Source organism: Brevundimonas sp. BAL450, assembly GCF_015767455.1.
GTDB classification, from domain to species: domain Bacteria; phylum Pseudomonadota; class Alphaproteobacteria; order Caulobacterales; family Caulobacteraceae; genus Brevundimonas; species Brevundimonas abyssalis.
Genome location: NZ_JADWOW010000062.1, coordinates 115,343 through 172,524, shown reverse-complemented (window position 1 = coordinate 172,524; position 57,182 = coordinate 115,343). Strand labels below are relative to the sequence as shown.

Below are 57,182 nucleotides of genomic sequence, written 5' to 3'. Positions count from 1 at the left end.
TCACCCACCAGGCGGTGGTGGAGGCCATCAGGCAGGGCAACGCCGAGACTGGCGGCTCCGTGCTCGAGCTGGCGGAAACCGAATACATGGTCCGCGCCAACGGCTACCTGACCGACCTGGACGACTTTCGCGCCGTCCCGATCCGGGCGGCGGCCGGCGGCGTTCCGGTTCAGCTCGGCGACGTCGCCACGGTCCAGATCGGGCCGGAGATGCGCCGCGGGATCGCCGAGCTGAACGGCGAGGGCGAGGTGGTCGGCGGGGTTGTGATCCTGCGATCCGGCGGCAATGCGCGGTCCGTCATCGCGGCGGTGCAGGAACGGCTCGAGACGCTCAAGTCGGGCCTGCCGCCCGGGGTCGAGGTGGTTCCGGTCTACGACCGGTCCGAACTCATCGATCGCGCGATCGAGAACCTCAGCACCAAGCTGATCGAGGAGTTCGTGGTCGTCGCCATCGTCTGCGGACTGTTCCTGTGGCACGCCCGCTCGGCGCTGGTCGCGATCCTGACCCTGCCGCTCGGCGTGCTGGCGGCCTTCATCCTGATGCATCTGCAGGGGGTCAACGCCAACATCATGTCGCTGGGCGGCATCGCCATCGCCATCGGCGCCATGGTCGACGCGGCGGTGGTCATGATCGAGAACGCCCACAAGCACATCGAGCGATGGGAACACGATCATCCGGACGACCGGCTTAAGGGCGAGGCGCGCTGGCGGGTGATCACCGAGGCCGCCGTCGAGGTGGGGCCGGCGCTGTTCCTCAGCCTGGTGATCATCACCCTGTCGTTCGTGCCGGTGTTCACCTTGCAGGCGCAGGAGGGGCGGCTGTTTTCGCCCCTGGCCTTCACCAAGAGCTACGCCATGGGGGGGGCGGCCATCCTCTCCATCACCCTCGTGCCGGTGCTGATGGGATTTCTTATCCGCGGACGCATCCCGGCCGAGCACAGCAACCCGATCAACCGGGCGCTTGTTTTCGTCTATCGGAGACCGCTCGACTGGGTCTTGCGGCGGCCACGGGCGACCCTGCTGATGGCCCTGATCGCCTTCGCCACCGCCGCCTGGCCCTTGAGTCAGCTGGGCGGGGAGTTCATGCCGCCGATGGACGAGGGCGATCTGCTGTACATGCCCACCGCGCTGCCGGGCCTGTCGGCCGCCAAGGCGTCCGAGCTTCTGCAGCAGACCGACCGGATGATCGCGACCGTGCCGGAGGTCGAAAGCGTGTTCGGCAAGGCCGGGCGGGCGGACACCGCCACCGATCCGGCGCCGCTGGTGATGTTCGAGACGACGATCCGCTTCAAGCCACGCGATGAGTGGCGTCCCGGCATGACGCCGGACCGGCTGGTCGAGGAGCTGGATCGCGCCGTCCAGGTCCCGGGCCTGACCAACGTCTGGGTGCCTCCGATCCGCAACCGGATCGACATGCTCGCGACCGGCATCAAGAGCCCCATCGGCGTCAAGGTTTCCGGCGCCGATCTCGCCGAGATCGACCGGATCGCCCAGCAGGTCGCCGACGTCGCCGGCGCTGTTCCGGGCGTCAGCTCCGCCTTCGCCGAGCGTCTGACCGGCGGCCGCTACATCGACGTCGACATCGACCGCCTAGCGGCCGGCCGGTACGGCCTCAACATCGCCGATGTGCAGTCCATCGTGTCCGGGGCGGTGGGTGGAGAGACCATCGGCCAGACCGTCGAGGGCGTGGCGCGTTACCCGATCAGCGTGCGCTATCCGCGCGAAATCCGCGACAGCCTGGCGGAGCTTCGGGCCTTGCCGATCCTGACCCCGTCGGGACAGCAGATCACCCTGGGCTCGGTCGCGTCGCTGGATGTCGCGGACGGCCCGCCGATGCTGAAGTCGGAGAACGGCCGGCCGACCACCTGGGTCTATATCGACGTTCGCGGCCGCGACCTGGCCTCGGTGGTGGGCGACCTGCAGGCCGCGGTGGCCGACGAGGTGGAGCTGACCCCGGGCGTCAGCATCGCCTACTCCGGGCAGTTCGAATATCTCCAGCGCGCGGCGGAGCGGCTGAAGATCGTCGTCCCGGCGACCCTGGCGATCATCTTCCTGCTGCTCTATCTGACCTTCGGCCGGCTGGACGAGGCGGCGCTGATCATGGCGACCTTGCCGTTCGCCCTGACCGGCGGCGTCTGGACGCTCTACCTGCTGGACTATCACCAGTCGGTGGCGACCTCGGTCGGCTTCATCGCCTTGGCCGGACTGTCGGCCGAGTTCGGCGTGGTCATGCTGATCTACCTGAAACAGGCGCTGAAGGCCCGGGGAGACAACCCGGACCGCGCCGCTGTGGAAGCGGCCGTGCGTGAGGGCGCGCTGTTGCGCGTTCGCCCCAAGGCCATGACCGTGGCGGTCATCCTCGCCGGCCTGTTCCCGATCCTGATCGGTCACGGGGCCGGATCGGAGATCATGAGCCGCATCGCTGCTCCGGTCATCGGCGGCATGGTGACGGCGCCTTTGCTGTCCATGCTCGTTATCCCGGCGGGCTATCTGCTGCTCCGGCGGCGCAAACTCGATCAGACCCTTTCAACCTGAGGAGATTTTCCCATGAAATACTCATTGATCCTGGCGACGGGTATGGCGCTCGGCCTGGCGGCTTGCAACCAACCGCAGGAGACGCTGGCCTCGACCGAAGAGCCAGCGACGGGAGAAGCTGACGTAGCGACTATACCGATGACGGCTGACGCCGGCGCGCAGACCGGGACCGGGACCGGCGTAGTCACCGCCATTGACCCGGACGCCGGCACGATAACCGTCGATCATGGACCTATCCCCGGCGTCGGCTGGCCGGCGATGACCATGCGCTTCACCGCTTCGCCCGCCGTAGCGGAATCCGCCGAGACAGGCGAGCGCATCGCGTTCGATGTCTCCGTCCGCGACGGCGTCAACGAGATCACGGCCATTCGACCCGAGTGACGTCGACCGGCCCGTTGGGCCGAAGGTTCGGCAATAGGCCGGTCGCCCAAATCGATCTGAGGGAACCTTGACGCAGACTTGCGGACTTTAGTCTACGAGGAGGCTTAACCATGATGAACGGTATGATGGATGCCGGCTCGATGATGAGCGGTATGGGGCTGGTAGGACTACTGGTCGTCATCGCCCTGATTCTCGCCATAGCTTGCTTGATCAAATATTTGTTCAGCAGGCGTTGATGGCGACCTCTGCCAAAACCCCCGAGACGGTCATCGTCACCGGTTCCAGCGGATTTATCGGCTCGGCTCTGGTCGAGCGGCTGGCCAAGCGCTTCAGGGTCATCGGCTTCGATCGGGACATGCCGCCCCATCCGCCGGCCGAGGCGGAATGCGTGTGCATCGATCTCACCGACGACGCCAGCGTCAAGGCCGCCTTCGATCGCGTCCGCGCCGGGTACGGCAAGCAGATCGCGTCCGTGGTCCACCTCGCGGCCTTCTTTGACCTCAGCGGGGACCCTGACCCCCGCTACGAGGCAGTCACGGTCCGAGGCACGGAGCGCATGCTCGAAGCGTTGAAGGCCTTCAACGCCGAGCAGTTCGTCTTCTCCAGCACTATGCTAGTTCACCAAGCCACGGAGCGTGGACGTCCCATCGACGAGGCGGCGTCTCTGAGCGCCGCCTTGCCGTACCGGGAGTCCAAAATTCTCGCTGAAGCCCTCGTCCGCGAGAAGCGAGGCCGGATTCCGGCCGTTTTCCTGCGCCCGGCGGGCGTTTATGACGACGGCGGCCACTCGGCGTTCCTCGCCCAACAGATAGCGCGCATCTACGAACGGCGCCTGAGTTCGCACGTCTATCCGGGCGACCTCGCCACGGGACAACCTTCGTTGCACTTGGAAGACCTGCTCGACGCCATCGAGCGGGTGATCGACCGGCGACGCGATCTGCCGACAGAGTTCCCGGTCCTACTCGGCGAGGCCGACGTCATGACCTATGACGAACTGCAGCGCGACCTCGGCCGCTTGATCCACGACGAAGCTTGGGCAACTCACACCATTCCGAAGACGGCCGCCAAGGCAGGCGTTTGGGCGGAGACCGTTCTAGATGAAGACGCTTTCATCCGCCCCTGGATGGTCGACATCTCCGACGACCACTACGAACTGGATCTGACCGCGGCGCGAACCCACCTGGGCTGGTCGTCCAGACACAGCCTTCGCCAGAGTCTTCCGGACATCGTTGCGGGCCTTAAGGCCGATCCGTTCGCCTGGTATCGCGCCAACAAGCTAAACGCGGCCCGTGTGGCGGACGACAAGGCCGAAGTCGCCGCGTCGGAGACGCACGCCATCCCGCCCGAACAGCACCGGGCGATGCTGTCCGATCACGCCCGGTCAATGCAGGGCATGCATTTCAGCATGCTCTGGGTGCATTGGCTGACCATGGGACTGGGTCTCTGGCTGGCCACGGCGCCTTTCGTTTTCGGCGTCTTCGACCAAACCGAGTTTTCCTCCGCCGTACAGTCCGTCACCGAAGATCGCGGCCTGTGGCCGGCGGCTTTCAGAAATACGCTGACGGGCTGGAACGACGTGATCTGCGGCGGACTGATCATGGTGTTCGCCGCCTTCTCCATGTCTCCCCGGAACGGCTGGGCGCAGTGGGCCAATGCCGTCATCGGCGTCTGGCTGCTGGGCGCCGGGATCCTGTTCTGGGCGCCGAGCGCGGCGGTCTACAGCAACGACATGCTCGTCGGCGCCCTTGTCGTCGCCCTCACCCTCCTCATTCCGATGATGCCCGGAATGAGCATGGAGGGTATGATGGACGAGACCGACACGCCGCCGGGCTGGACCTACTGTCCATCGACCTATCTGCAGCGCATCCCGATCATCGCCCTGGGCGTGGTCGGGCTGGTGCTAGCCAGAATTCTGACGGCCTATCAGCTCGGCCACGTCGACAATGTGTGGGAGCCGTTCTTCGAGGCGCCTGGGCCCCTCAACGGAACGGAACACATCATCACCTCGGCGATGTCCAAGGCCTGGCCGGTCGCCGACGGCGGCGTGGGCGCCATCACCTACATGGCCGAGATACTGATGGGTGCCATGGGCGGACGGGCGCGGTGGCGGACCATGCCGTGGATGGTGGTGCTGTTCGGCATCGTCGTCGTGCCCTTGGGTGTGGTCAGCATCTACTTCATCATCATGCAGCCGATCGCCATAGGAACCTACTGCACGATCTGTCTGCTCGCGGCAGCGGCGATGCTGATCATGATCCCCTATTCGCTGGATGAACTCGTGGCGATGGGTCAGTTCCTGGTCCTGAACACGCGGCGCGGACGACCTTTCTGGCGAGCCTTCTTCCGAGGCGACGCCCTGCCTGGCGGAACGGTCGACAAGCGGCCGGGCTTTTCCGATGGCTGGGGACGGGCGACCGCTTCCGCTTTGCGGGGCGCGACGCTTCCGTGGACCCTCGTGGTCAGCGCAGGGCTGGGCGTCTGGCTGATGCTCTCAAGGCTGGTTTTGGGCACAGAACCGCCCCTAGCGGACACGGATCATCTGATCGGAGCCCTGGTGGTCACGGTCTCCGTCATCGCGATGGCCGAAGTCGGACGTCCCCTCCGCTTCCTAAACATAGGCTTTGCCGCATGGCTGATCGCCTCGCCTTGGATGATAGACGGCGGATCCTTGGCAGGAACCTTCTCGAACCAGATCGTCGGACTGACGATCCTGGCGCTCAGTTTGCCGCGAGGGCGGCGGAGTCAGGAGCACTACGGTTCTTGGGATCGGTTCATCGTCTGAACGGCTACGCGGATACGATCGGCTTGGCTTATGATCTGCATGGTCGGCGATCCTTGAGCGCTCGCCGCTAGGACCAGGTCCGATCTACATCTGGCGATTCACGCGGTCAGAGATGCTGATTCATAGTTCTCCGCAGGGCGGACTGTCAGACACGGTCGCGAGGAGCAGTAGCATGGGCATCATGATCCGGGTTCCAGCTTATTCGGGAAGCCAAGCGGTTGGACTGCGGTCGTTCTCAGTGTTGTGACGGGCTGATCGTTGCGGCGGCATCGCGGCAGGCCTGCTCGCAACGCCGACATTCCTCGGCGCAGATACGGCAGTGTTCATGCATGTCGGCGTGCTTCTCGCATTCGACGGCGCAATCGGCGCAGGCCTCGGCGCAGGTTTCGAGCATGCGTTTGATCAGGGCTTCGTTGCTGCCGGTGCGACGCGCAGCGATGCCGGCTGTGGCCAGGCAGACATCGGCGCAGTCGAGATTTAGGCGGATGCACTGGGTGAGATCCTTGACCATCTCCTCGGCGAGGCAGGCGTCGGCGCAGATGTGGCACACGGCGGCGCAGCCGTAAGCCGCCTCGATCGCGCGAACGAGACTGTCGTTGACGCCGCCGCGCACGTCGGGATGGGTCCTGATCATGGGCTGGATTTGCATCGGAGGGCTCCTTGGGGTGATCGAAGAGCAACCCCAGAGCCGCGACGATGTTCCGAACTGTGAAGCCTCGAAAGCGCCGTCGCTAGGCTCGGGACTGGCGAAGCAGTGGTGAGAATGCCGCCTGCGATTACTGCGATCGCACCGGGATGACCGAGACGATCGCCCGACTTGTGGATCGGTTGGAGGCGAAGTTCGACCAGCATTTCGAGCGAGTCCAACGAACCCTTCTGATCTGTGATGTGGGTCTATGGCGCGAAGACGCCGCCCGTTTCCGGGCGGCGCTCTGAGATGATTCCGCGAGCGACGCGTCAGCGTCGCGAGCGCCGGGCCAAGCTCTGTCGGGCAATCGGGGCCGCCGAAGCGGCCCCGACGCTAGGGCCTATTCCGCCGCGAACGGATAGGCGTCCTCGTTCGGAGATGCGGCCTCTTCTCCGGCGTCCGCGACTTGCGGCGGCGCCGTGCGAAGCAGCGGCGGCAACCAGCCCTTGCCCGCGATCAGCGTTTCCGCCGCCTCGGCCATGTCGGCCTTCTTCATTCCGGCGAGACGGTCGGCGTCGGTCTTGGAAACGCCTTCCTCCACCGCCTCCATTACCCGCGCCTTGGACACCCGACCGAAGTAGGAGGCGGCGGTCGCCGTCCACGTCCCGGTCATGTCCAGACCCAAAGCGGTCGCCAGCGTCTCGGCCTGGGCCCAGGCGCCGGGGCGCCGGTCGTGCGGGTCGCGCACGGCGTTGACCCCCAGCGAGGCGCAATGGGCCAGGAGGTCCAACAGGTCCGAACCGGACATATCGACCAGCACCGCCCACAGGTCGCGCGCCTCGTTCGGCAGACGCGTGGCCCAAGCCTCGCTCCGGTCGGCGATGCGCCGTCCGGCTGGGCCTTCGCAGACGCCCGGCGCGAACCGCTCCAGCCCGGTCAGGCTCAACCGCAACTGAAGGACCGTCGGCTGGTCGTAGGGCGGATAGAAGACCTGCAAGGCGAAGGCGTGAACCACCACGGTCAGGGCCATGCTCGCATCCGCCGCCAAGGCGTCCCTCAAGCCCGCCGTGCGGTGGGCCGTCAGGTCCAGCACCAGCTTCTCGGACAGGGGCGCCAAGCCCTCGTCCGCCTCCGCCGCGCCGCTGGCGACCCCGCTGGTCGCGGGGGCCGTGGCCTCCGCGTCACCGGCGTCTTCGCGGCCCTGCTCCGGGGCCTCGTCCTCCGGCTCCGGCAGGGCGTCCTCCAGCCGGACCAGCCCGCGCTCGAACCGGGCCACGCCGTCATGGCTCAGCGTGACGATCACGCCGGAGCGGGCCAGATCGTCGGGCCGGTAGGCATGGTCGTCGCCGAAGGCCTGCAAGGCCGCGTCGATCTCCTCCAGCCGGGCGTCCACTTCGGGCGGCAGCACCTCGGCGGAATCGTTGTCGCTGATGAGGCGGTCATACTCCTCGGCCAAGGCCGTCATCGCCGCCTCGTCCTCGGGGGACCGCTCGACTTTTTCGGGATAGACCCGGCCCAGGCCGAGGCCGTGCGGGAAATCCGGATAGGCCTCGGCCCATTTCCAGCCCTCGCGCTCGCGGACCTCCTCGGCCAGCCCATCCAGCTTGCCGATGACCAGCCGGTCCAGCAGGGACGCGTCCTCCAGCCAGCCGCCGCCGTCCTCGGTGAACAGGTCGCGCAGCACCGCCCCGCCCGCCTCGGCGTAGGCCTCGACGCCGACGAAACGGGCGCGGGGGTCGTCGGCCCGGACCTTGGTTTCGGTCATGACGCGGCGAATGGCGTAGGCGGGCGTATGCGGCCCGATCATGCCCAACACCTGCTCCTGCCGGTCGTGGTCCTCGCTGACGGCGAACGCCATCAACTGTTCCAAGGTCAGCCCGCCCTCGCGGTAGGTCTGCATCAAGGCCGGGGCCACCGCGCCCAGCCGCAGCCTTTGACGCACCACATGGGCCGACACCCCGAACCGGGCGCCGATCTCCTCGGCGCCGTAGCCCCTTTCCTCGGCCAGCCGCTTGAACGCCTCGAACTGGTCGGCGGGATGCATGTCAGCGCGGGTGACGTTCTCGTCGAGGCTGATCTCGTGGGCGTCGTTCTCGGCGTCCACGATGCAGCGCACCGGATAGGTCCGCTTGATCGCCTTGCGCTTGGCCAGCAGCCGCAGCCCCAGCCGACGCCCCTCGCCGATGGTGACGAGGTAGGCGCCGGTCGGGGCGCCCTCGCCGTTCCGCTCGATCTCGACCACGGGCGGCTGCAACACCCCCTTGGCCTTGATGGAAGCGGCGAAGGCCTCGATGGTGGCCGGGCTGTGCGGGGTCTTGCGGGCGTTCTTGTCCGACGCCTTGAGCCGGTTGAGCGGCACGATGATCTCGGCGCCGTGTTGCGGCTCGGTCGCGGCGGTTTGGGTGGATTGGGTCGTCATGTCTGCCTCCTTTGGGCATGGGTTGCAGGCACGCGAACTGCGCGCCTGAAACCCTGCCCCTCGGCGAGAGCGGGGTAGCAAAGGCCAGGGCGGACCGGCCGGAGGGGGATCGCCCGGCCTGCACAAGCCTGATCTCAATGACGATGATGATGATCATGACCGGCGCGGAAGGTCGGGGAGACCGGCCGGTCCGGCGCCGGAGGCGCTTCACCCTGGCCTGCGCGAGGGCGGAGCCCTTAGCGCTTCCTTGTTTACAAAGTCGTGTCCAGCTTACTTTCGCGGAGTTAGTTGACGAATCATCCAGTTTGCCCATTATGGCTTTGCAGGCTTGGAGCTCCGCATGACCCCTTGGGAACATCACACCGCCCTCACCCGCGATCGTCTGATCACGATCGGGAAACTGATCGAGCGCGGCCGTAACGACGCCCTGGATCGCTTCGACGCGAGCGCGGGCTGCACGGGATGGACCCTCGGCTGCGAGGCCTTCGCCTTCCAGAAGCACCAGATCGAAGCGACGGCGCCCGACGTCGACTGGCTGGAGATCCTGAATCCGACGATGCAGTTCGTGTTCAGCGTGGGCGGCGTGCCGATCCGATTCTATCGAGGCGAGCCGGACGATCCGAACGCGCGGACCCTGAAGCAGACCTTCTCGGAACTTCAGCAGCTGAGCCTTTTCGGCGCCGATGAACTGGTCAAATTGACCTCCGAGCCCCTGTACCGTTTCGCGATCGAGACCGATCTGGACGGCGCGATCACGGCCGTGACCTTCGTGGTGCTGGCGGGCGATACGCCGGTGCTGACCTGGCAGGTGCCGCTGGACGAAGCGGTGACCAAGGTGTCGCCGCTCTGGGTCGCGGGCAGCGAGGGCGTCGATCTGCCTGCGCCCGCCGTCGGAATCGCGGCAAGGAAGCAGAAAGACGGGACGACCGAATGATCGGCCGATCCGCACGGATCTGGGTGGGGGGCGGTCGCTAGACCGGCCAGTCATGGAAACGAACTCGAAAATGGCAGGCGAGCAACTCCGGCTCGCCCGGCTGGCGCATGGCTATTCGCTCGAAGAGGTCGGCGAGCTGATCGGGGCGACCCGTCAGTTCATCCACCAGCTCGAGACCGGCTCTCGGTCGCCATCGGACGAAGTGGTGGACGCTCTGGCCGATGTGCTGGGCGTCACGCCGGCCTTTCTGGCCCAACCGATCCCATCGACGGTGCGGCCGGAACAGTGCCATTTCCGCGGGCACATCACCCGGCCAGCCTCGATCACCAGCCAGGTGCTGGCCCGGGGCACGCTACTCGACAAATTCGTCGCGGCCATCGAAGTCCACCTGGAACTGCCGGCCGTGTCCTTCCCCGATCTGCCGGCGGCCACGGCCGAGGAGATCGAACAGGCGGCCGAAGAGGCCCGGCGATATTGGGGACTCGGAACGACGGGTCCGATCACAAGCATGATGCGGGTGGTCGAGAACGCCGGCGCCGTCGTCACCTATTTCGGCGATCTGTCGGATCGGGTGGACGCCTTCTCGATGGATCGGCGCAGGCCGATCATCGTCCGCAGCTCTCTCAAGGAGAGCCTTTGTCGGCAACGGTTCGACTTCGCCCACGAGTGCGGCCATCTGATCATGCACCGGGGCATGCAGACGGGAGATCGCGCGACCGAAGACCAAGCCCACCGTTTCGCGAGCGCCTTCCTGTTTCCGCGTGGGGCTGTCCTGCGGGAATTCCCACGAGGGCGTGCGATCAATTGGCGCGCGCTGTTCGAGCTCAAACTCAGATGGAAGATGTCCGTCCGCGCGCTGGTTCGGCGGGGCTATGACCTGGGTCTGTTGACCCCGGCCCAGTACCGCACCGCCAACATCCATCTGGTGAAAACAGGACAGGCCAAGGTCGAGACCTATGACGCGGACGACGCCTTGCCGGTCGAACAGCCTGAGCTGCTGCCGTCGGCGCTCTCGGCGCTGGCGGATGCGGTGGTCGGGGGCGCCGGGGCGATCGGGCGCGAGATCGGTCTGGCCCCCGCCATGCTTGAATTGATCACCGGCTCCAGCTTCCCGGAGCCCGGGCCGTCGATCAACGATCCGAAGGTCGTCCGCCTCCGGCCCATGTAAGGTTGGTTTGGTGATACGCCAATCTGATAACTCACAGTGCTCAAAATGAGGCTCTGTGAAACAGGGTATTTGACATGTCTCCACTTCGAGCACCATAAGTGCTCAAATGCTAGGAAAGCTAAACAAGCTGGAGCGGCTGTTGCCGGAGGGGCTGGTGGTGGACTCCACCTGGCTCAACGAGCACGGCTACTATAACTCGCTCCGCGCCAAATATGTCGCTGCCGGCTGGCTCGAGCAGCCCGCGCGCCGCGTCTATCGCCGCCCGCGCGGCACGCTGGACTGGCAGCTGGTCGCCCTGTCGCTGCAGACCCTGCTCGACTATCAACTGGTGGTGGGAGGCCGCACGGCGCTCGAACTCCAGGGGTTCGGTCACTACCTGAGCCGCGAGGTGCAGGAGGTTCATCTCTACGGCCTGACCAGGCCGCCGACCTGGCTGAACGACCTCAAGCTCGGCGTCCGCTTCCTCTATCACAATCCGGCCCGCCTGTTCGGCCACGCCGCCTGGTTCGGGCTGCGCGGCCAGGAGCCGTCCGGCCCCGCCGATCCCTTCGCCTGGGGTCAGGCCGGCGTCGCCGAGATGCCGATCGGGCACTGGAAATGGCCGATGCTCGTCTCGACGCCCGAACGGGCCCTGCTCGAACTGCTCGACGAACTCCCTGATCGCGAGACATTCGATCAGGTCGACGCCCTGGTGGAGGGCCTGGCCAATCTCAGCCCGCGTCGCCTGCAACTGCTCCTCGACGACTGCCGGAGCATCAAGGTCAAACGCCTGTTCTTCTTCTTCGCCGACCGTCACGGTCACGGGTGGCTGAAACGCTTGGACCGGAGCTCGATCAACCTCGGCAGCGGCAACCGCATGCTGGCCAAGGGCGGGCGACTCGATCCGACCTACCGCATCACCGTGCCGGAAGACTTCAATGCCGTTCGGTGATCTCTACGAACGCCAGGTCCGGTTGTTGATCCGCACCCTGCCGTACGTGCTGGTCGAGACCGAATTCGCCCTAAAGGGCGGCACGGCCATCAATCTGTTCGTCCGCGACCTGCCGCGCCTTTCGGTCGATATCGATCTGACCTATTTGCCCGTCCGCGAACGCGGGGAGTCCCTGGCCGCGATCGACGCCGGCCTGAGGCGGATCGCGGCCGCCATGGCCGCCGGGCTGCCCGGTGTCGTGGTGACGCCTGGCCAGGCGCGGCCCGAAGGCACGATCGACAAACTTCTCGTCGCTGCGGATGGCGTCCAGATCAAGATCGAGGTCACGCCCGTATTGCGCGGCACGGTGTTCGCTCCTGAGCTGCGGAGCGTCGCGCCGGCCGTGGAAGACCGGTTTGGCTTCGCTGAGGCCCAGATGGTGTCCCTGCCCGACCTCTATGGGGGCAAGATCGCCGCCGCCCTGGATCGCCAGCACCCGCGCGACCTGTTCGACGTGCGCGACCTGTTGGCCAACGAAGGCGTGGGCGATCAAATGCGCCAAGCTTTTATCGCCTATCTGATCAGCCACCCTCGCCCGATGGCCGAAGTACTGCGCCCGCGCCGCAAGGACATCGCCGAGGAGTTCCGGCGGGGCTTCGTCGGCATGACGAAGGAGCCTGTCGACCTCGACGACCTGATCGCCGCGCGCGAGGCGCTGATCGCGATCATCGTCGCTGAGATGCCGGCCGAGCACCGGGCGTTCCTGATCGGCTTCAAACGTGGCGACCCTGATTGGGATCTCATCGGCCTGCCGACCATCGCCGACCTGCCGGCCGTGCGCTGGAAGCAGCGGAATCTGGACCAGCTCGCGCCCGACCGGCGCGACCGCCTGGTGGAAGGCCTGCGCGCCGTTTGGCCGTCATGAGGCGGCGGGGACTGGTCGCCTGGCTCCCCTCGCTCACCGCGGCGGCCTGGTTCACCATAGACAAACTCCTCCCCGACCTCCTCCCGCCGGTTCCCCGGCCCTGGGCTTGGGCAATCGTCGCCCTGTCCGTCCTCGTGGCGGCGTTGGCGCTGGGCGTTCGGGCTCTCCACGGCGTTCGGGCGCGCGTCCCGGGTCCGTGGGCGGCGAGACCGATCTGGTCGATCCTGCGGTGGCTCCACGAGCGACCGCGCGTTTCCATTCTCACAGCGGCCGCGTCGGCGGAGTTCGGCATTTCGACGCTGGACCAGTTCCGGATCAGGCTGACCGTCCACCGCAGCGTCGAACGGGCGACGGTGCCTTGCCGTATCGACTTCGAGCAGGCCGTCCTCACGCTGATCCAGGATGACCGGCAGGGCCAAAGGCGCTTGCGGCTGGTTCCCGGCGAGGCGGGCGGATTCCTGGCCCTGCCGTTGGCGTCGCGGCGCTCGGACTCGGTAATAATCGACTTCGTTCCGACGACCCTGCCCCTGCCGAGCGCTCGCGCACCCGACCTGCACAAACCCTTTGCGCTCGAATTGAGATCGGTTCACGCCGAAATTCAGACGCGTCGCCCGATGGCGGGCCGGCTGCCAATGGCGGCGCTGATCATCGCCCCGCCAGCCTGAGTCCGAATGCGATGACGGCGACGCCGATTCAGACGGGCGTAGCGTTCCGTAAATCTCATAGGCGTCGTGCGCATCACGTCGCCTACCGTAGCAGCAAGACGGTGAATCGGGAGAGGATGTCGAAGAAGTATGTTTGCCGTGGCCGTCGATCCGCTGACGCAACAGCTTTGCCGTGTGATTCCTGAATGGACACTGCCCAGCCGTCAAGCTTAACGTTGTTGTTGATACGGCGCGTTGGCGAAGCGCTATCGCCCTTCCGGAGGTTTCGATTGAGCAGACGCGCCGACCCATTCTTCCTGAGCGACCAAGAGACGGCGGTCGATCTTCTCTATTACGAGGCGATCGCGCGCACGGTTGTGCGGCTGGTGAGACAGAGCGCCGATGTCCCGGTGACGATCGGTGTTCATGGCGACTGGGGCGCCGGGAAATCTAGTGTCCTGAAGATGACGGCTGCGGCGTTCGAGGGCCAGGACCGCGTCATAACCCTGTGGTTCAACGGTTGGGTATTTGAGGGTTTCGAAGACGCGAAGGCTGTCGTCATCGAGACGATCATCTCGGAGCTTCGTCGTGCCAGGCCAGGGTCTGCGAAGGTTGCCGAAGCCGCCAAGAAACTCCTCAAAAGGGTCGACTGGCTCAAGGTGGCCCAAGCGGCAGGAGGCATGGCGTTCACTGCGGCGACCGGCGTCCCGTCTCCGGACTTGTTGCGATCTCTGTACAACGGACTGTCCGGGTTCGTCGCCGATCCCTCCCAAATGGTGACGCCCGAAACCCTCAAGGGCTTGGCCGAAAAGGCCAGCGGGGTCCTGAAAGCTTCCGAAGCCTCATCGGAGACCGCGCCGGATCAGATGCATGCCTTCCGAGAGGAGTTTGAGGCCCTGCTCGACGCGGCCGAGATCGATCAGCTGGTCGTTCTGATCGACGATCTTGATCGGTGTCTGCCGGAGACCGCCATCGCCACACTGGAAGCAATTCGCCTCTTCCTTTTTGTGCCGCGTACGGCCTTCGTCATCGCGGCGGACGAGGCGATGATTGAATATTCGGTCCGCCGTCATTTTCCCGAACTCCCGGCGACCACCGGCCCGATGAGCTACTCGCGGAATTATCTCGAGAAGCTGATCCAGGTTCCATTCCGCATCCCGGCGCTGGGTCTGGCTGAGACCCGAGCCTATGTGACCCTGCTCCTAGCGCAGAGGGCGCTCGGTGAGGCGGCGCCTGAGTTCCAATCGCTGTTGACGGCTGCGCGGGAGGACCTGAGGCGGCCATGGGCGAGCCGCGGTCTAGATCGGACCGTGGTCCAAGGCGCGCTCGGCGGGACGATTCCTCCGTCGGTGGAAGACGCGCTGCGTGTGAGCAGCCAGATTACACGGCTGCTCACGGACGGCACGCGAGGCAATCCACGTCAGATCAAGCGGTTCCTGAACTCCATGGCGTTGCGGCAGGCCATCGCCGAGGAACGCGGTTTCGGCGAGGACATCGAGTTTCCCGTCCTGGCCAAGCTCATGCTGGCTGAGCGGTTCGCACCGGACCTGTACGACCAGCTCTCCCGACTCGCGTCCACCGCAGTCGATGGCCGTGTCGCGGCGCTGGCCGTCCTCGAGACCGGGGCCAAGACTCCGCCAGCGCCGGTCGTCGGTCAGACAAACAAACCAAGAGATAAGCCTATCGTCGATGGCGCGGCGTCGCCCGAAGCTGAGGACTGGTTGAGGAGCGACTGGTCCAAGGGCTGGGCCCAGATTGAACCGCCGCTCGCGGTCGTGGACCTGCGCCCCTACGTCTTCGTCACCCGAGACAAGCGCAGCTATTTCGCAGGCGTGATCGCATCGGATCATCTTGAGGCGCTGGTCGAGAAACTGAGCGGATCGGCTATGGCCGCCCGGTCGGCAGATCCCGACCTGGGACGCATAACCGATACAGAGGCTGAACAGGTCTTCGATGCGCTCCAGACCCGGATACTATCCTCGGACAAGCTGGCCGCCGCTCCGCCCGGTGTTCACGGCCTGGCCCGACTCGTCATTGCCCGGCCTTCTCTGCAACGTCGTCTTCTGGTCTTTCTCAGGGGCCTTCCGACCGACGCCGCGGGCGGTTGGGCGGTCACCAGTTGGACCGGAGCCTTCTCCGACACTCTCGTCGCGGCAGAGTTCGAGACTTTGCGTGCCGGGTGGGCGACGGCGGCGACCAACAAGGGCTTAAAGGCGGCCGCCGAGGCCGCCGCCGCGATGGACCGGAAGGTTTAGAATGGGAACCTCGAGCCCTTACGGAGGGCCGCAGATCGGCCTGATCCCCAGTTGGGTCGATGATCCGGCGACGGGCGTGGAGACGCCCCCCACCAGTCCGGCAGCGACGCCCGCGCCAACCTCCTCGTCTCCGGACACTTCCGGCGCCGGTTCGTTGAGGGGGGCTCGGACCGCGTTCAACAAGTTCGCCAGGACCGGTAACCGCGACGACCTCGCCAGAAGCGTGTCGCGCTATGTCCGCGACGGGGTCGGGGGCAGTCGCCGGGCGGCCAGACGGATGGGCGAGGCGAGAGCCTCAGCGGGACGGTTGCTCGGCGTCGTACGGGACATTGCCCGGGACGGACCGGTCGAAGCGCTGCGGCGCGTCAACCTCGCCAATCTAGCCGGTCAACCCGCCGAAACCGTGCTGTTGGCGCTCCTCGAAGCCATCTGCCCGCCGGGCGGTACGCTCGACGAAGCAATCGCTCGCCAAGGAATGCTCGAGGCCATCGACGCGCTCGCGGAGGACGGGCTGGGCGCCTTTGACACCCTGACCCCGGGGCAGCTCGAGGAGTTCTTCTTGGACGTCGTCGCGCGAACCATCGAAGCGCGCATTCTCAATGACATTGGTTCACGCGGCATCAACCTGCCCACATCGGTCGCCGCCATCGATCAGCTCCAGGCCCAACTTCATGACTTCGTCTCGGGCACGGTGCGACAGCAACTCGCGGGTCGGCTCGATGGGGTGGCCAGCCTGACCGACCGGAACGTGTTGGGCGCCGCGGACGGGATTTACGAGAGAGCCTTCGATGTGCTCGCTGCGATCGGGGACGACCTATGAGCGCGCACAGCATCGTCTGCCGTCTCGGCGACCGGGATCGTACGCGACTTCCTGCCGCCAAGGGACTGACCCGGACGGAGATTTCCTTTATCGAGGCGGATCGACGCCTCGACTACGGCCTCGGCCAAGCGCTGGATCAACTGGCGGGGGTCGGTCTCCGTCCCGGGGAGATCGCGGTTGATCTGGCGATATTCGCCGCAACGCTCACGGCTGCTGACACGCGGGTCAATCGGCACTCTGAGGCTCAGGACGGCTGGACCCGGGAAATCACCCCGGAGACGCCGGTTTCTGATCCGGCCCTCTGGGCCTCCGTCTCGGACCTGCTGGTCCAGATGCTTAACTTCCTGACCGGGGATCGCTGGTCCCTTCGATTCCGCGCCAGGGCTCCTGGCCTGAAACGATTAGCCCCGGCGCCGCTGCGGCTACCGCTACATCGACCGAAGGACGTTTGCCTGTTCTCAGGCGGATTGGACAGCTACATCGGAGCCATCGATCTGCTCGAGAAGAAGCGGTCGTCTCTGCTGGTCAGCCACTACTGGGATGGCGTCACGAGCGCCCACCAGAGCCTCTGCGCCGACCGACTCGAGAAGGCTTATCCCAAGTCCGACCTCATCCATCTGCGGGCTCGGGTCGGATTTCCCACCGGAGCCGTTCCCACATCCTCGGGCGAGAATTCTCTTCGGGGGCGGTCCTTCCTGTTCTTCGCTCTCGCCGCTCTCGCCGCCGACGCGATCGATGACGACGTCACGATCCATGTCCCGGAGAATGGCCTGATCTCGCTCAACGTCCCCTTGGACCCACTCCGCCTCGGATCCCTGAGCACTCGCACAACACATCCCTACTACATGGCTCGCTGGAATGAATTGTTGGGGCAGCTTGGAATTCGGGCGAAGCTCCACAATCGTTATCGTCACCAGACCAAAGGCGAAATGGCGGCAGGCTGCGAGAACAAGCCGCTCCTGATGAAGACGGCGAAAGACACGATGTCCTGCAGTTCCCCGGCCAAGGCGCGATGGGTCAAGGCGCCCCCCCAGCACTGCGGCCATTGCGTACCCTGCCTGATCCGGCGGGCCTCGCTCCAGGTCGGACTCGGTTCGGACCCGACGACGTACACTCTGCCGGACCTGCATGCGCGACCACTTGATGCCGCCAAGGCTGAAGGGGAACACATCCGGGCGTTTCAGCTCGCGATCGCCCAACTCAGGACCCGGCCGAGCCGCGCCCGTTTTCGGATCCATCAGCCGGGGCCGCTGAACGATCTCCCGGACGAACTGCTTCAGTATGAGGCGGTCTACGTCAATGGCTTGAACGAAGTAGATGCGCTGGTGCGTGGCGTCGTTGTAAAACCCATGGGATGAACGCCGTCCCGCCGCGCCTGATCGACTTTCATTGTCATCTGGACCTGTATCCCGACCAGGCAAAAATGATCGCCGAATGCGAGCGGCAGGGAGTCGTGACGCTGGCGGTCACGACGACTCCGAAGGCCTGGAGCCGCAACGTCGAGCTTGCGGAGGGGTCCCGAAACGTGCGCGTCGCGCTCGGCCTCCATCCGCAAGTGATCGCCGAGCGGAAGTCGGAGATCGCCATGTGGGAGCGACTTCTCCCGGAGGCGAAATATGTGGGCGAGGTGGGACTAGACGCGGGGCCTCGCTTCTACAAATCGTTCGAAGATCAAACCGCCGTGTTCGACCGTGTCCTAAGCGCCTGCGCCGAAGCCGGAGGTAAGATCCTGACGATTCATAGCGTGCGCGCTGTCGGACAGGTCCTCGGACACCTGGAGCGCCGTCTGCCACCGGACCGCGGCCGAGCCGTGATGCATTGGTTCACGGGGTCGAAGTCCGAGGCCAGGCGCGCCGTGGACCAGGGCTGTTACTTCTCGATTAACAGTCAGATGCTGATCCAGGAGCGCCATCGTGAGCTGGTGGCCAGCTTGCCCCTGAATCGACTGCTGACTGAGACGGACGGCCCGTTCACCCAGACGGCCGGACGACCGAGCAAGCCCTCCGACGTCGCGGATCTCATCTCCCCGCTCGCCTCCCTGCGAGGCGTCACCGCCGAGTCCCTGCGGCAAACCCTTCTTAACAACCTGCGTCTGCTCGTTACTCCGTGAGCGAAGGCAAGCCCTTGCTCGCCGTCTGCCACCCTCTTCGCGCTCGCCGACTCGGTGCATCGATCAGCACTCCCGGTAGCGCGTGGACGGCAACCCGGGCGGCTTGCACTTCCAGCCTCCGCATCGCCGCCCTGGGCCCCGCCTTCAGGCGCGCCACGTCCGGATCAACCGCCATCAGATCATCCAGCAGCGTCCGACTGGTGCTGTTCAGCCAACGGGTCAGGTCTGCGGGCGCCGTCCTCCCCCGCCCGACGATGCCGGCTAGAAGGAACACCGAGAGCTTCTCCTGCGCGCTCCTCAGGTGGTCCCGCATCAGCTTCGAGCGGGTGATGTAGCCGGGGTTCACCCCTGGGAGCGCATGGTTCATCAGCAGGTGTATGTCGACCTCGGAGATCTCCGCCGCCTGGGCGAGCGTGCGGTAGGTCTGGCGCAGATCGTTGCCCCAGTGGCTGAGGACGGTCCGCTTCTCCTTGTGCTCTTCCATGTGACCGCTCGGGCTGTCGCTCGGGAACAGCCAGACGCGTCCACTCTGCGGATAGATGACCGGACTGATACGGCGGAGCCGGAAGATGCACTCCAACATGGCCCGGGACAGCGGGATGTCGAAGGCCTTGTCGGTCCCACCCTTGGGACTGCGGATATGCATCAACCGCTCGCGCAGGTTCAGGTCTTCGACCCGCACATTCTTCAGCGCCTCGGGCCGGCAGCCGGACAGCAGCATCAGCAGGTGGAACTCGCGCCGGATCGGATTGGGAATCTGCGCCAGCTGAGTGAACCAGGCCGACAGGTCCGCAACCCCCATGGCGGTGTCCTTGCGCTTCTCCGGGTTCCAGTCGATCGCGAGCGACGGGTTCTCGGCCGGGAGCGCACGGCACGTCTTGCGCGCATGATTGTAGACGGCCCGGAAGCTGCGCATGGCGCCGTTGGCGATGGCCGGTCCGTTATCTTTCGAGATCTGGTCATGGCGGTCGGCGAGAAGCCGCGGTTCATCGCCCAATTTGGACAAGGGCCAGTCCAGCCAGTCCGCAAACAACCGTTCTAAATGGTCCTTGTAGATCCGAACGGTCGCCGCGCTGCGTCCCTTGCGCTCCAGATGAGAGACCCGGAAACGCCCCCAGGCTTCCCTCAAGGTGGGAATGTGCGTGGACGGCTCCGGCAGGCTGGGCGGAGCTTTCCGGGGCGGCCGGGGGTCCTCGCCGTCGGCGATCCGCCCGAGCAGCGCCTTGGCTTTCGCGCGGGCGTCCCGGGATGATAATTCTCCGACCTCGGCGACCTTCATCCGGACGGTCTGGCGGGCGCCGTCCAGCCGCAGATCGGCCTGGATCATGAAGCTCTTGGTCCGACTCCCGATAAGCACGAAGAAGCCGCCCAGATCCGTGTCCCGCGCTCGATACTGGCCGGTTCGAGCGAACGGAAGGCCGATCAGATTCTTGTCCGTGAGGGGCAGTCTGAGGTCGGGCATGGTGCTAACTTTTTGGCCATTAGAACGGTGCTTTCGGAGGCGTTTAGAACGGCGTTAGAACGGTGAACTCTTCCGCGGAAGTCAGCATCGGGCGCCTGCGAAAACGTGCGAAACGGTGCGCAGCGACGCGAAGAATGTCAATGACATCAATTGGTTGGATCGTGCGCCCGGCGGTGTTCGGCGGCGATCGGAAAACCCGAGAACGGGTTCTCTTAATCAGCGGGTCCACGGTTCGAGCCCGTGATCACCCACCATTCGTTTTCTTTCTTCCAGCGACAGACGGTCAGGCGCCCAGCCCCTCACGGGGCCCCCGCGCCGCTCAAACCGCCGGCGACGGCTCAGCGGAAGCGGGCAGATTGGCTGCGCGGCGCCGCGCGCGCAGGTAGATGAGCGGCGTCGCCAGGGTCCGCAGCACAGACAGGGCGAAGGCCAGCCCGTAAAGCCTTATGCCCACAAGAAAGACGTCGCCGTTGACGGTGGATGACGCCAGCGGCTCCGCGATGATGGCGCCGGTGATCGTCTGCAGATCGCGCGGCCCGAGGAAGAACAGGAAATAGCCGACAGAGCCCGCGATCCCTTCGCGCAGGAAGGTCTCGATGGCCTCCAGGGCGCCCAGATCGCCGAACAGGGTCTGCTGCGCCTGCTGCGGCGCGAAGGCGTAGCTCGTCCCCATCAGGGCGAAGATGACCAGGAACATCACCAGCCGCGCGGCATAGGCCCCGGACAGAAGCGCCATGGTCTGACCCGGCCGCAGGCGCTGGATCAGGGAGGCGCGCTTCATGTCCCTCTCGCCCAGGTCCGGGATCAGGTCGGGAAAGGTCAGGCTCAGGATGGCGATAAACCGTCCGATCAGATCCGCCAGGACGACGGCGATCACGAACAGGAAGAGCATCGAGGCGACGCTTATGTCAGCCAGCAGCGCGTTGATCGTCTCCGAGAGACCGAAGATCGCCACCACGGCGATGATCACAAAAGAGATTATCGAACCCTCGACCGTGCGGCGGACGAGATTGATGAGCCCCAGCATCGCGAGCCCCCTGTCGCTCTGTGAAAGAGGTTAACAGGTCTAGCACAAGGCTCGCCGAGGCCCGACTCCGCGTCTGCGAAGCCGGGCCTCGTGCACCTTGCCTCAGCGCCCGCCCCCGGCGGCGGGCCCGGCGTCGCGCACGTAGCGGTTCAGCCAGTCGGTCATCTCCCACAGGGTGTGCATCACCGATTCCCGGGCGCGGTAGCCGTGGTCCTCGGCGGGCAGGACCACATAGCGGGCGACCGCGCCGTGGCCCTTCAGCGCCGCATAGAAGCGCTCGGTCTGGACCGGGAAGGTGCCCGAGTTGGAGTCGTCCGCCCCATGGATCAGCAGGATCGGCTCATTGACCCGGTCCGCGTGCATGAAGGGGCTCATGATGTTGTAGGTCTCCGGCGCCTCCCAGTAGGTGCGCTGCTCGGCCTGGAAGCCGAAGGGCGTCAGGGTGCGGTTGTAGGCGCCCGAGCGCGCGATGCCCGCCCGGAACAGGTCGGAATGGGCCAGCAGATTGGCCGTCATGAAGGCGCCGTAGCTGTGCCCGCCCACGGCGATGCGGTCGCGGTCGGCCACGCCGCGCTCGACCACGGCGTCCACGGCGGCCTGGGCGCTGGACACCAGTTGCTCCACATAGGTGTCGTTGGGCTCGGCGCCGTCCACCCCGACGATGGGCATGGACGGGTTGTCCAGGATCGCGAACCCCTGGGTCAGCATGAACAGGTGACTGGAGCCGCCCGGCCGCACGAAGCGGTTGCCGGTGTCCACCACCTGACCGGCCACGGCGGCGTCGGTGAACTCGGCCGGATAGGCCCACATCAGCAGCGGCAGCGGCCCGTCCCGGTCCTTGTCGTATCCGGCGGGCAGATAGAGCGTGCCGGACAGCTGCACGCCGTCGGCGCGGGTGTAGGCGATGGTCTCGCGCGTGGCCCCGGCCAGCTGGGGCGCGGGATCGGGGAAGTCGGTGATGGCGCGGGGATCGGCGCTGTCCAGATCGCGCACATAGAGGTTCGGCGGCTCGGTCAGGCTTTCGCGGCGGGTCAGCAGCACCCGGCCGTCCTCGTCCAGCAGGCCGGCGATCGTCTCATAGTGGGTCTGGGACGAGGTCCAGAGGCGCTCGGTCTCGCCCGAGGCCAGATCCATGCGGCCCAGGAACGGGAAGGCGCCCTCGCGCGTGGCGCCGGCGCCGGTGGTGAACACGCCCTGACCGTCCGGCGTGATGTGCATGACGCGGAAGCCCTCGGGCGTCGGGCGCGTCATGGGCGAGCCCGGGTCGTTGTAGCGGTCCTGATAGTTGCGCTCGAGCAGCAGCCGCCCCTGCCCCGGGTTGGACGGGTCCACCAGCCAGCGGGTCTCGTGGCGGGTGTTGAACCAGCGGGTCGAGACCATGGCCAGGTCGTCACGGCCCCAGTCCACGCCTGCATAGCGCGCGTTCAGATCGATCAGCACCTGGGGCGGGGCATCGAAGGGCGCGGCCTGGATGAAGACCCGGTCGCGCACCTCGGCCTCGCGGCGGGAGTCGCCGCCGTCCTGGGCCTCGACCCAGACCAGGGTGGCGGGGGCGTCGGCGCGCCACTGCACCGAGCGCGGCCCCTCGGCCACCGAGTCGAAGGGCGTCGGCACATTGTCGCGCAGGGGCAGGTCGGCCGCCTGATGGATCAGGTTTCCGCTCAGGTCCGTGACGATGACGTCGGTGGGGAACAGCCGGGCCGGGACGTTGTAGCTGTAGGGACGCTTCAGCCGGGTCTGCAGGATGTGGCGTCCGTCCGGCGAGATGGCCGCGCCGGCGATCAGGCCGGGCTCACCGACCATGCGGGCGGGCGAGCCGTCGACCGGGACGAGGGACAGACGGCTGGTGAAATAGTGATCGAACAGGCGCTCGTCGCCCGGCGTCGACAGCAGGTCCTGATAGGTGCGGTTGGGCGCAGCCTGGCCGGTGGTCTCCTCGATCACCGGGCCGGTGGGGGCGGCGGTCACGTCGGGGGCGGCGCCGCGGCCCTCGGGGACCAGCCGGGCCAGGACGGCGGAACTGTCCGGCGTCCAGTCCAGCGCGGTGCTGAAGGCGGCGTTGACCACCGGGTCGGTCAGGCGACGCGCCTGTCCGGTCGCGGCCTCGGCCACCCACAGCTCAAGTCCCTGGGGCGCGTCGGCCAGGAAGGCCATGAAGCGGGAGTCGGGCGACCAGCCGCCGGCGATGAAGCGCTGGCCCTCGCCCAGGGCCACCACACGCTGCTCGCCCGTGGCCACGTCCTGGAACGTCAGGCTGTTCAGCCAGGCGGTGCGGCTGTTGGCCGGACCGTTGTTGCGCGGATTGATGCGGTAGCCGGCCAGACGCAGATCGTCTTCGGCCACCTCGGCGATGGAGGGCAGGTTGGAGCGCCCCAGCAGGGCCAGGGTCTCGCGGTCGGGACTGATGCTGGGGACCGGCGCCGGGTCGGTGTCGAGGATCTGGGCGATGGGCGCGGGCGGCATGCGGTAAGCCGGGGCGTCCTGGGCCATGGCGGCGGGCGCCATGACGACCGCGAGGATGGCTGCGGCGCAGACCGCGCCGGTGACGAACCGCTGATGCATTGGAGAACTCCCGAACCGATGAGGCCGCCAAGCTAGAGCGGCGGGGCCGGGGGTCAAGCACGGAGGACGCTGATCGGCGCGACGCCGTCCGCGCCCCTGTCAGTTTTCGGACGGCTGAATCGTCGGCCGCAGGATCGACAGGTCGTAACCCAGTTCGCGGGCGCGGCTCATGATCTGCTCCCTCACCGGATCCGACGGCTGGGGCGTACGGCTGAGCAGCCAGAGATAGCGGCCCGAGCCTTCGCCCACGATGGACCACGAATAGTCTTCGGCGTGGTCCAGGATCCAGTAGTTCCCGAAGTAGAAGGGACCGAAGAAGGACACCTCGAGCTTGGCCCCGCCACTGCCCTCAACCACCCGGGCCTTGCCTTCAACGGACCTGAATTCGCCATCCAGTCCGCCTTGGAGGCAGGTGTTGACCACGCCGATGAGCCCGTCGTCACGCAGGGTGTAGGTCGCCGTGCTCGCCTCGCAGCCCCGCTGAAAGCCGGCTTCGTAGCGGCCGATCTCGTACCAGCGACCGAGATAGGCGTTCAGGTCCACCGACCTGACCGGTTCGGGCACGGCCGCGTTGCCCACCGGCCCACGCTGAAGGGTCGCGCAGGCGCCCAGGGCCAGGGCTGCAGCGGTGATCGCAATGAAGGAGACGGAGCGCTTGATCATGAGCGCCCAACGGCAGCGGCGGCGTGAGGTTCCCTCCGCGTCATGAACCGCGCCGCTTCACGTGGGCGGCGGCGCGTCCGGCTGGCCCGGGAAGCGTTGATCGCGAGCGGTCTCGTAGGCCTCGCGCACACCCTCACGGGGCTGGTCGGCGCCCAGCTGGCTGATCTGGGCGGTCCAGACGTCGGACAGTTGCTGGACTGTGGCGGTGATCCAGCCCGGCTCCTGCTGGCGAGCCCAGGACTGGATCGAGACACTGTTGAAGACCAGCAGGAACAGGGTGGCGAAGATCACCGTGCGGCTGGTCCAGCGACGGTCGCGAGCGGCCTCGCCCTCTTCGTCCAGCGGCGGTTCGGGCGGGAAGGCGTAGCGGCCCAGGGTTTTCAGGCGGGGCTCGCGGGTAGGCAGGTCGTGCGCGTCGGCGGACTGGATCCAGTCGTTGCGGTCATCCGGCTCCGGGTCGGGCGCGGACGTCGGGACCTCCGGCGCCAGCTCCGCCCCGCGCGGCGGAAAGGGGTCGTGCGCGCCCGCGGGGAAGGGCGCTGGCTCGTCAGGGTCTTTCGGCTCGTTCGGGTCCATCGGTTATGCCAACGTCTAGAACTGGAAATAGATGAAGGGGGCCACGCCCTCGGGACGCATGGCCTCGACCAGCAGGATCATGATCCCCACCAGCACGCCCATGGTGATGGCCGGCGCCTCCTTGACCCGCACGGCCAGGCCTTCCACCGCACGCGGCGGCAGCCAGTGCATGGCGATCCCGCCGATGATCAAGGCCAGCAGGAACGGCGTCAGCACCATGATCGGCGCCATGCGGGTGAGGCCCTCAAGCATCTGCATGGCCAGGTCGAAGCTCTCGGCCCGGAACAGGATCCAGCCCAGGCAGACGATGTGGAAGGTGACGATGACGCCCAGCCAATGCGGCAGACCGGCCTTGCCCTCGCGGAAGTGACGCCACACCCGCTCCACAGCCTGCACTGCGCCGTGCAGGGCGCCCCAGGCGATGAAGGTCCACGCCGCCCCGTGCCACAGCCCGCCCAGCAGCATGGTGATCATGATGTTGATGCAGGAGGAGACGAGCCCCTTACGGCCGCCCCCCAGCGGCACGTACAGATAGTCCCTCAGCCAGCTGGACAGGCTGATGTGCCAGCGCCGCCAGAACTGCTGCATGGACCCGGCGCGGTAGGGCTGGTCGAAATTGCGCGGGAAGGAATAGCCCAGCAGCGCCGCCAGCCCGATGGCCATGTCCGAATAGGCCGAGAAGTCGCAGTAGATCTGCACCGCGTAGCCGTAGGTGGCCGCCGCGATGTCCAGGGCGCCGTAGGCCGACGGATCGAAGAACACCGGGTCCACCAGCCGCACGGCCAGCTCCGAGGCGATCACCGTCTTCTTGAACAGGCCCCAGGCGATCAGCAGCAGACCCAGCGCCGCCATCTCGCGGGTCAGGCGCGGCACCCGGTCGAACTGGGGCAGCAGGTCCGAGGCCCGCACGATGGGCCCGGCCACCAGATGGGGGAAGAAGGACATCAGCAGCATGACGTCCACCAGCGAGCGCGCCGGCGGCGTCTTGCCCCGGTGCACATCCACCACATAGCTGATGCCCTGGAAGGTGAAGAACGAGATGCCGATGGGCAGCACGATCTGCAGCAGGGGCGCGTCGCGCTCCCAGCCGAACTGATTCAGCAGTTCCACCGCCTGCTCGACGAAGAAGCCGTAGTATTTGAAGAAGCCCAGGATGATCAGGTTGAGAGCGACGCCCAGCGCCACCAGCCATTTTCGTCGGCCCGGGCTGTCGCTGGACGCGATCAGGGCCGCCACGCCCCAGTTCAGGACGGCGGAAGCGATCAGCAGGCCGACGAAGCGCCAGTCCCACTGGGCGTAGAAGAACCAGCTGGCCAGCAGCAGGAAGATCTTGCGCCGCCCGTTCTCCCTATCCAGCGACCAGGCGGTGAAATAGACGAACAGGAAGAAGACCCCGAAGGCCAGGGTGGGGAACAGCATCGGCTATTCCTCCGCGCCGGCCGGGACGGCCCTCGCGCGCCAGGCGGCGGTCAGGTCCTCAGCCAGCATCTGCCCAATCCAGTCGCCCCCGGCGGAGTTGAAATGCACATGGTCGCCCCGCATCAGGGGCTCGTATGCCGTGGCCAGCCGGTGCGCTGAACAGTCTCCGCCCATGCGTGCATGCCAGTCCCAGAACGCCACACCCATGTCGGCGGCGACCCGGCGCTGCACATCCCGGACCAGCGGCAGTTCGCGCGGGATGCGCCACAGGCTCTCTTCGTCGCCGCAGGTTCCGCCCCCCTCTGGCCGCTGGGCGTCCGGCGCGCCCAGGATCAGGATGTCGGCCCGGGGCGCCAGCGTCCGCAGCTGGGCGATCTGGCCTCGCAGCAGGGCCTCATAGGCGAACGGGTCGAGGAACGGGTCAAAGCCTTCGTTGGTGCCGAAGGCCAGCACGATCAGGTCCGGCCGCCAAGCGTCCAGCTCGGCGCGCACCACCGCCGGATCGCGCACGGCCAAGTCGTTCAGGGTGGCCCCTATGACGCCGAGCGCCGACACCACCACTCCGGATCCATCGGCGAAGGTCGCCACCGAATGCAGGTCCACCGCCCCTGTCCCGCCGATGACGGTCGCCGATCGCACCGGTTCGCCCAGCCGCACCTCGCGACAGGCGGCGCCGGGGGTCGGGTCGGCGAAGCTGACCGCCGTCTCGCTGAAACCCGCCCGCACGGTCAGGGTCCCGGCGGCCGGGTCGGTCGCACCGCACAGCACCACGCGGCTGAAGGCGGCGGAGCCCTCGGCCTCGATGCGCAGGGACGATCCCTCGCCCCAGATCAGGGCCCGCGATCCGCTCAGTCCCACGCCGGACATGGCCGCCGAACCCGGCCCCGGGGTCACTGCCGTCCAGGCCTGTTCGAACAGCTCCACCTGACGGGGCTGGTACAAGGCATAGGGCTTGCCCGGCGGCAGCACCCCGCGCCCGCCGCGTCCGATGCTGTTCTGCAGGCGCGAGCGCACCGAGGCGGTGATCATGTCGCCCACTGTGTGGCTGTCGCCCAACTGGAGGATGTGCACCGGCCGCTCGCCCTCACCGGCCCCGGCCGCGTCCAGGGCGTCGAAGAAGCGGGTCAGGGTTTCGGGGCGTTCGAGCGCGCTCATCGGATCCTGTGCGGCGGCAGGCGTGGAAGTCGTCATGAGCGCCGCGACCAGCCCGGCCAGCCGCGCCAGTCTCACCCCCCGGCCCCACCCGTCATGCGGTCCAGGCCGGCGTCGGCCCGCAGGCGCTCGGTCACCGGCTCGGTCAGCCGCAGGTAGCCGGCCATGGACATGTGGATGCCGTCATGGGCCCGCATCAGCCGCCGCCGTCCGTCCGTGGCGGTCAGATAGGCGTCATAGGCGCCGCCCTCATTGGAGGTCAGGGCCACAGTGTCGATGTACGGCACGTCCAGCGCCGCCATGCGCTCGGCCACAAGCCCGTTGATCAGGCCCATGCGCCCGTCGAAGGACTCCCGCTTCATGCGCGGCAGCCCGACCCAGTAGACCGCCACGTCGTTCTGGCGCAGCAGGGCCACCAGATCGTCCACGCGGCGGGCGTAGATCTCGCGCCAACCGGGCGTGCCGAACTGATGGATGACTCCGTCGTGCTCGATGGCCTGGGCGTCGTTGGTGCCGAACATGACCACCGCCACATCGATGGGCTGTTCCCGCAACTGGCGGGCGGTCTTGTCCTGAACGTTCACATAGTCATAGCGCGACAGGCCGGTGGAGACCTCGGCCATGCGCACCACCCGCACCCCGTCCACGTCGCGCAGGTCGCGGTAGACGCCGGTCCACAGGCCGTCGGCCATGGAGTCCCCGATCACCCCCACCACCAGCTCGCCCTCGGCCACGCGCCGGCTCAGCGGCGTGATGCGCGGGGCCGCGGCAACCACAGGCTCGGGCCGGGCCACCGTCGCCACCACTTGCGGCGCGGGGGGGCTGGCCGAAGCGTTGGCCGAGCCCAGCATGAGGGTGGGGTTGCGCAGCCAGCCGCGACCGTCCGGCGTCAGGGCCAGGCCCACGATCACCCCCACGATCAATGCCGCCGTCAGTGCGTTGATGCTGGCGCGCAACCCTCTCGCCCCCCGGAAACCAGACTGGTTTACGAACCCCTGTTAACCCAACAAGGGATTGGCAGGCCAGCCCGAACCCGTCTCAGGCGAGGGAAAAGGTTAACGCAGCTTGCGCGGCGCGAGCCGGATCAGCCCCAGCGTCCCTCTGCCCAGCTGGCGGCGAAATAGCCCGCCGTGGCCGCGCTGGCGGTCAGGACCGTGCCCCAGATGATGTCGATGATGGTCATCTGCGTGGACCAGACGCTCAGGGTCGCCTGGTTGGTCAGGTCATAGGTGGCGTAGGCCACCAGTCCCAGCACCGCCCCGGTGATCAGGGCGCGGGTCCACTGGCCGTCCTTCAGCGCCGGCGCGATGGCCAGGAAGACGATCCCGAACAGATAGATCAGATAGAAGGCCACCGCTGCGACCATGTTCGGCTTGTCGGCCAGAATCGGGCCGATGATGGGACGATACAGCCGGTCGGTCATGGTGGTCAGCCACACCGCGTCGATGGCGGCGAAGGCCACGCCCGCCCCCAGATAGGCGGCCACATATTTGATCATCGCGCGTCTCCCATTATTCCATCAAAAGAACGGCTTGAGCCGATAGTGGCTGACGCCCCAGGTGCGTCCGCCGTCGTCGCCGAACAGCCCGGCTGTGGCCATGAAGAAACGCCGCCAGCGCCGCGCCCACAGTTTGGCGTCTTCGCCATAGGTCTGGTGCATCAGCTCCATGATCTCGGCCTTGTGGGCGTCGAAATTCTCCAGCCAGTGGTCGGCCGTCCGCTGATAGTGCTCGCCGGACCAGCGCCACTCCTCCTCCACCTCGAACAGGTCGGGGAACTGGCGGATCAGCCGGTGGCTGGGCATCACCCCGCCGGTGAAGAAATGCTGGGCGATGAAGTCGCTGCTGTCGCCGTGATCGAAGCGGTAGGGCGCGTCCTTGTGCGTGAACACATGGATGAACAGCCGCCCCTCGGGCTTCAGCCAGCCGCGCGTCCGGGTCAGCAATTCGCGCCAGTTGGCCATGTGCTCGAACATCTCCACCGAGACGATGCGGTCGAAGCGCTCATCGGTCTGGAAGTCGTTCATGTCGCGGGTGACGACCGTCAGGTTCCTGAGCCCCATGGCCGTGGCCGCCGCCTCGATGTGGCCGCGCTGGCTGCTGGAGTTGGACACCGCCGTGATCTGCGCGTTCGGGTAGCGTTCGGCCATCCACAGGCTCAGCGAGCCCCAGCCGCAGCCCAGCTCAAGGATCGACTGCCCGTCCTTCAGGTCCGCGTGCCGGCAGGTCTCCGCCAGGGCGAAATCCTCCGCCTCGGCCAGGGTCTCGCCGCCGGTGGGATACAGGCAGCTGGAATATTTCAGGCGCGGTCCCAGGCACAGGCGGAAGAAGCGCGGCGGCAGCTCATAATGTTGCTCGTTCGCCGCGTCGGTGTGCTCGGCCACCGGCCGCGCGGCCATCTGGCAGGCGAAGTCGAACTCGGTGTGGGGCGGATCCTTCGCCAGCCGCTTCCTCGCCTCGGCCACCAGACTGGCCACCGCCGGACGCGCCACGAAGTCGGGAAAGGGGGCGTCCTGAAGACGGCGGATGGCGACATTGGCCAGATTCATGCGGAACGGCTCCTCCAGCGCGGCATTCCAGTCAGATACGGCGCAGGTTTGCATCCGGATGTCATCCGGCGGGCGCGACGGGCCGTACTTGTCCGTGAAACCCGTTCGGACCCGGAGGTTCCCCTTGCCGCCCCATCTCGTCGCCTCCACTCAAGCCGGCTCCGGCGAACGCAAGCGCATCGCGGTGGTGGGATCGGGCGTGGCGGGCCTGTCCGCGGCCTGGCTGCTGGGCAAGGCCCACGAGGTGACCCTGTATGAGGCCGAGGACCGGATCGGCGGCCACTCCAACACCGTGGACGCCCCCTCGCCCCATGGGCCGGTGGCGGTGGACACCGGCTTCATCGTCTACAACGAGGCCAACTATCCCAATCTGACCGCCCTGTTCGCGCACCTGAACGTGCCCAACAAGGCCGCCTACATGTCCTTCGCCGTGTCGCTGGACGGCGGGGCCCTGGAGTATTCCAGCCACGGGGTCGGCGCCCTGTTCGCCCAGAAGCGCAACTACGCCAGCCCGCGCTTCTGGCGCATGATCGGCGACGTGCTGCGCTTCCAGAAGGAGGCGCCCCCCGACCTGGCCGAGCTGGAGGCCTCGGGGGAGACCCTGGACGCCTATCTCGACCGGCGCGGCTACGGCCCCCTGTTTCGCGACGCCCACCTTCTGCCCCAGGCGGCGGCCATCTGGTCCTCGTCCATGAGCCAGATGAGCGAGTATCCGGCCGCGTCCTTCGTGCGGTTCTACATGAACCACAACCTGCTGACCTATGACACGCGGCCCACCTGGCGCACCGTGGACGGCGGCAGCCGCGAATATGTCCAGCGCATCCTGGCCGACTTTTCCGGCACAGTCCGCCACGCGCTGGTGACCGGCGTGGCCCGGGGACGCGATGCGGCGGCGGTGCGGCTGGCGGACGGGTCGCTGGAGCGCTTCGACGCCGTGGTGCTGGCGGTCCACTCGGATCAGGCCCTGGCCCTGCTGGAGGCGCCCACCGCCGATGAGCGCCGGCTGATCGGCGCCGTCCCCTATCAGAAGAACCGCGCCGTCCTGCACCGGGACGCCTCGCTGATGCCCAGGCGCCGCAAGGCGTGGGCTGCGTGGAACCATCTGGGGCACAGCGACCGCTGCGGCGAGGGCGGCGTCACCTACTGGATGAATGATCTCCAGTCCCTGCCCGGCCCGAACCTGTTCGTCAGCCTCAACCCGGCGCGCGAGCCGGAGCCCTCCACCGTTCTCGGTGACTGGGACTATGAGCATCCGGTGTTCAACCGCGCCGCCGTGGCCGCACAGAAGGACCTGTGGTCCCTGCAGGGCGCGCGCAACGTCTGGTTCTGCGGCGCCTGGTTCGGCTCGGGCTTCCATGAGGACGGCCTTCAGGCCGGCCTCGCCGTGGCCGAGCAGCTGGGCGGCGTGCGCCGGCCCTGGACCGTCGAGAACGAGAGCGGGCGCATCCATGTGACGGCTCCCGCCCCGGCGTCTCCCGGCCCGTCCATGAGCCGGCCGGTGGAGCAGGTGGCCTGATCCCATGCTGATGGCCGCCCCGCCCGACGCCAGCGCGCTCTATGTGGGCAAGGTGACCCACGAGCGCATGCACGGCATCCGCCACCGGCTGGCCTACCGGGTCTATATGCTGCTGCTGGATCTGGACCACATCGAGGACCGACGTCCGGGCCTGCTGGGCCGGGGCCGCTTCGGCCTGCTGAGCTGGCGCGCCGCCGACCACGGCGACCGGTCGGGCCACGACCTGCGCGGACAGGTGGAGGCCCATCTGGCCGAGGCGGGCATCGACATCGCGGGCGGACCGATCCGCCTGCTGACCATGCCGCGCATCCTCGGCTATGGCTTCAATCCGCTCAGCGTCTTCTTCTGCCACCATCCGGACGGCGACCTGGCGGCGATACTGTACGAGGTCACCAACACCTTCCATGAGCGTCACAGCTACCTGATCGCCACGCCCCACAGTCGCCCCGACGGTCCGGTGCGTCAGAGCGCCGACAAGGTGTTCTTCGTCTCGCCCCTGATGGACATGGACCTGATCTATGATTTCACCGTGCGTCCCCCGGGCGAGGCGGTGGGCGTCACCATCGCCGTGCGGCGGGGCCAAACCCCCATCCTCACCGCCAGTTTCGCGGGAGCGCGCCGGCCCCTGACCAACGGCGCGCTGCTCCGCGCCTTCGTCACCCATCCGCTTCTGACCTGGAAGGTCATGTGGGGCATTCACTGGGAAGCGGCGGTCAGCATGATCAAGGGCGCGAAATACCGCTCTCGCGGCGCGCCGCCCGCCCGGCCCGTGACCTTGGGTTCGGCGCGCTGACCGGCTAGAGACATGGTCTTGCCCGCGCGGCCGCCTCCGGCTAGGAAGCGCGCAGGCCGCGTTATTCATTAGTCGGTGAAAATCAGGGACGCCAAGGACGCACTCATGGGAAAAATCTATCCTGACGCGAAGGCCGCGCTGGAGGGCCTGACGTTCGACGGCATGACCGTCATGGCGGGCGGCTTCGGCCTGTGCGGCATTCCCGAAAACCTGATCGCCGGCCTGAAGGCGTCGGGCGTGAAGGGCCTGACCGTCATCTCCAACAATGCGGGCGTGGACGGCTTCGGCCTGGGCCAGCTGCTGGAGACACACCAGATCAAGAAGATGATCTCGTCCTATGTGGGCGAGAACAAGGAGTTCGAGCGCCAGTACCTGGCCGGCGAGCTGGAGCTGGAGTTCAATCCCCAGGGCACCCTGGCCGAGCGCATCCGCGCGGGCGGCGCGGGCATCCCGGCCTTCTTCACCGCCACCGGCGTCGGCACCCTGGTGGCCGAGGGCAAGGAAGTGCGCAGCTTCGACGGCCGCGACTATGTGATGGAGACCGGCCTCGTCGCCGACCTCAGCATCGTCAAGGCCTGGAAGGCCGACGAGCGCGGCAATCTGGTGTTCCGCAAGACCGCCCGCAATTTCAACCCGATGATGGCCACCGCCGGGAAAGTCTGCGTGGTCGAGGTGGAGGAGATCGTCTCCACCGGCTCGCTGGACCCCGACCACATCCACACCCCCGGCATCTATGTGGACCGCCTGATCCAGGGGACCTTCGAAAAGCGCATCGAACAGCGCACCGTCCGATCCAGCGAGGCGGCGTGACACCGCCACCCAATGTCTGGCTTCTCACGGCGGCTGCAGGCAGCATCGCCGCAGCTCTGGCGCATATCGGCTGCCTGTTCGGAGGCCCGGACTGGTTCCGCTTTTTCGGGGCGGGCGAAGCCATGGCGCGCGCGGTGGAGCAGGGCCGAGTGCTGCCCTATGTGGTAACCATCGGCATCGCGGTGGTGCTGCTCGCGTGGGCCTGGTACGCCCTCGCCGCCGCCGGACACCTGCCCCGGCCTCCGCTTTTGAGGACAGGGCTGATCGCCATCACCGCCGTCCTGCTGGTGCGAGCCGCTGCGGTCTTTGCACCCGGCGTATGGGGGCCGGATCACAGCCCCACGTTCCAGATCGTTTCTTCCCTGATCGTCCTGGCGCTGGGCCTTTCGTTTCTGCTGGGAACGATCAAGGCCTGGCCCCTTCTGTCCATGAGGACCTGACCATGCCCCGCACCCGCGACCAACTCGCCGAACGCGCCGCCCTCGAGCTGAAGGACGGCTTCTATGTGAACCTGGGCATCGGCATCCCGACCCTGGTGGCCAACCACATCCCCGAGGGGATGGAGGTCACCCTGCAGTCCGAGAACGGCATGCTGGGCATGGGCCCCTTCCCCTACGAAGATCAGGTGGATCCCGACCTGATCAATGCGGGCAAGCAGACCATCACCGAGATCCCCGAGAGCGCCTATTTCAGCTCGGCGGACTCCTTCGCCATGATCCGGGGCGGCCATATCGACCTGTCGATCCTCGGCGCCATGGAGGTGGCCCAGAACGGCGACATCGCCAACTGGATGATCCCCGGCAAGCTGGTGAAGGGCATGGGCGGCGCCATGGATCTGGTGGCCGGCGTCAAGCGCGTGGTGGTGGTCATGGATCACGCCAACAAGCACGGCCAGTCCAAGGTGCTGAAATCCTGCACCCTGCCCCTGACCGGAACCGGGGTGGTCAGCCGCATCATCACCGACCTGGCCGTGTTCGACGTCAAGCCGGACGGATCGGGCCTGGAGCTGATCGAACTGGCCGACGGCGTCACCCTGGATGAGGTGCGCGAGAAGACCGAGGCCGACTTCACGGTTTCCGAAAAGGTTAATTCGCTGGCATAGTGCGGTTCCGCCGGGCGAAAGACCTGGATGTTGAGGACATGGAGGGGGCCAGTGTCAGACGTGCGAACCGAGGAGAAGCCTGCGGAGGCGACAGAGTCGGCCGTCGTGGAAACGGAGGAAACCGCCGCCGTCGCGCTGACCTCCGATGAGACGGCAAACGTCGAACCCCATGACGACGCCGATAGCGCCGAGCCGGCTGTCGAAGAGGCCTCTGAAGAGGTCGCCGCCGCCGCAACCGACATGCCCGCCGATCCGGGACCTCTGGAGGGCCTGCGCGCGGCCGTCATCGCGGGCTGCGAGGGCCTGAACCAGACCTGTCAGGGCGTCGACGCCGACTTCATCCGTGGCCAGCTTCAGGATCTGCGCATGCGGGTGGCGAGCGTGCGCCCGGCCGAGCTGACCCCGCGCACCGGCCTGGGCGGGCTGTTCGACAGCCACAAGAAACGTCTGACCCGTTTCCGCCACCACGTCACCGATCTGGCGCCGTCAATCTCCACCGCCGCGGTCAAGCTGCGCGACGCCGCCGCCGGGCTGGGCCGCCGCAACGGCGCCCTCAACGAACAGCATCAGGGCCTGCTGACCGCCATCACCGAGCTGGACGAGGCCCTGATGGCCTTTCCCGAGCGCGCCGACGCGGTGCGCGACGGCGGGCTGAAGCACCTGCCCCTGACCCGCATGATCCAGAACGTGGACGCCCGCCTGGCCGAGACCGCAGGGCAGGTGGCCGAGGCGGCCATGGGCTGGCGCGACGATCTGCTGAAGGCGCTGGGCGCCGACGGCAAGAAGCTGACGCCCCTGCGCCGCGTGAACCCCGATCAGGGCGCGCTCAATCAGGCCTGCGAGGCCCTGCTGTCGGTGATCGACCGGGCCGAGGCCGGCATGACCGCCGCCAAGGCGCGTCGGGACGAAGTCATGGCCCGTCTGGACCGCACCCTTGCCGCCGCGCGAGGCGACGAGGCCGTCTAGATCGAAATCGGTTCAGTCGGACGCAGTCCGACTGGGCTCAGATTTCGGTCCAGTTTAAATCCGGTCAGGCTTAGCCCACCTTCACCCGTGTCGCCGCCTCGGGCAGGTCCTCGCCGAAGGCGCGTTGATAGAACTCGGCGATGGTCGGGCGTTCCAGCTCGTCGCACTTGTTCAGGAAGGTCAGGCGGAACGACAGGGCCACGTCGCCGCCGAAGATGATGGCGTTCTGGGCCCAGGTGATGACGGTGCGGGGGCTCATGACGGTGGAGATGTCCCCGTTCATGAAAGCGTTGCGGGTCATGTCGGCCACGCGGACCATGGCGGCGATCTTGCGGCGGCCTTCCGCATCGCGCCACTCCGGCACCTTGGCGGCCACGATCTCGGCCTCCACGTCGTGGTCCAGATAGTTCAGGGTCGTGACGATGTTCCAGCGGTCCAGCTGGGCCTGATTGATCTGCTGTGCGCCGTGGTACAGACCCGTCGTGTCGCCGAGACCCACGGTGTTGGACGTGGCGAACAGGCGGAACCAGCGATTGGGGCGGATGACCCGGTTCTGGTCCAGCAGGGTCAGCCTCCCCTGCGCCTCCAGCACCCTCTGGATCACGAACATCACGTCCGGGCGTCCCGCGTCATATTCGTCGAACACCAGGGCCACCGGCCGCTGGATGGCCCAGGGCAGGATGCCCTCGCGGAACTCGGTGATCTGTTTGCCGTCCTTCAGGACGATGGCGTCCTTGCCGATCAGGTCGATGCGGCTGACGTGGGCGTCCAGATTGACCCGCACCATGGGCCAGTTCAGCCGCGCGGCCACCTGCTCGATGTGGGTGGACTTGCCGGTGCCGTGATAGCCTTGGACCATCACCCGGCGGTCAAAGGCGAAGCCCGCGCAGATGGCCAGGGTGGTCTGGGGGTCGAACTGATAGGCCTCGTCCAGGTCGGGCACATGGCTGTCCTTCGTATCAAAACACGGGACCGTCATGTCGGAATCGACGCCGAACGCCTCCCTGACCGTCACCTTGCGGTGCGGCTCCAGCGTCAGCATGGGGTCGGGCGATGCGTCGAGGGGAGAAGAAGGGGCCATAAGGTCCATCTAGAAACTCCGCGCCGCCGGGTCCAGCGGCGCGACCGCCACAAACGAAGAAAGCCCCCCGCCGAGGCGAGGGGCTCCCTTCTGAAATCCGAATAACCGGAAGGCTGGATGCCTTAGTTGTTCTCGCGGATCTGGTCGGCCTGGGCGTCGGCCTGATCCTGAACAGCGTCGGCTTCTTCGTTCAGGGCGTCGCCCTGCTGGTCCATGTTCTGGTCGTAGGCGGCGTCGGCCTGCTCTTCCAGCTGGGCCGCGGTCACGTCCGCTTCCTGCTCGACCAGTTCAGCCTGCTCTTCAGCGACCGGGTCGGCGGGTTCACAGGCGGCCAGGGCGAAGGCGGCGAAAACGCCGGTCGTCAGAATGGCGATCTTCTTCATGGGAAGTGTCTCCGTTGGTGTGGAGCCTGAAGAACACGCCCGCGCCGAAAAGGTTCACGGGTTCGTGAGAAAAGGCCTCAATCGTGCCCGATTCGAACCTCGACGTTGCCGCGCGTGGCGTTGGAATAGGGACAGACCTGATGGGTCTTCTCCAGGATGTCGTCGGCCACGTCGACGTCCAGCCCGTGGCCGGTCACCTTGATCTCGATGTCCAGATTGAAACCCTCGCCCTTGTCGTTCTTGCCGAAGCCGACGGTGACCTCAACCGCCGTGTCGGCGGCCACGGGGTGCTTCTCGCGACCGGAAACCAGCCGCAGGGCGCTGAGGAAACAGGCCGCATAGCCGGTGGCGAACAACTGCTCGGGATTGGTCCCCTCGCCGCCCTTGCCGCCCATCTCGGTGGGGGTGGACAGGTTCACGTCGATCTTGCCGTCGTCGGTGCGCGAGCGCCCGTCCTCGCGTCCGCCGCCGGTGGCGGTGGCGTGGGCTTTGTACAGAACGTCCATGGCGAGCTCCATTGTGTGAGGGAGCTCCTTAGCTAGGCGCCCCGGCCGACAATCCAAGCGCCGCGGGGAAAACCGTCATTCCGTGCATATGGCCTCGTAGAGATTCCGGGCCTCGGGAGTCTGGTGACCGAGGTATTGCAGTTCCGCCGCCGGCGCAGCCAGGCCGGCCCCGAGTTCGGTTTCGCCGGGCAAGACCCTCAGGTTCTCGCGCCGCCGCATCGCAGCGGGCCTACAGAGCACCTCATAGCGGTAGAATTGGACCGGCAATGTCGCGGCGTGTTCCGGACGAGGCAGACGGACCAGCCAGACCGCCACCGTCATGTCGGCCCCTTCAAGGAGAGGGCCGTGGCGGCTGACATAGACCGTGTCTTCGTGAATGGCGGGCCAGGTTTGGGCCTGCTCCAGCGTCGGCGGTGAAAGCTCCGGCTGAGACGTCCATAGCGCCGCGAACAGGACAAGAAGCGTGTGCATGGGCCCCTCCGTTGAGACGGACTATCCGCCGCGACCCGCCGGGCGGGGAGTGATGAAAGCTGACCTGGCGTTCCATGCCTGGTGAGCGAGATCGACAGGCGGCAAGCCATCCAGGCCCCCTCAGGTTTGTCGGATCGACTCGACCTGAAGCCGAAATGGTCTATGGCCGATCCATGCCTGAACTTCCCGAAGTCGAGACGGTGCGGCGCGGTCTGGAGCCGATCCTGACCGGCGCGCGCCTGACCCATGTACGCCAGAACCGGCCGGATCTGCGCTTTCCCTTTCCGCCGGATTTCGTCTCGCGGCTCGAAGGCGCGACGGTGCGGCGGGTGGACCGGCGCGCCAAATATCTGCTGATGCCCTTGTCCACCGACGAGACATGGGTGGCCCACCTGGGCATGACCGGACGCTTCACCCTGGACGGCCGCCAGCTGGGGGAGTTCGAGGAACCCGCGCCCATCGCCGGCAAGCATGAACATGTCAGCCTGTGCGCCGAGGGGCCGGCCGGACGCACCCGCGTGGGTTTCGCCGACGCCCGCCGGTTCGGCTTCATGGGCCTGATCCCCACCGATCAGGTGGAGGCGCACCCCTGGTTCGCGGGGCTGGGGCCGGAGCCGCTGGGCAACGCCTTCTCCGCCGCCCATCTGGGCGAGGCGTTCCGCGGCCGGAAGTCGTCGATAAAGGTCAGCCTGCTGGATCAGCGCATCGTGGCGGGCCTGGGCAACATCTATGTGTGCGAGGCCCTGTTCCGGGCCGGCATCTCGCCCCTGACGGCGGCCGGAAAGGTGTCTCGCCCCCGGCTGGAGCGGCTGACCGGCCAGATCCGCGATGTGCTGAACGACGCCATCACGGCGGGCGGGTCGACCCTGCGCGACTTCGCCAACGCCGACGGCGGTCAGGGCTATTTCCAGCACAGCTTCGACGCCTATGGCCGCGAAGGCGACCCCTGCCGCACGCCCGGCTGCACCGGCGTCATCCGCCGCACGGTCCAGGGCGGCCGCTCGACCTTCTGGTGCCCGACCTGCCAGAAGCGGTGAGACAGGCTTTCAGGTGGGGCTGCTGAAATAACGGGAGCCCGAATTGAGCGAGGGGACGACAGCCCGGTCGAACCGTTGCGATCGTCCCCTCGCCAAGTCCGGGTTGGGACTTGACCTTAGGGTCAGGAACCTGACCGTTTCCCCGGCGGGCGAACCCGAAGAAGAAACGCGGCCTCCTGGCGGCTCCTGGTCTCCGGCGTTCCGTCAGGGTCTCCCCTGTCGTCGTCCATCGATCCCGGCCCGGTTCTCCGTGAACCTCCGCCCGAGGGCGTCTGGTTCGGGAGCCTTGGCCCTGTCCGGTCGATCGAGCCGTCCGAAGACGCCTGAAAGCCTGGATCAGAGAGCCGGACCGACCCGCTTGAAGTTCCCGGTCTCCCGGGATTTCCGCGCCGCCGTGTCCCTCGGCCCGTTGACGTTCCCGCGAAATCGTCTATTGGGCAAGCGCCCGAATTCCTCCTGCTGTGCATGAGGACCCGCCGTCCGGTGCATAAGTCTGTGAAAGACTGTGGACGGCTGCGATTCACAAAACTGAATCAATCGGATGGGTTTTCCACAGTTTGATGACACCCGCCATGAGGCCGGCAAACCGCAGCCGCCGCGTGCTTTCGATCACGCCGGGGTGATGCGTTTGGGCTCAAAGCCCTATATGACGCCTGTTTCCCTCCCCTGAACGCGTTTGCGAACTGACATGGCGACCCTGAACCAGATCCGATCGACCTTCCTCGACTCCTTCGCGGCCTCGGGCCACGAGAAGGTGCCGTCGGCCCCGCTGGTGCCGCAGAACGATCCGACCCTGCTGTTCGTCAACGCCGGCATGGTGCCGTTCAAGAACGTCTTCACCGGCCAGGAGAAGCGCCCCTACAACCGCGCGGTCAGCGCCCAGAAATGCGTGCGCGCCGGCGGCAAGCACAACGATCTGGACAACGTGGGCTACACGGCGCGGCACCACACCTTCTTCGAGATGATGGGGAATTTCTCCTTCGGCGACTACTTCAAGGCCGAGGCCATCGAGTTCGCCTGGAACCTCATCACCAAGGAATTCGGCATCCCCAAGGACCGTCTGATGACCACAGTCTATGTGGACGACGACGAGGCGGTGGAGCTGTGGAAGAAGATCGCCGGCCTGCCGGAAAGCCGCATCGGCCGCATCGCGGGCAGCGACAATTTCTGGTCCATGGGCGACACCGGACCCTGCGGCCCGTGCACCGAAATCTTCTATGACCACGGCGACCACATCTGGGGCGGCCCTCCCGGGTCGCCGGAGGAGGACGGCGACCGCTGGGTCGAGATCTGGAACCTGGTGTTCATGCAGTACGAGCAGGCGGCGGACGGCACCCGCACCAACCTGCCCAAGCCCTCCATCGACACCGGCATGGGGCTGGAGCGCGTGGCGGCGGTGCTGCAGGGCGTGCACTCCAACTATGAGACCGACCTGTTCCGGAATCTGATCGCGGCGTCCGAGGCCGAGACGAAGACCAGGGCCGAGGGCGATCAGGCCCCGAGCCACCGGGTGATCGCCGACCACCTGCGCAGCTCCTGTTTCCTGATCGCGGATGGCGTGACGCCGTCCAATGAAGGGCGCGGATACGTGCTGCGCCGGATCATGCGCCGGGCCATGCGCCACGCGCACCTGCTGGGCGCCGCCGATCCGCTGATGCACCGGCTGGTGCCGACGCTCGTCCAGAACATGGGCGACGCCTATCCGGAACTGGGCCGCGCCCAGGCCACCATCACCGAGACCCTGCGTCAGGAGGAGGAGCGGTTCCGCACCACCCTGGGCCGGGGCATGGCCCTGTTCGAGGACGCCACCGCCAACCTCAAGGAAGGCGACATGCTGGAGGGCGAGACCGCCTTCACCCTTTACGACACCTACGGCTTCCCGCTGGACCTGACCCAGGACGAGGCGCGCCGGCGCGGCCTGTCGGTCAATGTGGCGGCGTTCGAGACGGCCATGGCCGAGCAGCGCGCGCGCAGCCGCGAGCACTGGACCGGATCGGGCCAGACGGCCACGGCCGGCGAATGGCTGGCCATCCGCGACCGCATGGGGCCGACGGTCTTCACCGGCTATGACGGGGTGGAGGAGTCCGGCGAGGTGCTGGCCATCCTCAAGGACGGGCAGGCGGTGGACGCGGCAGGACCGGGCGAGACGGTGCAGGTGCTGTTCGACCGCACCGCCTTCTACGGCGAGAGCGGCGGTCAGGCGGGCGACCACGGGATCATCGAATGGCCCGGCGGCGAGGCCCGCGTCACCGACGTGAAGAAGCAGGCCGGCGACCTTCACGTGCATGACGTGGAGATCGTGTCCGGCGGTCTGGCCATCGGCCAGCGCTGCGCCCTGATGGTGGACGCCGACAAGCGCAGCACCACGCGCGCCAACCACTCGGCCGCGCACCTGCTGCACTCGGCGCTGAAGAATGTGCTGGGCGCCCATGTGGCCCAGAAGGGCCAGCTGGTGGACGCCGAGCGGGCCCGCTTCGACTTCAGCCACGGCGCGCCGCTGACCGAGGCCGAGATCGAGGCCATCGAGGCCGAGGTCAATGCGGTGATCCGCCAGAACGCCCCGGCCGAGATGCGCCTGATGACCCCGGACGCCGCCATCGAGGCCGGCGCCATCGCCCTGTTCGGCGAGAAGTACGGCGACGAGGTGCGGGTTCTGACGCTCGGCCGCTCGCTGGTCAGCGACAATGCGGCCTATTCCATGGAGCTGTGCGGCGGCACCCACGTGGCGCGCACCGGCGACATCGGCCTGTTCAAGATCGTGTCCGAGGGCGGCATCGCCGCGGGCGTGCGCCGCATCGAGGTGCTGACCGGCGAGGCAGCCCGTCAGTATCTGGAAGGCCAGGCGAAGGTGGCGCGCGGCCTGGCCCGCGACTTCAAGATACAGCCCGCCGACGTGCCCGCCCGGGTCGAGGCCATGGCGGCCTCGGTCAAGGCGCTGGAGAAGCAGGTGGCCGAGCTGAAGAAGCAGGTGGCCTTGGGCGGCGGCGGCGGCGCTGATGCCACGCCGGAAGAGATCGGCGGCGTCAAGCTGATCGCCCGGGTGCTGGACGGCGTGGACGGCAAGGGCCTGCGCGGCGTGGCCGAGGATTTCCGCAAGCAGGTGGGCTCGGGCGTCGTGGCCCTGATCGGCGTCACCGACGGCAAGGCCGCGGTGACCGTGGCGACGACCGCCGACATGGCCGGCCGTGTGAACGCGGCCGATCTGGCCCGCGCGGCGGTGCTGGCCATGGGCGGTCAGGGCGCGGGCGGCAAGCCCGACTTCGCCCAGGGCGGCGCCCCGGACGGCGACAAGGCCGACGCCGGACTGGACGCGGTGCGGGCGGCGCTTAAGGGCTAGTCCCTCGGCAGCCGCACCTGGGCCAGTTTCCAGCTGAACACGCCGCGGCGCTCCATGATCAGGTCGATGCGCTCATGGGGGCGGTCGCGGTCTGTGAGGGTGCCGGCGAAGCGGTTCAGGCCGCGATAGCCGTAGCCGATGCGGATGTCCTTCTCGCGGTCCTCAGGGGGCTCCAGCGTCACCGCGTCTTCGTCGCCGATGATGTCGGGCGCCTCGGCGGTCTGGACCATGGCGGCGATAGCCCCGGGCGTCACGAAGGCGTCCACCACGCCGGAGATCAGCGACGGCGCCAGCACCAGCCCCAGGCCGGACAGGGGATCGTCGCGCAGCTCCGGGTCTTCACGCACCCGGCGCACCAGCTGGGCGTTCAGCTGAGCCTTCAGGTCGTCGCGCACGGCGGGGAAGTCCACCAGACGCTCCAGCCGCGCCTCGTCGCCGGTGCGCGCCGCATTGATCAGCGAGCGCACCGCGAAGACCGGCGAAGCGAACCAGGCCACCAGAAACGCGCCGATCAGAATGGCGATCAGCCGCGTCAACACTCGTCGGCTCAAGAGCCGCCCTCCCCTTGCATCCCCCGGTCCGTAATCGAGCGCGCGTCGCCCGCCGGGTCAAGCGGACTCGATCGAACCGCGGTCTGTGGATCAACGGGGCATTGACGCGGCCGTTCCCGCCGGGCCCCATGCACGCCGTTGTTGATTTGAGGGGGCTTCGTTCCATGACCCGATCCATCGCCCTGATGGGCGCCGCCGTTCTGGCCCTGACCGCCGCCGCGCCGTTGTCACAGCCGGTCCAGGCCCAGCCGGTTCCGGCCGAGGCCCAGGCGCAGGATCCAGCCCTCGCGGCGATCCTGGCCGACTACGAAGCCTTCGACCGGTCGCAGGACCCCATCAGCGCGGGCCGCGAGGGCGACGACGAGGCCCTGTCGCAACTGCCGGACACGTCTCGCGAGGCGGAGGTGGCGCGGGCCGAGACCCTGCGCGGGTTCGCAGCAAGGCTGGAGGCCATCGACCCGGCGGCCCTGACCGAGGAGGACCGGCTGAATCACGCCTTCATCTCGTGGATCATCGACATGGCGGTTGAGCGCGTCGCCTTCGACGGGGGACGGCTGGCCTTCGACTCCGAGGGCGGACCCGGTCAGTGGATCGGCTACATGGCCGGCTCGACCCGGATCACCAACCGCGCCGAGGGCGAGGCCTGGCTGGAGCGCATGGCGGGGCTGGGCGCCTTCTATGACGAGGCGCGCACCGACGCACGACGGGGGCTGGAGACTGGCCTGGTCCAGACCCGGTCGGTGGTCGAGAACGCCCTGATGCTGGCCGAGACCGACGCGGCCTTCACGGCCGAAACCGACCCCCTGCTGCGGCCGCTTGCCGATCTGCCCGCCTCGATCCCGGCGGATGTGCAGGAGGGCTGGCGCGCCCGGGCCCGCGACATCATCGCCGGGGAGATCGCACCGCGCCGCCGCGCCTGGGTCGCGTTCCTGCGCGAGGAGTATCTGCCCGCCGCCCCCGAGACCCTGGGTCTGGCGCACCGGCCGGGCGGACGCGACTACTACGCCTTCCTGGCGCGCAGCTACACCACCACCGACATGACGCCGGACGAGATCCACGCCCTGGGCCAGTCCGAGGTCGCGCGCATCCGCACCCGCATGGATGAGGAGATGGCCGCCGCGGGCTGGGAAGGCGACTTCGCCTCGTTCCTGACCTTCCTGCGCACCGACCCGCAGTTCTACGCCACAAGCCGCGAGGACCTGCTTAAAGAGGCTTCCGAGATGTCCAAGCGGGCCGACGGCGGCCTGCCGGCCCTGTTCGGAACCCTGCCCCGCCTGCCCTACGACGTGCGGCCGGTGCCCGAGGAGATCGAGGCCAACTACACCACCGGCCGCTATTTCGCCGGCTCCATGGAGGCCGGCTTGCCCGGCGGCTACATCGTCAACACCGGGCGGCTGGACCAGCGGCCGCTGTACGAACTGCCAGCCCTGACCCTGCACGAGGCGGTGCCGGGCCACCACCTTCAGATCGCCCTGCAGCAGGAAGCCGAGGCCGGGCCCTATTTCCGGCGTGGGGCCAATGTCACCGCCTTCACCGAGGGCTGGGGCCTGTACGCCGAGTATCTGGGCGAGGAAATGGGCTTCTACCGCACGCCCTATGAGCGGTTCGGGCGTCTGTCCTACGAGATGTGGCGGGCCTGCCGTCTGGTGGCGGACACCGGCATCCACTGGCTGGGCTGGGAGATCGAACAGGCGCGGGCCTGTTTCGCCGAGAACTCGGCCCTCGCCACCCACAACATCGAGACCGAGCTGCAGCGCTACATCGGCTGGCCCGGCCAGGCCCTGGCCTACAAGATCGGCGAGATCCGCCTGCGCGACATCCGCGGCCGCGCCGAAGCCGCCCTGGGCGAGGACTTCGACGTCCGCGCCTTCCACGACGCCCTGCTGGTGGACGGCCCCCTGCCGCTGGACCTGCTGGACCAGCGCATGGACGCCTGGATCGCGGAGCAGGCGGCGGAGGACTAGAGCCCCAGGTCCTTCCGCAACTTCTTCGTCAGCTTCGCGGTGATCAGGGCGTGGGCCGTGATCAGATGGTCTTTCAGCTCGTCGTCGGGCCAGTCGGCGGGATCCGCCAGATGCACCCATTTCCCGCGCGCCAGATAGGGCGCGGGGATGGCGCGGCCGGTTTCGGTCAGCACCTCATAGGCGATGTCCGAGGCCTTGAACGACAGGCCGCCCATGCCGCCCATGATGGCGAACATCTTGCCGCCCACCCTGTAGGCGTCGTGGTCGTCGCCGAACGGGTGATCCAGCGTCGCCGCCGGCAGGGCCAGGCAGAACCGCTTCACCCCCGCCCGGTCCACGATCAGGCGTCCACGCCGATGCCGACGGGACAGGCCACACCCGTGCCTCCGATGCCGCAATAGCCCTCGGGATTCTTGGCCAGATAGCCCTGGTGATAGGCCTCGGCGAAATAATAGGTCGGGCGCGGGGCGATCTCGGTGGTGATGGGGCCCATGCCCACCCGCTTCAGCGCCGCCGCGTAGGCGTCGCGCGACGCCTCTGCCGCCGCCTTCTGGGCGTCGTCGGCGTAATAGATGGCCGAGCGGTACTGGGTGCCCGTATCGCCGCCCTGGCGCATGCCCTGGGTGGGGTCGTGGTTTTCCCAGAACGCCTTGAGCAGGTCGTCATAGGTGATCTCTTCGGGGTTGAAGACCACCTCCACCGCCTCGGTGTGGCCGGTGCGGCCGGTGCAGACCTCTTCATAGGTGGGATTGGGGGTGATCCCGCCCGCATAGCCCACAGACGTCACCCAGACGCCCGGCAACTGCCAGAACACCCGCTCCACGCCCCAGAAACAGCCCATGCCGAACACGGCGCTCTGGAAGCCCTCGGGGTGCGGTCCCTTGAGCGGACGGCCCGAGACGAAGTGCACCTCGTCGGTGGTCAGCGGCTGATCGCGCCCGGGCAGGGCGGTGTCGGCGGTGGGCAGGTCGGCGGATTTGGAAAACAGCATGGATCGCCTCTTAAATGGGTCCAGCCGCATATGGGAAGCCCGACGGCGCTTGCCCAGACGCTCCGCCTGTTCTATCAGCCTCGCCTCCGCCGGATCGACCGTCCGGCGGCGCACGCACGGCGTGGAACGGACAGGTGGCGGAGTGGTCGATCGCGCACGCTTGGAAAGCGTGTGTACGTGAAAGCGTACCGAGGGTTCGAATCCCTCTCTGTCCGCCACGGCCGGGTAAGGTGCTGCGGGCGGGTGGCGGTGGGCATGCTTTGCAGCCCGGCCATGATACCCCACGAACGGTTCGACCAGGGCAATCGCGTGGATCCGCCCTGGCCGTTCCTCGATCGCGCGACAGCCGCCTGACGGCGATGGGGGTCGCTGCGGCTACTCCCACCCACCTCGGTGGTGGGAGAGATCGACCGACACACTCAGCAGGTTAGCACCGAGCTTTGCAGCCAGGCATGACTTGATCGCAGCCGCCGCGGCAGCAGGCGCGCCGCTGCCGCCCGTGAGAATGGCCGCGATCGCCATGGCGATCGCGCCCTGCTTCAGGCACGCCTCGACTTCGGCGCCGATGTCCACCGGCTCGCCGGTGCTGACCCGCAGCGTCGCAGTGACGTACAGCCACCTGTATTCGAGCTTCCAGCCGACACAGATTTTGCCGCCCGACCAAGGCCTGATCCATTTGGCGCAGGTCTTCTTCACGTGGGGAAGGCTCGTGGGGTCCTTGGTCTTCAGAAGCACACGCTCGTAAATGACCCCATTGGGAGCGGCGGCGTCATCGATCTTGTGCATCACTGCGGCGTCCCACGACGTATCGTCGTCACCCGCCCCTCCCGACATCGACGGCGGGAGCGGGGGTGTCTGGTCCCCAAGATAGATCATTCCGTCCAGTTCAGATTCGTCAGCCATGACAGTCTCCTTCGCCGACCGCGGAAACCGGCGCCCTTGCGCCGCCCGACAGCGGTGAGTTGATCTTGCGTTCACCTAGGAACCCGCGCGCGTGACGGCCGTCACACTGCGAAGCCGCCCCGCGCACCGGTTGGAGGGCGCCTAGCGGTTCCCTGCCGGCGCATAGAGAGAGAACGGCACGCCGACGAAGGCGCCGACCGCGAAGTGATCATCGTCTGTTGTCGGATCATCATCCGCCGATCGCCAGCGGAACCTGAGGCCGCCACGCAGACGACCGTCGCCATCGGGCAGAAGGAAAAGCGTGGTCGCGACCTCACTGACTTCGGACTCGAAATCGTAGGCCGGCTGGACCTCCACCGCGAAAGGAAGCCCCAGTCCCAAGAGGTTCTCGCCTTGCACACGGCCGATGAAGTAGGCGGCTGTGGTGTCCTGAGCACGAGGCTCGCCGAACGAGGCGGTGAAACACTCCTGCGGCCCGGATGTGGGCATGGGCCCGCACAGGGTGCGCTCATCGGAACCTCGATACTCGCGGGTGTGTTCGACGCCAAAGCCGAGGTAGTATGGGAAACGGAAGGAGCGAGAAGGCCACTCGCCTCCAACCGAAAGGGAGAGTGCGTAGGGCGTCCTGCTCACTTCCTGTTTATCCAGAGTGCCGAAGTCTCGGAACTCCAGGCTCTGGTGGCCAATCCCACCTGAAACGATCAGTTGCCGCACGGGAGCGCGCGGCCCCTCGCCGCCCCAAGGGCCAGGCTCGCCATGGAGCAACCAACCGTATGAGGCTCGTACAGCCGTGCTTCCTGACAAGCCGCCGTCGGTTATGAAATCAGCAGAGCGATCGCCGCCCCCCAGGGGTGTGGAGAACCGCACCGTCCAGCGAGTGTTCGAGTCGGTGCTCTCGTCCCACCCCCCCAGAACGATCGCCACCTCAGCGCTGTCCTTCTCCGCTTGAATCTCGAAATTCGAAGATGGATCGGCTTGCCCGAGCGCACATGTTGGCAACGCGCCTGCCCCCGCCGCCAACGCAGCTGCGCCCAGCATCACGACAGCGGGTCTCACGACGTAGCTCCCTTGACCCGGAAAGTCTGACTGTCGGCGAGCTGGCTTCCGTGCTCGTGCTTGATGATGGCGTCCACGAGCACCTGTTCGGACCCCGATGCTGTCATGGTGACCTTGAGCGCGGCGCCGGTCGGTCCGATCAAGAGCCACGACACGGTGTGTTCCTTGCTTTCGTCCAGCTCCAGCGTTCCCATGTCGCGCTCGAAATTGGGGTCGGCCCCATTGATCCGCACCTTCGCGGTCTGCACGCCGCCTTTACGCTCGCGTTTGAACTTCACTTTCATGACGGCCTCCCTGGCTTGATTGCCAATGAGGCGATCGTCCCCCCTCCCGACCGGACGTGCGCGTGACGCCCGTCACGCTCTGATTGTGCAGCGGCTCACTCTCTGGCAGCGTGCCTCCGGGGAGAGGGGTGATGGATGAGGGGGACGGCGGACCCGCGCGGTATCGGGCCTTCATCAGCTACAGCCATCAGGACGCGGCGGCCGGCCGCCGCCTTCACCGACGGCTGGAGCGATACGTCCTGCCGAGGCGGCTGGTCGGGCGGACGACTCCGCGCGGCCCCGTTCCGCGCCGGCTCGCCCCCATCTTTCGCGATCGCGAGGATCTGCCCGCAGCCGACAGCCTGAGCGTGGAGGTGCGCGCGGCCCTGGCCGGCTCGGCCGCCCTGATCGTGGTCTGCTCGCCGGCCGCCAGACAATCGCCATGGGTGTCGCGCGAAATCGCGCTGTTCCGGTCCTTGCATCCGGACCGGCCGGTGCTGGCGGCCCTGATCGCCGGGACCCCGACGGACTCCTTTCCTGACACGCTAGCGGACGCGGCCCGTGAGCCTCTCGCGGCCGACCTTCAGCCCACGGGGGACGGTCCGCGCCTCGGGTTCCTGAAACTGGTGGCGGGCGTGGTCGGGGTCGGCCTCGACGAGCTGGTCCAGCGCGACGCCCAGCGCCGGCTGCGGGCCGTGACGGCCGTCACGGCGGCGGCGCTGGGCGGAATGCTAACCATGACCCTGCTGACCGCCATGGCCATCGAGGCCCGGCGGGAAGCGGAACGGCAGCGCGCCGAAGCCGAGGGAATGGTCGAATTCATGCTCACCGATCTGCGAGATACTCTGGAAGGGGTCGGCCGACTGGACGCCCTGGACGCCGTCAACACGCGCGCCCTGGAGTACTACGAAGCCCAGGACATCGGGCGGCTGCCGCCTGATTCACTGGAGCGACGCGCGCGGGTGCTGCTGGCCATCGGTACGGACCTCCAGACGCGCGGCGACCTGGATCAAGCCATGCAGCATTTCGAGGAGGCTCGGCGCACCACGGCCGCCCTGCTCGCCGCCGACAGCGACAACCCCGCCCGCATGTGGGCCCATGCCCAGAGCGAGCAGGCGGTGGGCGTCGTCGCGTTCGAACGCGAGAGACAGGCCGAGGCGCAGACCGCATTCGAAGCCTACCGCGATCTGGCCGATACTCTGGTGGCCCGCGAGCCCAGGAACGCCCGGTACCTTCGGGAGGCCGGTTTCGCCCGGGGCAATCTGTGCAGCCTGGCCCTGGCCGAACCGCGTCGACCGGAAGACGCGCTGGGGGACTGCCGGATTGCGCTGGCCCGGATGGAGGCGGCCGCCGCAGCGGCGGCTGATCCCGACATCTATGCGCTCGATCTCGCCAACCGGCACGCCTGGCTGGCCGACGCCTGGCGCGAGAACGGCGACGACGCGAAGGCGCGCGAGCATCGCCTCGCCGAGGAAATCATCATCCGCCGCCTGCTCGTCAAAGACCCGGCGAACATGGAGGTGCGCCTGCGCGAGGTCGCCCTGTACCGGGCGCTGGCGTCACTGGAGTTCACGGCCGGTCGGCCGGATCTGGCGCGCCAGTGGCTGCAGGAGGCGCTGGAGGGCGCGGAGGCCATGGCCGCCCATGAACCCGCCAACGAACAATGGGCGGCGCTGCGCCGCATGACGGCCGACAATCTCGTCGTGCTGGAACGGTTGGAGAGGGAGAGACTGCAATGACCAGTACGACAGGAACCGAAGAACACCCGATCGGCGGCGTGCCGCTGCCAAGCACTTCAGGGACTTGGAAACTGGGGGAAGTCGTCTACACCCAGTACACCTATGACGAGATGATGCCGCCGGGTCACAGGGTGATCGCCAAAATCCGCAGCTATGCTGTGCCCGAAAGCGACATCGCGGCTTTTGTGGACGCCCGGCTCCGGCGTTTGCCCCTGCCGGATACGGGGAAGGTCCGTCAGTGGCCCGGCGAGGACCCCGTGCTCGACCGATCGATCAACATCTATGTCGGCGGACCCTGCTGGGTGGTGATTGAGCTCGATCCGAACGTCGACTGGCATTTCGAGCCCAACCAGCCCGGCATCACGACCAAACATGACCACGGGGACAACAACTGCGATCTCATGCACGTCATGGATCACGCGACACGGGCTGGCAGCCTCGGTCCCGACGACAGGGACTGCAGGCTCATCTATTTCGTCGTGAACAAGCGGCCCAGGAGGCACGATCACCAGAGGTTCCTCTGCAACGTCATCCACACCAACAAACGTCTCGAAGACCCGGATCAGATCGACCCGGACATCCCCAACGACGGCGGCCGGTTCCCGTTTCCGTATCTCGGCGCGGGTGAGCCCGAGGAGCTCGGCGAATGAGACCAGCGTCTTGACCTCTCCCCCCTCCCCCGCCCTCCCCACCATCATCGCCCTCGCCCGGTCCGGAGCCCTGGACCGGGCGAGACGCCTGTTCGATGAGGCCGGCCTCGGCTCTGTGACCGACGAGCCGGCGACACTCAGCGTGCGCGGTCGTCTGCTCAAGGACGAGGCGCGCCGGGCGCCGGCCGCCGAGCGGCCACGCCTGTGGCGCGAGGCCGGTGACGCCTATGCCCTGGCCGCGGATCTGAGCGGGGCGACCTATCACCTGATCAACGCCGCGACCCTCGCCCTTCTGGCCGGCGACCGTCCCATGGCCGAGGCGCGCGCACAGCAGGTTCTCGACAAGCTGGAGGCCGGGGATACCGGACCTGAAACGCCCTACTATCTGGGCGCGACCCGTGCGGAGGCGCTGCTCTTGCTGGGCCGGGCGGCTGAGGCGCAGGCCGCTCTGGAGGCCGCGTGCCGATTGGCGCCCGAGGCCTGGGAGGACCACGCCTCGACCCTTCGCCAGTTCTCCCTGATCCTGGAGACGCGGGGCGAGGACGCCGGTTGGCTCGAACCGCTGCAACCACCCCGCAGCCTGCATTTCGCGGGACACATGGGCGTTGTGGACACCGCGGACCTGCGCGAACGCATCGACGCCCTTCTGGCCGTAGAGCGCATCGGCTTCGCCTGGGGCGCGCTCGCCGGCGGGGCCGACCTCATCGTGGCCGAGGCCGTGCTGGCCCGGGGGGGCGAACTCCATCTGGTGCTGCCCGCGTCTGCGGCGGTGTTCCGGGCCGATTCCGCCGCGCCCCTGGGCGGTGACTGGGCGACGCGGTTCGACGCGGTTCTGGAACAGGCGACGTCGGTCTGGGTGGTGGAGCCCGGGCGCCAGGCGACGACCATGCTCCACATCCGCCTCGCCGCCGAGATCGCCATGGGTCGGGCGGTGATGAAGGCGGCTTCCCTGGCCAGTGAAGCGGTCCAGTTGCTGCTGACGGATCCGCAAGGCGCGGCCAGCGCCACGGACCTGATCGGCGCGCACTGGCGTCGGGGCGGACGCCGACAGGTCCGGCTGGATCAGCCTCGGCCGTCCGGCGCAGGGCGGCGGGGCCGATCGCTCCCCGAGAAGCCGGGCGCGGGAGTCCTTGCGGCCATGCTGGCGGTCACGCTCGATGGCGAGGACGGCGGCGGCGATGATCCCGCCTCGCTGGGGCGTATCGCAGCGGTGCTGGCCGGCGCCGCCCGACCGCTGACGACGCCGGTGTTCGCCGGGGGCGCCCTTCATATCGCCTTCGCGGATCCGGCCGAGGCGGCGCGCGCCGCAGGCTTGATCAACGGCGGCCTCGGGCCTGACGGCCCCCGCATCGCCGGCCATTATGGCGTCGTGCAATTGGCGGACAGTCCGTTCGGCGGCCCCTCCGTGCTTGTGGGCCCGACGACCGGTGTCGCGTCCGACCTGCTGGCGTCGACCCCCGCGGGCGCGATCCACGTGACCGGGAGCTTCGCGGCCGCGCTGCATGGCTGGACCCACCTCGCCGGCGGCGAGTGCCCTCACATCGGCGAACTGTCGAGGGCCGGAGAGGTGATCTCCCTGTACGCCCTGACGAGGGCCGGCCCCTGGACCGAAATCGGTTCGGACTGAGCGAGGGACTAGACCACCATCTCTTCGAGCCGCTGGGCGGCGACGATGACCAGGGCATCGTCCTCGCGCCGCAAGATCCCGCGCCGCTCCAGGGCGTTGACGGCGCGCGAGACCGTTTCCCGGGTGCTCTGGACCCGGACCGCCAGCGCGGCGTGCACCGGGGCGGGCCGGATCGTCACGCCGTCGCCCAGCCGCGCCAGGCGCAGAAGTTCGGCATACACCCGCCCGGGGGCCGACAGGGTCGTGCGGTCGACCATTCTCATGCTGGTCGCGCGCAGTTGCTGGAGCAGCGAACGGACCAGCAGCAGGCCGAGCGATCCATGGCGATCCACCAGCAGCACGAAGTCGGCGGCCGGCACACAGGCGGCGCTGGTCGGTTCGGCGGCCATCACCTCCGCCTCGATCGGCCAGGCGTCGACCGCCGCGATGGCGCCGAACAGATCACCGGCCAGGTATTCGTGGACCAGGACCATCTGGCCGTCGAGGGCGTACACCAGCGCCTGGGCCCGTCCCGCCATGACGAGCCAGGCGTGGCTCGTCCGGTCGCCGTAACGCAGGATCAAGGCCTGCGCCGGATAGCGCCGCTCGGTCGCATGGGCGGCGATGTCCCGCGCCACATCCGGCGCGCATCCCAGGGCGGCGCGGATGGACTCCTGAAGTTCGGTCGCCTCATCGGTCATGGGCGCTCCCCGGGACATTTGCGGTTCCGCCGCCTACAGCCAGAAGTTCGAAAAGTCCTCGTGATTTCCGTACAGGACGATGCGCATGTCGGCGAGACCGTCCCCGTTGACGTCGGCGGCCAGCACGGTGAAGCCTGCGCCGGCGTTGTAGGTCAGGGTGATCTGGCCGGCCTGGCCGGTGAAGGAATCCACCAGTGCGAACGCCTGGTCGCCTTCGGTGTTGATGTCGGCGTCGATGCCGGACAGATCGATGATGTCCTCGTCGGAGAGATCCATGATCCGGTCATAGTCGGCATAGGAACTGTCGGAGACGTTCGTATAGACGAACCGGTCCGAACCGGCCCCGCCGGTCAGATAGTCCCGGCGCGCGCCACCGTTCAGCACATCATTTCCCGCCCCGCCGTCGATGGTGTCGACGCCGCCGCCGCCGATGATGATGTTGGCGCCGCTGTTGCCGGTGAGGACATTGTGGCCGGTGTTGCCGATCAGGTTGATATTGCGGTCGCCCAGAAGGGTGCCATCCTCCAGCGATTGGCCGTTCATGTTGAATGTGACGGTCGAATAGACGTGGTCATGACCTTCGCCGCCGCGCTCGATGACCTGATCCCGGACGTGATCCACATAGTAGATGTCGTCTCCTGCGCCGCCGGCCATGGTGTCGATGCCGGCGCCGCCGTCGATGATGTTGTTGCCGCTGTTGCCGATGAGGACGTTGTGACCCGCGTTGCCGATCAGATTGGCGTTGCGGGAGCCGAGGAGTGTGGCGGCCTCGATGGATTGTCCGTTCAGGTCGAAGCTGACGGTGGAATAGACAAGGTCGTAACCCTCGCCGCCGCGCTCGATGACCACGTCCCGGACATGGTCCACATAGTAGATGTCGTCGCCCGCGCCGCCGGCCATGGTGTCGATGCCGCCGCCGCCGTCGATGATGTTGTTGCCGCTGTTGCCGGTGAGGACGTTGTGACCCGCGTTGCCGATCAGATTGATGTTGCGGTCGCCCAGAAGCGTGGCGTCCTCGATGGACTGTCCGTTCAGGTTGAAGCTGACGGTTGAGTAGACCAGGTCGCGCCCCTCGCCGCCGCGCTCGATGACCACGTCATGGATGCTGTCGACATAGTAGGTGTCATCGCCGGCCCCGCCCATCATGATGTCGTCGCCCAGGCCGCCGATCAGGATGTCGTTTCCGGTTCCGCCATCCAGAACGTCGTTTCCAATATCGCCGATGAGGGTGTCATTTCCGCCGCCGCCCTCAAGGCGCGAGCCGCGCAACTCGTCAGAAACAATGGGGGCGTCGGAAAGGGAAATTTGAAGCGTGTACTTTGTCCCGACGATCAATCCCAACGGGTAGTTGGTGTTTACAACGACGTAATACACCCCCGGTTGAGCAAAGGTGTGCTCTATGAAAGGATCCAGCGGCGCCAGGCTCCCCGGATCGAGCGGCCAGTCGTCGTTGTACCTGACGAGATTACCCTCCGCGTCATAGATCGTGAGGTTCAGGTTAACTCCTCCGAACACACGATCGATGTCGAACACACCCACCGCGCCGGCTTCGGTGACAACAAATCTGAAGTACTCCGGATTTCCGCTCGTTTCCGCCGAGATCGACACATGTGGAGTCGTGGTCGAGTTCTCGATATCCGGGTTCTCCACAATCCCGAACAGGTTGGAGACATCGACTGCGGCGCTGAAGGAGTTGTTCCGCAGGGCTTCCGGCTTGAACAGCACGGCGGCATTTTCGGCAAAATAGCCCTTGCCTCGCAGGACGTCGTCGAACTCGCTGCCCCGCAGACCTTCGATCGAGACCAGGGTGTCACGACCGCCGCCGCCCGTGTCCTGGGCGACCGAAAGCCTCAGGTCGACGGTCACCCCCGAGAGGCTGTTCTCGTAACTTGCAATATCCAGGTGAGAGCCGCCGTGGAGAAGGTCGTCATCCGAGCCGCTGACCAGGGTGTCGTTTCCGTTGCCCCCGTACAGGAAGTTGACGCCGCCGCCGCCGTCGAGGCGGTCATTTCCATCACCGCCGTAAAACGTTTCCGAGCCCGCGCCGCCAAGAAGGATGTCCTCACCCGCCCCGCCGTGGACCGGTCCCGAGACTTCACCCAGGCGGCCATCGTAGAGGTCTTCCCCGCCTCCCAGGTACACGAGGCCGTTGATGACCCCTTCGTTGATCAGGGTGTCGGTCGACGCACCCTCAAGAACGACGGCTCCATTCATCTGGCCCCGATTGAGAATTTCCAGGACCGCCCGATCGCTTATGGCCCCGCTTCTGACGGCATAGTCACCCGTGATCTCGCCGTCGTTGACGATGGACGTGAGACCGGTGATGGGGGCTATACTAATGGCGGTTGCGTCCGCAGCGCGGCCCAGTTTCTCTGCCCTGATCAACCCCGAATTATATACGGTGCTGTTTCCGTAGTTGAGCGCCACAGCAACACTGGTGTGGGAACCCGAGACAAGGATGTCTCCCGTATTGTGAATGGTCGATTCCATCGCCGTGTCGATCCCGATGGTCAGGTCGCCCTGAACGTCGATCAAGCCATGATTCACAATGTCGCCGTTGAGGCTTCTGAAGCCCCTTGCGTCGCCCGCGGCCCTGACAATGAACTCGCCCAGATTCTCGAAGCGGAACGAATGGTAGGTCGTGCCGCTAATTCCGACAGCTCCCCCGTCCCGGGCTTCGATGCGCATCGAACCGGCATTATGGACCACCGTGCCTTCAGACGACGCGGGCATCGGCCTGAATACGATCAGGAAGGATGTCGTTTGATTGCTGGTGACGAAATCCAGGGTCCCGAAGTTCGTGAGCGACGGGAAGGGGCCTGACGCCGTCGGGGGCGGAAAGGGGCCAGGCCCCGTATTCACCTGGAGCGGGGGTTCCAGCCAGATGGCGATATGGGGATCGTCATCCGTGTCGCTCGTATAGCGCAGGACTTCGTCTGCCTCGATCACCATCGAGGTGTTGGTCTCATGCCAATACATCGCTTAACCCATCCCCCTCAGCAAGGTGCCGACCCGCCCCAGAAGAGCCCTCAACGGCCCTCCACCTCACCGATGAAAGCCACGCTATTCACGTCAGACGGGTAGGGGAAGGCGAAAATCGAGCCCCGGACCATGGACTGCTTATTCTCACGCAGGCCGTTGCTCCCGGGGCGCAGACGATCAGCGCAGTCGATTGCCTTCGGCGTCCCAGACCTCCACCTCGCCCAGACCCAGGGCGCGCACGCCGGCCTCGATCCGGGTCAGGTCGCCCACGATCACCCAGGTCATGGCGTCCGGGTGCAGCATGGAGGCGGCCGCACCCACTATCTCGGGCGTCAGGGCGGCGTAGCGGTCGGGCAGCGTCGTGATCCATTCGTAGGGATGCTCGAACCGCGTGACGTAGCTGAGGTAGCCGACCATCGCATTGTTGGTCTCGAAACGGTCCGACAGGGTCAGCACCTGGCCGCGACGGTACAGATCGAGCTCTTCACCACTCGGGGGCCGCACCCCGCCGATCTCGTTAAGCTCGCGGGCGATCTCGGACAGGGCGTCGGCGGTGCGGTCAGTCTGCACGCTGGTGGAGACCGAGAACACCTGCGGGCCCAAGGCGTCGCTGACATTGCTGCCGGCGCCGTAGGTCCAGCCCTTCTCCTCGCGCAGGTTCATGTTGAGCCGGGACGTGAAGCCGCCGCCCAGAATGCCGTTCAGAACATCCAGATCGAAATTGCGCGGATCCAGCCCGTTCGGCGTCACGTGACCGACCCGGATCACCGACTGGACCGAACCGGGCCGGTCCACCAGCACGACACGCGGCGCCGTCTGATCGGCGACCCCGGCGATGGTGGTCTCGCCCCGCGGCGCGGCAGGCGCCGTCCAGTCGCCGAAGCTGGCCTCCAGCGTGGCCATCAGCACGTCGAATTCGGCGTCGCCCGCAGCGAAGATCACCGCATTGTCTGGCCGGATGAAGCGCTGGTGGAAGGCGGTCAGGTCCTCGCGGCGGTAGGACCGGATCACATCCGCCCGGCCCGCCAGCGGCGCGCCATAGGCGTGGTCGGCGCCGAACATCAGATAGGTGAACACCCGGCCCGCGATGCTGGTCGGGTCGGACAGCGCCTGCTGCACGCCGGACACCGCCATGCCGCGCTCACGCTCCAGATCGGCGTCGCGGAAGGCGGGATCGCGGATGTAGTCCGACCACAGGTCGACGGTGTCGTCCAGCGCGCGGGTCAGGGCCGACACCGAGAAGCTCGTGGTGTCTGAGTCAGCCCAGGCGTACATGCGCGCGCCCAGCATCTCCTGGGCCTGGGTGAATTCCTGACCGGTCAGGGTGGTCGTGCCGTCATCCATCAGGCCGACGGTGAAGCCCTGCAGACCGGGCTTCAGGCCCTGGTCGGCGGCGCCGCCCGCGTCGAAGGCCATGACCATGTCCACCGTCGGCGTGCCGTCGCGCCGGGCGTGGAGGACGCGGATTCCGTTGGACAGGCGCCCCTCCCGCACGGGCGGCAGCACCAGTTCGGATTCCGGGCCCATGGGCGGAAGCCCGCTGCGGTCCGCGCCGTCCGGCCCCGCCGCGTACCGGGTCTGCGGCACGACGGTAAGCCGGTAGTTGGGACGGCCCAGCCACTGATTCACGGCGACCAGCACATCCTCGGCCTGAACCGCGTCGAACGCCGCCTGATCAAGCTCGAACTGGCCGGGATTGCCCTCCCCGATCGTGCCGCCCGCCAGCATCATGGCGCGCAGATAGAGGGATTCCAGCATGCGGACCGTGTCGCCATAGGTGGTGATCTTGATCCGCTCCAGCTCCTCGGCCGTGGGGCCCTCCGCGAGGAACTCGTCCAGCACCGCCTGCAGCGCC

Annotated in this window: 51 protein-coding genes and 1 tRNA gene (2 of these 52 running past the window's edge); 27 read left to right on the top strand and 25 right to left on the bottom strand. The window is 67.2% G+C overall.

What is annotated here, in order from left to right; genetic code table 11:
• The 4 genes from IWC96_RS15475 to IWC96_RS15465 all read left to right on the top strand — a co-directional run.
• On the top strand, positions 1–2,534 hold the 3' portion of the coding sequence (locus tag IWC96_RS15475) for an efflux RND transporter permease subunit (RefSeq protein WP_021696615.1). The gene continues 601 nt to the left of window position 1, outside the view; only the last 2,534 of its 3,135 coding nucleotides appear in the window; its start codon lies off the left edge, out of view; it ends in the stop codon at positions 2,532–2,534.
• 12 nt (positions 2,535–2,546) lie between these two features.
• Positions 2,547–2,915, top strand: a complete 369-nt coding sequence (locus IWC96_RS15470; protein WP_045318790.1) for a copper-binding protein — start codon at positions 2,547–2,549, stop codon at positions 2,913–2,915.
• Positions 2,916–3,025: 110 nt separating this feature from the next.
• Positions 3,026–3,151, top strand: coding sequence for a hypothetical protein (locus IWC96_RS16145; protein WP_255552803.1), 126 nt, complete (start codon positions 3,026–3,028; stop codon positions 3,149–3,151).
• Positions 3,151–5,697 carry an NAD-dependent epimerase/dehydratase family protein gene (locus IWC96_RS15465; RefSeq protein WP_196839248.1) on the top strand — a complete coding sequence of 849 codons (2,547 nt, stop codon included), beginning with the start codon at positions 3,151–3,153 and terminating at the stop codon, positions 5,695–5,697. The genes IWC96_RS16145 and IWC96_RS15465 overlap by 1 nt, the downstream gene beginning before the upstream one ends.
• A gap of 235 nt (positions 5,698–5,932) precedes the next feature.
• Here the strand turns inward: IWC96_RS15465 and IWC96_RS15460 are convergent, their stop codons facing one another.
• A complete protein-coding gene (locus tag IWC96_RS15460; protein ID WP_021696620.1) occupies positions 5,933–6,346 on the bottom strand; it encodes a four-helix bundle copper-binding protein in 414 nt (137 codons plus the stop codon).
• Between the two features lie 146 nt (positions 6,347–6,492).
• On the opposite strand from IWC96_RS15460, the gene IWC96_RS15455 reads away from it, so the two are divergent.
• Complete coding sequence (locus IWC96_RS15455) at positions 6,493–6,633, top strand: hypothetical protein (protein ID WP_021696621.1); 141 nt, start codon at positions 6,493–6,495, stop codon at positions 6,631–6,633.
• A gap of 92 nt (positions 6,634–6,725) precedes the next feature.
• Here IWC96_RS15455 and IWC96_RS15450 read toward each other — a convergent pair whose 3' ends face one another.
• Positions 6,726–8,744 (bottom strand): ParB/RepB/Spo0J family partition protein, encoded by a 2,019-nt coding sequence (locus IWC96_RS15450; protein WP_021696622.1) that lies wholly within the window; start codon positions 8,742–8,744, stop codon positions 6,726–6,728.
• Positions 8,745–9,084: 340 nt separating this feature from the next.
• Here IWC96_RS15450 and IWC96_RS15445 point away from each other — a divergent pair, with 340 nt between their 5' ends.
• The 9 genes from IWC96_RS15445 (at position 9,085) to qatD (ending at position 18,510) form a co-directional block, all read left to right on the top strand.
• Positions 9,085–9,678 (top strand): hypothetical protein, encoded by a 594-nt coding sequence (locus tag IWC96_RS15445; RefSeq protein WP_021696624.1) that lies wholly within the window; start codon positions 9,085–9,087, stop codon positions 9,676–9,678.
• 70 nt (positions 9,679–9,748) lie between these two features.
• Positions 9,749–10,846: a helix-turn-helix domain-containing protein gene (locus IWC96_RS15440; RefSeq protein ID WP_021696625.1), complete on the top strand. Its 1,098-nt coding sequence runs from the start codon at positions 9,749–9,751 to the stop codon at positions 10,844–10,846.
• A 106-nt stretch (positions 10,847–10,952) separates the two neighbouring features.
• Positions 10,953–11,777: a type IV toxin-antitoxin system AbiEi family antitoxin domain-containing protein gene (locus IWC96_RS15435; protein WP_021696626.1), complete on the top strand. Its 825-nt coding sequence runs from the start codon at positions 10,953–10,955 to the stop codon at positions 11,775–11,777.
• Positions 11,764–12,681 carry a nucleotidyl transferase AbiEii/AbiGii toxin family protein gene (locus IWC96_RS15430; protein WP_021696627.1) on the top strand — a complete coding sequence of 306 codons (918 nt, stop codon included), beginning with the start codon at positions 11,764–11,766 and terminating at the stop codon, positions 12,679–12,681. The genes IWC96_RS15435 and IWC96_RS15430 overlap by 14 nt, the downstream gene beginning before the upstream one ends.
• Positions 12,669–13,346, top strand: coding sequence for a hypothetical protein (locus tag IWC96_RS15425; protein WP_196839247.1), 678 nt, complete (start codon positions 12,669–12,671; stop codon positions 13,344–13,346). Before IWC96_RS15430 ends, IWC96_RS15425 begins: the two co-directional genes overlap by 13 nt.
• A 269-nt stretch (positions 13,347–13,615) precedes the next feature.
• The gene (gene qatA, locus IWC96_RS15420; RefSeq protein ID WP_021696629.1) at positions 13,616–15,580 is read left to right on the top strand and encodes a Qat anti-phage system ATPase QatA; all 1,965 of its coding nucleotides are present in this window, start codon (positions 13,616–13,618) and stop codon (positions 15,578–15,580) included.
• A 1-nt stretch (position 15,581) separates the two neighbouring features.
• Entirely contained in the window at positions 15,582–16,400 is an 819-nt protein-coding gene (gene qatB, locus IWC96_RS15415; protein WP_045318795.1) for a Qat anti-phage system associated protein QatB, read from the top strand.
• Positions 16,397–17,758 (top strand): Qat anti-phage system QueC-like protein QatC, encoded by a 1,362-nt coding sequence (qatC, locus tag IWC96_RS15410; protein ID WP_196839246.1) that lies wholly within the window; start codon positions 16,397–16,399, stop codon positions 17,756–17,758. The genes qatB and qatC overlap by 4 nt, the downstream gene beginning before the upstream one ends.
• Positions 17,755–18,510: a Qat anti-phage system TatD family nuclease QatD gene (qatD, locus tag IWC96_RS15405; protein ID WP_021696631.1), complete on the top strand. Its 756-nt coding sequence runs from the start codon at positions 17,755–17,757 to the stop codon at positions 18,508–18,510. Before qatC ends, qatD begins: the two co-directional genes overlap by 4 nt.
• Here the strand turns inward: qatD and IWC96_RS15400 are convergent.
• The 10 genes from IWC96_RS15400 to IWC96_RS15355 form a co-directional block, all read right to left on the bottom strand.
• Positions 18,500–19,972: an integrase arm-type DNA-binding domain-containing protein gene (locus tag IWC96_RS15400; RefSeq protein ID WP_196839245.1), complete on the bottom strand. Its 1,473-nt coding sequence runs from the start codon at positions 19,970–19,972 to the stop codon at positions 18,500–18,502. The genes qatD and IWC96_RS15400 overlap by 11 nt on opposite strands.
• A 319-nt stretch (positions 19,973–20,291) precedes the next feature.
• Positions 20,292–20,999, bottom strand: a complete 708-nt coding sequence (locus IWC96_RS15395; RefSeq protein ID WP_021696633.1) for a hypothetical protein — start codon at positions 20,997–20,999, stop codon at positions 20,292–20,294.
• Positions 21,000–21,101: 102 nt separating this feature from the next.
• On the bottom strand, positions 21,102–23,561 hold the full coding sequence (locus IWC96_RS15390; RefSeq protein WP_196839244.1) for a S9 family peptidase: 2,460 nt from the start codon (positions 23,559–23,561) through the stop codon (positions 21,102–21,104).
• Positions 23,562–23,660: 99 nt separating this feature from the next.
• Positions 23,661–24,224, bottom strand: a complete 564-nt coding sequence (locus IWC96_RS15385) for a lipocalin family protein (RefSeq protein ID WP_021696635.1) — start codon at positions 24,222–24,224, stop codon at positions 23,661–23,663.
• A gap of 57 nt (positions 24,225–24,281) precedes the next feature.
• A complete protein-coding gene (locus tag IWC96_RS15380) occupies positions 24,282–24,800 on the bottom strand; it encodes a hypothetical protein (RefSeq protein ID WP_021696636.1) in 519 nt (172 codons plus the stop codon).
• 15 nt (positions 24,801–24,815) lie between these two features.
• Positions 24,816–26,219, bottom strand: a complete 1,404-nt coding sequence (locus tag IWC96_RS15375) for an MBOAT family protein (RefSeq protein WP_021696637.1) — start codon at positions 26,217–26,219, stop codon at positions 24,816–24,818.
• Between the two features lie 3 nt (positions 26,220–26,222).
• Positions 26,223–27,374, bottom strand: a complete 1,152-nt coding sequence (locus tag IWC96_RS15370; protein ID WP_158332115.1) for a GDSL-type esterase/lipase family protein — start codon at positions 27,372–27,374, stop codon at positions 26,223–26,225.
• Between the two features lie 71 nt (positions 27,375–27,445).
• Positions 27,446–28,327: a DUF459 domain-containing protein gene (locus IWC96_RS15365; protein WP_021696639.1), complete on the bottom strand. Its 882-nt coding sequence runs from the start codon at positions 28,325–28,327 to the stop codon at positions 27,446–27,448.
• A gap of 128 nt (positions 28,328–28,455) precedes the next feature.
• The gene (locus IWC96_RS15360) at positions 28,456–28,869 is read right to left on the bottom strand and encodes a DUF2177 family protein (protein WP_021696640.1); all 414 of its coding nucleotides are present in this window, start codon (positions 28,867–28,869) and stop codon (positions 28,456–28,458) included.
• Between the two features lie 21 nt (positions 28,870–28,890).
• Positions 28,891–29,919 carry a cyclopropane-fatty-acyl-phospholipid synthase family protein gene (locus IWC96_RS15355; protein WP_045318815.1) on the bottom strand — a complete coding sequence of 343 codons (1,029 nt, stop codon included), beginning with the start codon at positions 29,917–29,919 and terminating at the stop codon, positions 28,891–28,893.
• A gap of 124 nt (positions 29,920–30,043) precedes the next feature.
• Here IWC96_RS15355 and IWC96_RS15350 point away from each other — a divergent pair, with 124 nt between their 5' ends.
• The 6 genes from IWC96_RS15350 to IWC96_RS15325 all read left to right on the top strand — a co-directional run bounded on the left by IWC96_RS15350 (position 30,044) and on the right by IWC96_RS15325 (position 35,106).
• Positions 30,044–31,435: an NAD(P)/FAD-dependent oxidoreductase gene (locus IWC96_RS15350; RefSeq protein ID WP_021696642.1), complete on the top strand. Its 1,392-nt coding sequence runs from the start codon at positions 30,044–30,046 to the stop codon at positions 31,433–31,435.
• A 4-nt stretch (positions 31,436–31,439) separates the two neighbouring features.
• Positions 31,440–32,228, top strand: a complete 789-nt coding sequence (locus IWC96_RS15345; RefSeq protein WP_021696643.1) for a DUF1365 domain-containing protein — start codon at positions 31,440–31,442, stop codon at positions 32,226–32,228.
• A 105-nt stretch (positions 32,229–32,333) separates the two neighbouring features.
• Positions 32,334–33,038 (top strand): CoA transferase subunit A, encoded by a 705-nt coding sequence (locus tag IWC96_RS15340; protein ID WP_021696644.1) that lies wholly within the window; start codon positions 32,334–32,336, stop codon positions 33,036–33,038.
• The gene (locus IWC96_RS15335) at positions 33,035–33,478 is read left to right on the top strand and encodes a hypothetical protein (protein WP_045318796.1); all 444 of its coding nucleotides are present in this window, start codon (positions 33,035–33,037) and stop codon (positions 33,476–33,478) included. Before IWC96_RS15340 ends, IWC96_RS15335 begins: the two co-directional genes overlap by 4 nt.
• 2 nt (positions 33,479–33,480) lie before the next feature.
• A complete protein-coding gene (locus IWC96_RS15330; protein WP_021696646.1) occupies positions 33,481–34,140 on the top strand; it encodes a 3-oxoacid CoA-transferase subunit B in 660 nt (219 codons plus the stop codon).
• Between the two features lie 51 nt (positions 34,141–34,191).
• The gene (locus IWC96_RS15325) at positions 34,192–35,106 is read left to right on the top strand and encodes a hypothetical protein (protein ID WP_148291429.1); all 915 of its coding nucleotides are present in this window, start codon (positions 34,192–34,194) and stop codon (positions 35,104–35,106) included.
• Between the two features lie 70 nt (positions 35,107–35,176).
• On the opposite strand, the gene cobS is transcribed toward IWC96_RS15325, so the two are convergent.
• The 4 genes from cobS to IWC96_RS15305 form a co-directional block, all read right to left on the bottom strand.
• Positions 35,177–36,187, bottom strand: a complete 1,011-nt coding sequence (gene cobS, locus IWC96_RS15320; protein WP_045318798.1) for a cobaltochelatase subunit CobS — start codon at positions 36,185–36,187, stop codon at positions 35,177–35,179.
• 122 nt (positions 36,188–36,309) lie between these two features.
• Positions 36,310–36,570: a hypothetical protein gene (locus tag IWC96_RS15315; protein ID WP_021696649.1), complete on the bottom strand. Its 261-nt coding sequence runs from the start codon at positions 36,568–36,570 to the stop codon at positions 36,310–36,312.
• Positions 36,571–36,647: 77 nt separating this feature from the next.
• On the bottom strand, positions 36,648–37,076 hold the full coding sequence (locus tag IWC96_RS15310; protein WP_045318818.1) for an organic hydroperoxide resistance protein: 429 nt from the start codon (positions 37,074–37,076) through the stop codon (positions 36,648–36,650).
• 75 nt (positions 37,077–37,151) lie between these two features.
• Complete coding sequence (locus IWC96_RS15305; protein WP_021696651.1) at positions 37,152–37,547, bottom strand: hypothetical protein; 396 nt, start codon at positions 37,545–37,547, stop codon at positions 37,152–37,154.
• A 173-nt stretch (positions 37,548–37,720) separates the two neighbouring features.
• Here IWC96_RS15305 and mutM point away from each other — a divergent pair, with 173 nt between their 5' ends.
• Both mutM and alaS read left to right on the top strand, forming a co-directional pair.
• Positions 37,721–38,584: a bifunctional DNA-formamidopyrimidine glycosylase/DNA-(apurinic or apyrimidinic site) lyase gene (mutM, locus tag IWC96_RS15300; protein ID WP_045318819.1), complete on the top strand. Its 864-nt coding sequence runs from the start codon at positions 37,721–37,723 to the stop codon at positions 38,582–38,584.
• A gap of 688 nt (positions 38,585–39,272) precedes the next feature.
• Positions 39,273–41,921: an alanine--tRNA ligase gene (alaS, locus tag IWC96_RS15295; protein ID WP_021696653.1), complete on the top strand. Its 2,649-nt coding sequence runs from the start codon at positions 39,273–39,275 to the stop codon at positions 41,919–41,921.
• Here alaS and IWC96_RS15290 read toward each other — a convergent pair.
• Positions 41,918–42,472: a DUF2939 domain-containing protein gene (locus tag IWC96_RS15290; RefSeq protein ID WP_045318799.1), complete on the bottom strand. Its 555-nt coding sequence runs from the start codon at positions 42,470–42,472 to the stop codon at positions 41,918–41,920. The genes alaS and IWC96_RS15290 overlap by 4 nt on opposite strands.
• Before the next feature lie 164 nt (positions 42,473–42,636).
• Here IWC96_RS15290 and IWC96_RS15285 point away from each other — a divergent pair, with 164 nt between their 5' ends.
• Entirely contained in the window at positions 42,637–44,436 is a 1,800-nt protein-coding gene (locus IWC96_RS15285; protein WP_021696655.1) for a DUF885 family protein, read from the top strand.
• Here the strand turns inward: IWC96_RS15285 and IWC96_RS15280 are convergent.
• On the bottom strand, positions 44,433–44,774 hold the full coding sequence (locus IWC96_RS15280; protein WP_045318800.1) for an MmcQ/YjbR family DNA-binding protein: 342 nt from the start codon (positions 44,772–44,774) through the stop codon (positions 44,433–44,435). The genes IWC96_RS15285 and IWC96_RS15280 overlap by 4 nt on opposite strands.
• A gap of 2 nt (positions 44,775–44,776) precedes the next feature.
• Positions 44,777–45,427 carry a peptide-methionine (S)-S-oxide reductase MsrA gene (gene msrA / locus IWC96_RS15275; RefSeq protein WP_196839243.1) on the bottom strand — a complete coding sequence of 217 codons (651 nt, stop codon included), beginning with the start codon at positions 45,425–45,427 and terminating at the stop codon, positions 44,777–44,779.
• Between the two features lie 128 nt (positions 45,428–45,555).
• Here msrA and IWC96_RS15270 point away from each other — a divergent pair.
• Positions 45,556–45,645, top strand: a tRNA-Ser gene (locus IWC96_RS15270).
• Between the two features lie 157 nt (positions 45,646–45,802).
• Here the strand turns inward: IWC96_RS15270 and IWC96_RS15265 are convergent.
• The 3 genes from IWC96_RS15265 to IWC96_RS15255 form a co-directional block, all read right to left on the bottom strand.
• Positions 45,803–46,330, bottom strand: coding sequence for a hypothetical protein (locus IWC96_RS15265; RefSeq protein WP_196839242.1), 528 nt, complete (start codon positions 46,328–46,330; stop codon positions 45,803–45,805).
• Positions 46,331–46,471: 141 nt separating this feature from the next.
• Entirely contained in the window at positions 46,472–47,386 is a 915-nt protein-coding gene (locus IWC96_RS15260; protein ID WP_196839241.1) for a hypothetical protein, read from the bottom strand.
• Positions 47,383–47,670 carry a hypothetical protein gene (locus IWC96_RS15255; protein WP_196839240.1) on the bottom strand — a complete coding sequence of 96 codons (288 nt, stop codon included), beginning with the start codon at positions 47,668–47,670 and terminating at the stop codon, positions 47,383–47,385. Before IWC96_RS15255 ends, IWC96_RS15260 begins: the two co-directional genes overlap by 4 nt.
• A 131-nt stretch (positions 47,671–47,801) precedes the next feature.
• On the opposite strand from IWC96_RS15255, the gene IWC96_RS15250 reads away from it, so the two are divergent.
• The 3 genes from IWC96_RS15250 to IWC96_RS15240 are packed head-to-tail and all read left to right on the top strand — an operon-like array spanning position 47,802 to position 51,665.
• Complete coding sequence (locus IWC96_RS15250; protein ID WP_196839239.1) at positions 47,802–49,388, top strand: toll/interleukin-1 receptor domain-containing protein; 1,587 nt, start codon at positions 47,802–47,804, stop codon at positions 49,386–49,388.
• A complete protein-coding gene (locus IWC96_RS15245; RefSeq protein ID WP_196839238.1) occupies positions 49,385–50,038 on the top strand; it encodes a nucleotide synthetase in 654 nt (217 codons plus the stop codon). The genes IWC96_RS15250 and IWC96_RS15245 overlap by 4 nt, the downstream gene beginning before the upstream one ends.
• A gap of 10 nt (positions 50,039–50,048) precedes the next feature.
• Positions 50,049–51,665: a tetratricopeptide repeat-containing protein gene (locus IWC96_RS15240; RefSeq protein WP_196839237.1), complete on the top strand. Its 1,617-nt coding sequence runs from the start codon at positions 50,049–50,051 to the stop codon at positions 51,663–51,665.
• Positions 51,666–51,673: 8 nt separating this feature from the next.
• Here IWC96_RS15240 and IWC96_RS15235 read toward each other — a convergent pair whose 3' ends face one another.
• The 3 genes from IWC96_RS15235 to IWC96_RS15225 form a co-directional block, all read right to left on the bottom strand.
• Entirely contained in the window at positions 51,674–52,345 is a 672-nt protein-coding gene (locus IWC96_RS15235; protein ID WP_196839236.1) for a Crp/Fnr family transcriptional regulator, read from the bottom strand.
• Between the two features lie 33 nt (positions 52,346–52,378).
• On the bottom strand, positions 52,379–55,324 hold the full coding sequence (locus tag IWC96_RS16175) for a M10 family metallopeptidase C-terminal domain-containing protein (RefSeq protein WP_196839235.1): 2,946 nt from the start codon (positions 55,322–55,324) through the stop codon (positions 52,379–52,381).
• A gap of 180 nt (positions 55,325–55,504) precedes the next feature.
• On the bottom strand, positions 55,505–57,182 hold the 3' portion of the coding sequence (locus IWC96_RS15225) for a pitrilysin family protein (RefSeq protein ID WP_196839234.1). The gene runs 1,052 nt beyond the window's last position; only the last 1,678 of its 2,730 coding nucleotides appear in the window; its start codon lies off the right edge, out of view; its stop codon occupies positions 55,505–55,507.

Bases quoted from the DNA above. Each gene is read 5' to 3' on its own strand.
- IWC96_RS15470 (WP_045318790.1), top strand. From the start codon at position 2,547: ATGAAATACTCATTGATCCTGGCGACGGGTATGGCGCTCGGCCTGGCG.
- IWC96_RS16145 (WP_255552803.1), top strand. From the start codon at position 3,026: ATGATGAACGGTATGATGGATGCCGGCTCGATGATGAGCGGTATGGGG.
- IWC96_RS15465 (WP_196839248.1), top strand. From the start codon at position 3,151: ATGGCGACCTCTGCCAAAACCCCCGAGACGGTCATCGTCACCGGTTCC.
- IWC96_RS15460 (WP_021696620.1), bottom strand. From the start codon at position 6,346: ATGCAAATCCAGCCCATGATCAGGACCCATCCCGACGTGCGCGGCGGC.
- IWC96_RS15455 (WP_021696621.1), top strand. From the start codon at position 6,493: ATGACCGAGACGATCGCCCGACTTGTGGATCGGTTGGAGGCGAAGTTC.
- IWC96_RS15450 (WP_021696622.1), bottom strand. From the start codon at position 8,744: ATGACGACCCAATCCACCCAAACCGCCGCGACCGAGCCGCAACACGGC.
- IWC96_RS15445 (WP_021696624.1), top strand. From the start codon at position 9,085: ATGACCCCTTGGGAACATCACACCGCCCTCACCCGCGATCGTCTGATC.
- IWC96_RS15440 (WP_021696625.1), top strand. From the start codon at position 9,749: ATGGCAGGCGAGCAACTCCGGCTCGCCCGGCTGGCGCATGGCTATTCG.
- IWC96_RS15435 (WP_021696626.1), top strand. From the start codon at position 10,953: ATGCTAGGAAAGCTAAACAAGCTGGAGCGGCTGTTGCCGGAGGGGCTG.
- IWC96_RS15430 (WP_021696627.1), top strand. From the start codon at position 11,764: ATGCCGTTCGGTGATCTCTACGAACGCCAGGTCCGGTTGTTGATCCGC.
- qatB (WP_045318795.1), top strand. From the start codon at position 15,582: ATGGGAACCTCGAGCCCTTACGGAGGGCCGCAGATCGGCCTGATCCCC.
- qatC (WP_196839246.1), top strand. From the start codon at position 16,397: ATGAGCGCGCACAGCATCGTCTGCCGTCTCGGCGACCGGGATCGTACG.
- qatD (WP_021696631.1), top strand. From the start codon at position 17,755: ATGAACGCCGTCCCGCCGCGCCTGATCGACTTTCATTGTCATCTGGAC.
- IWC96_RS15400 (WP_196839245.1), bottom strand. From the start codon at position 19,972: ATGCCCGACCTCAGACTGCCCCTCACGGACAAGAATCTGATCGGCCTT.
- IWC96_RS15395 (WP_021696633.1), bottom strand. From the start codon at position 20,999: ATGCTGGGGCTCATCAATCTCGTCCGCCGCACGGTCGAGGGTTCGATA.
- IWC96_RS15390 (WP_196839244.1), bottom strand. From the start codon at position 23,561: ATGCATCAGCGGTTCGTCACCGGCGCGGTCTGCGCCGCAGCCATCCTC.
- IWC96_RS15385 (WP_021696635.1), bottom strand. From the start codon at position 24,224: ATGATCAAGCGCTCCGTCTCCTTCATTGCGATCACCGCTGCAGCCCTG.
- IWC96_RS15380 (WP_021696636.1), bottom strand. From the start codon at position 24,800: ATGGACCCGAACGAGCCGAAAGACCCTGACGAGCCAGCGCCCTTCCCC.
- IWC96_RS15375 (WP_021696637.1), bottom strand. From the start codon at position 26,219: ATGCTGTTCCCCACCCTGGCCTTCGGGGTCTTCTTCCTGTTCGTCTAT.
- IWC96_RS15370 (WP_158332115.1), bottom strand. From the start codon at position 27,374: ATGAGCGCGCTCGAACGCCCCGAAACCCTGACCCGCTTCTTCGACGCC.
- IWC96_RS15360 (WP_021696640.1), bottom strand. From the start codon at position 28,869: ATGATCAAATATGTGGCCGCCTATCTGGGGGCGGGCGTGGCCTTCGCC.
- IWC96_RS15355 (WP_045318815.1), bottom strand. From the start codon at position 29,919: ATGAATCTGGCCAATGTCGCCATCCGCCGTCTTCAGGACGCCCCCTTT.
- IWC96_RS15345 (WP_021696643.1), top strand. From the start codon at position 31,440: ATGCTGATGGCCGCCCCGCCCGACGCCAGCGCGCTCTATGTGGGCAAG.
- IWC96_RS15340 (WP_021696644.1), top strand. From the start codon at position 32,334: ATGGGAAAAATCTATCCTGACGCGAAGGCCGCGCTGGAGGGCCTGACG.
- IWC96_RS15330 (WP_021696646.1), top strand. From the start codon at position 33,481: ATGCCCCGCACCCGCGACCAACTCGCCGAACGCGCCGCCCTCGAGCTG.
- cobS (WP_045318798.1), bottom strand. From the start codon at position 36,187: ATGGCCCCTTCTTCTCCCCTCGACGCATCGCCCGACCCCATGCTGACG.
- IWC96_RS15315 (WP_021696649.1), bottom strand. From the start codon at position 36,570: ATGAAGAAGATCGCCATTCTGACGACCGGCGTTTTCGCCGCCTTCGCC.
- IWC96_RS15310 (WP_045318818.1), bottom strand. From the start codon at position 37,076: ATGGACGTTCTGTACAAAGCCCACGCCACCGCCACCGGCGGCGGACGC.
- IWC96_RS15305 (WP_021696651.1), bottom strand. From the start codon at position 37,547: ATGCACACGCTTCTTGTCCTGTTCGCGGCGCTATGGACGTCTCAGCCG.
- mutM (WP_045318819.1), top strand. From the start codon at position 37,721: ATGCCTGAACTTCCCGAAGTCGAGACGGTGCGGCGCGGTCTGGAGCCG.
- alaS (WP_021696653.1), top strand. From the start codon at position 39,273: ATGGCGACCCTGAACCAGATCCGATCGACCTTCCTCGACTCCTTCGCG.
- IWC96_RS15285 (WP_021696655.1), top strand. From the start codon at position 42,637: ATGACCCGATCCATCGCCCTGATGGGCGCCGCCGTTCTGGCCCTGACC.
- msrA (WP_196839243.1), bottom strand. From the start codon at position 45,427: ATGCTGTTTTCCAAATCCGCCGACCTGCCCACCGCCGACACCGCCCTG.
- IWC96_RS15265 (WP_196839242.1), bottom strand. From the start codon at position 46,330: ATGGCTGACGAATCTGAACTGGACGGAATGATCTATCTTGGGGACCAG.
- IWC96_RS15255 (WP_196839240.1), bottom strand. From the start codon at position 47,670: ATGAAAGTGAAGTTCAAACGCGAGCGTAAAGGCGGCGTGCAGACCGCG.
- IWC96_RS15250 (WP_196839239.1), top strand. From the start codon at position 47,802: ATGGATGAGGGGGACGGCGGACCCGCGCGGTATCGGGCCTTCATCAGC.
- IWC96_RS15245 (WP_196839238.1), top strand. From the start codon at position 49,385: ATGACCAGTACGACAGGAACCGAAGAACACCCGATCGGCGGCGTGCCG.
- IWC96_RS15235 (WP_196839236.1), bottom strand. From the start codon at position 52,345: ATGACCGATGAGGCGACCGAACTTCAGGAGTCCATCCGCGCCGCCCTG.
- IWC96_RS16175 (WP_196839235.1), bottom strand. From the start codon at position 55,324: ATGTATTGGCATGAGACCAACACCTCGATGGTGATCGAGGCAGACGAA.